General features: G+C 47.2%; 41 protein-coding genes (2 of these 41 running past the window's edge). 4 read left to right on the forward strand and 37 right to left on the reverse strand.

Features of this window, described 5'->3' with window-relative positions:
* The 13 genes from GNP95_RS17055 to GNP95_RS17115 form a co-directional block, all read right to left on the reverse strand.
* Positions 1-1345, reverse strand: partial view of an HlyD family efflux transporter periplasmic adaptor subunit gene (locus GNP95_RS17055; RefSeq protein WP_155612068.1) — the 5' portion only. Its footprint begins 38 nt before the window's first position; only the first 1345 of its 1383 coding nucleotides appear in the window; its start codon is at positions 1343-1345; the stop codon falls past the left edge of the window.
* Between the two features lie 65 nt (positions 1346-1410).
* The gene (locus GNP95_RS17060) at positions 1411-3630 is read right to left on the reverse strand and encodes a peptidase domain-containing ABC transporter (protein WP_155612069.1); all 2220 of its coding nucleotides are present in this window, start codon (positions 3628-3630) and stop codon (positions 1411-1413) included.
* Between the two features lie 125 nt (positions 3631-3755).
* Complete coding sequence (locus GNP95_RS17065) at positions 3756-4577, reverse strand: helix-turn-helix domain-containing protein (RefSeq protein WP_155612070.1); 822 nt, start codon at positions 4575-4577, stop codon at positions 3756-3758.
* Between the two features lie 201 nt (positions 4578-4778).
* Complete coding sequence (locus GNP95_RS17070) at positions 4779-5156, reverse strand: sensory rhodopsin transducer (protein ID WP_155612071.1); 378 nt, start codon at positions 5154-5156, stop codon at positions 4779-4781.
* Between the two features lie 21 nt (positions 5157-5177).
* The gene (locus GNP95_RS17075; protein ID WP_155612072.1) at positions 5178-6212 is read right to left on the reverse strand and encodes a glycoside hydrolase family 88/105 protein; all 1035 of its coding nucleotides are present in this window, start codon (positions 6210-6212) and stop codon (positions 5178-5180) included.
* 52 nt (positions 6213-6264) lie between these two features.
* The gene (locus GNP95_RS17080) at positions 6265-7434 is read right to left on the reverse strand and encodes a rhamnogalacturonan acetylesterase (RefSeq protein WP_155612073.1); all 1170 of its coding nucleotides are present in this window, start codon (positions 7432-7434) and stop codon (positions 6265-6267) included.
* Positions 7435-7484: 50 nt separating this feature from the next.
* Positions 7485-8324 (reverse strand): carbohydrate ABC transporter permease, encoded by an 840-nt coding sequence (locus tag GNP95_RS17085; RefSeq protein ID WP_155612074.1) that lies wholly within the window; start codon positions 8322-8324, stop codon positions 7485-7487.
* 2 nt (positions 8325-8326) lie between these two features.
* Positions 8327-9226: a carbohydrate ABC transporter permease gene (locus tag GNP95_RS17090; RefSeq protein WP_413773756.1), complete on the reverse strand. Its 900-nt coding sequence runs from the start codon at positions 9224-9226 to the stop codon at positions 8327-8329.
* Positions 9227-9348: 122 nt separating this feature from the next.
* Positions 9349-10680, reverse strand: coding sequence for an ABC transporter substrate-binding protein (locus GNP95_RS17095; RefSeq protein ID WP_155612075.1), 1332 nt, complete (start codon positions 10678-10680; stop codon positions 9349-9351).
* A gap of 115 nt (positions 10681-10795) precedes the next feature.
* A complete protein-coding gene (locus tag GNP95_RS17100) occupies positions 10796-12361 on the reverse strand; it encodes a response regulator (protein WP_155612076.1) in 1566 nt (521 codons plus the stop codon).
* Positions 12354-14081 (reverse strand): sensor histidine kinase, encoded by a 1728-nt coding sequence (locus tag GNP95_RS17105; protein WP_196427228.1) that lies wholly within the window; start codon positions 14079-14081, stop codon positions 12354-12356. Before GNP95_RS17105 ends, GNP95_RS17100 begins: the two co-directional genes overlap by 8 nt.
* Before the next feature lie 250 nt (positions 14082-14331).
* Complete coding sequence (locus GNP95_RS17110; RefSeq protein ID WP_155612077.1) at positions 14332-15237, reverse strand: hypothetical protein; 906 nt, start codon at positions 15235-15237, stop codon at positions 14332-14334.
* A gap of 620 nt (positions 15238-15857) precedes the next feature.
* Entirely contained in the window at positions 15858-16499 is a 642-nt protein-coding gene (locus GNP95_RS17115; RefSeq protein WP_155612078.1) for an FMN-dependent NADH-azoreductase, read from the reverse strand.
* Positions 16500-16877: 378 nt separating this feature from the next.
* On the opposite strand from GNP95_RS17115, the gene GNP95_RS17120 reads away from it, so the two are divergent.
* Positions 16878-17612: an SDR family NAD(P)-dependent oxidoreductase gene (locus tag GNP95_RS17120; RefSeq protein WP_155612079.1), complete on the forward strand. Its 735-nt coding sequence runs from the start codon at positions 16878-16880 to the stop codon at positions 17610-17612.
* A gap of 93 nt (positions 17613-17705) precedes the next feature.
* On the opposite strand, the gene GNP95_RS17125 is transcribed toward GNP95_RS17120, so the two are convergent.
* From GNP95_RS17125 to GNP95_RS17145, 5 genes are all read right to left on the reverse strand, one after another.
* The gene (locus GNP95_RS17125; RefSeq protein WP_155612080.1) at positions 17706-18266 is read right to left on the reverse strand and encodes a hypothetical protein; all 561 of its coding nucleotides are present in this window, start codon (positions 18264-18266) and stop codon (positions 17706-17708) included.
* A gap of 262 nt (positions 18267-18528) precedes the next feature.
* Entirely contained in the window at positions 18529-19455 is a 927-nt protein-coding gene (locus tag GNP95_RS17130) for a dockerin (RefSeq protein ID WP_230873878.1), read from the reverse strand.
* A 197-nt stretch (positions 19456-19652) separates the two neighbouring features.
* Positions 19653-20873, reverse strand: coding sequence for an MFS transporter (locus tag GNP95_RS17135; RefSeq protein WP_155612081.1), 1221 nt, complete (start codon positions 20871-20873; stop codon positions 19653-19655).
* 95 nt (positions 20874-20968) lie between these two features.
* Entirely contained in the window at positions 20969-21568 is a 600-nt protein-coding gene (locus tag GNP95_RS17140) for a TetR/AcrR family transcriptional regulator (RefSeq protein WP_155612082.1), read from the reverse strand.
* Between the two features lie 213 nt (positions 21569-21781).
* Positions 21782-26428 (reverse strand): carbohydrate binding domain-containing protein, encoded by a 4647-nt coding sequence (locus GNP95_RS17145; RefSeq protein ID WP_196427218.1) that lies wholly within the window; start codon positions 26426-26428, stop codon positions 21782-21784.
* Between the two features lie 213 nt (positions 26429-26641).
* On the opposite strand from GNP95_RS17145, the gene GNP95_RS17150 reads away from it, so the two are divergent.
* Together GNP95_RS17150 and bglS (GNP95_RS17155) are read left to right on the forward strand one after the other, a co-directional pair.
* On the forward strand, positions 26642-28204 hold the full coding sequence (locus tag GNP95_RS17150) for an extracellular solute-binding protein (RefSeq protein ID WP_155612084.1): 1563 nt from the start codon (positions 26642-26644) through the stop codon (positions 28202-28204).
* A gap of 90 nt (positions 28205-28294) precedes the next feature.
* Positions 28295-29032, forward strand: a complete 738-nt coding sequence (bglS, locus tag GNP95_RS17155) for a beta-glucanase (protein WP_155612085.1) — start codon at positions 28295-28297, stop codon at positions 29030-29032.
* 76 nt (positions 29033-29108) lie between these two features.
* Here the strand turns inward: bglS (GNP95_RS17155) and GNP95_RS17160 are convergent, their stop codons facing one another.
* From GNP95_RS17160 to GNP95_RS17180, 5 genes are all read right to left on the reverse strand, one after another.
* Positions 29109-29966, reverse strand: a complete 858-nt coding sequence (locus GNP95_RS17160) for a carbohydrate ABC transporter permease (RefSeq protein WP_155612086.1) — start codon at positions 29964-29966, stop codon at positions 29109-29111.
* The gene (locus tag GNP95_RS17165) at positions 29963-30940 is read right to left on the reverse strand and encodes a carbohydrate ABC transporter permease (RefSeq protein WP_330163480.1); all 978 of its coding nucleotides are present in this window, start codon (positions 30938-30940) and stop codon (positions 29963-29965) included. The genes GNP95_RS17160 and GNP95_RS17165 overlap by 4 nt, the downstream gene beginning before the upstream one ends.
* Positions 30941-31004: 64 nt before the next feature.
* Positions 31005-32396, reverse strand: a complete 1392-nt coding sequence (locus GNP95_RS17170) for a sugar ABC transporter substrate-binding protein (RefSeq protein WP_155612087.1) — start codon at positions 32394-32396, stop codon at positions 31005-31007.
* Between the two features lie 269 nt (positions 32397-32665).
* Positions 32666-34273 carry a response regulator transcription factor gene (locus GNP95_RS17175; RefSeq protein ID WP_155612088.1) on the reverse strand — a complete coding sequence of 536 codons (1608 nt, stop codon included), beginning with the start codon at positions 34271-34273 and terminating at the stop codon, positions 32666-32668.
* Entirely contained in the window at positions 34251-35951 is a 1701-nt protein-coding gene (locus tag GNP95_RS17180; RefSeq protein ID WP_196427219.1) for a sensor histidine kinase, read from the reverse strand. Before GNP95_RS17180 ends, GNP95_RS17175 begins: the two co-directional genes overlap by 23 nt.
* Before the next feature lie 212 nt (positions 35952-36163).
* Here GNP95_RS17180 and GNP95_RS17185 point away from each other — a divergent pair, with 212 nt between their 5' ends.
* Positions 36164-38257 (forward strand): methyl-accepting chemotaxis protein, encoded by a 2094-nt coding sequence (locus GNP95_RS17185; RefSeq protein ID WP_155612090.1) that lies wholly within the window; start codon positions 36164-36166, stop codon positions 38255-38257.
* Positions 38258-38326: 69 nt separating this feature from the next.
* On the opposite strand, the gene bglS (GNP95_RS17190) is transcribed toward GNP95_RS17185, so the two are convergent.
* From bglS (GNP95_RS17190) to GNP95_RS17255, 14 genes are all read right to left on the reverse strand, one after another.
* Entirely contained in the window at positions 38327-39040 is a 714-nt protein-coding gene (bglS, locus tag GNP95_RS17190) for a beta-glucanase (RefSeq protein ID WP_413773757.1), read from the reverse strand.
* A gap of 211 nt (positions 39041-39251) precedes the next feature.
* Positions 39252-39623 carry an MmcQ/YjbR family DNA-binding protein gene (locus GNP95_RS17195; protein WP_155612092.1) on the reverse strand — a complete coding sequence of 124 codons (372 nt, stop codon included), beginning with the start codon at positions 39621-39623 and terminating at the stop codon, positions 39252-39254.
* Between the two features lie 76 nt (positions 39624-39699).
* The gene (gene ant(6) / locus GNP95_RS17200) at positions 39700-40548 is read right to left on the reverse strand and encodes an aminoglycoside 6-adenylyltransferase (protein WP_155612093.1); all 849 of its coding nucleotides are present in this window, start codon (positions 40546-40548) and stop codon (positions 39700-39702) included.
* Between the two features lie 178 nt (positions 40549-40726).
* On the reverse strand, positions 40727-41809 hold the full coding sequence (locus tag GNP95_RS17205; protein WP_155612094.1) for a Gfo/Idh/MocA family protein: 1083 nt from the start codon (positions 41807-41809) through the stop codon (positions 40727-40729).
* A 22-nt stretch (positions 41810-41831) separates the two neighbouring features.
* Positions 41832-42983, reverse strand: a complete 1152-nt coding sequence (locus tag GNP95_RS17210; RefSeq protein WP_155612095.1) for a Gfo/Idh/MocA family protein — start codon at positions 42981-42983, stop codon at positions 41832-41834.
* Between the two features lie 69 nt (positions 42984-43052).
* On the reverse strand, positions 43053-44654 hold the full coding sequence (locus tag GNP95_RS17215) for an extracellular solute-binding protein (RefSeq protein WP_155612096.1): 1602 nt from the start codon (positions 44652-44654) through the stop codon (positions 43053-43055).
* 105 nt (positions 44655-44759) lie between these two features.
* The gene (locus GNP95_RS17220) at positions 44760-45632 is read right to left on the reverse strand and encodes a carbohydrate ABC transporter permease (protein WP_330163481.1); all 873 of its coding nucleotides are present in this window, start codon (positions 45630-45632) and stop codon (positions 44760-44762) included.
* Positions 45633-45645: 13 nt separating this feature from the next.
* Positions 45646-46593: an ABC transporter permease gene (locus GNP95_RS17225; protein ID WP_155612097.1), complete on the reverse strand. Its 948-nt coding sequence runs from the start codon at positions 46591-46593 to the stop codon at positions 45646-45648.
* 252 nt (positions 46594-46845) lie between these two features.
* The gene (locus tag GNP95_RS17230) at positions 46846-48438 is read right to left on the reverse strand and encodes an extracellular solute-binding protein (RefSeq protein WP_155612098.1); all 1593 of its coding nucleotides are present in this window, start codon (positions 48436-48438) and stop codon (positions 46846-46848) included.
* A 36-nt stretch (positions 48439-48474) separates the two neighbouring features.
* Positions 48475-50691 carry a helix-turn-helix domain-containing protein gene (locus GNP95_RS17235; protein ID WP_155612099.1) on the reverse strand — a complete coding sequence of 739 codons (2217 nt, stop codon included), beginning with the start codon at positions 50689-50691 and terminating at the stop codon, positions 48475-48477.
* A gap of 170 nt (positions 50692-50861) precedes the next feature.
* Positions 50862-51845 carry a hypothetical protein gene (locus GNP95_RS17240; RefSeq protein ID WP_196427220.1) on the reverse strand — a complete coding sequence of 328 codons (984 nt, stop codon included), beginning with the start codon at positions 51843-51845 and terminating at the stop codon, positions 50862-50864.
* Between the two features lie 559 nt (positions 51846-52404).
* Positions 52405-54990 (reverse strand): FtsX-like permease family protein, encoded by a 2586-nt coding sequence (locus GNP95_RS17245; RefSeq protein WP_155612101.1) that lies wholly within the window; start codon positions 54988-54990, stop codon positions 52405-52407.
* Positions 54990-55751, reverse strand: coding sequence for an ABC transporter ATP-binding protein (locus GNP95_RS17250; RefSeq protein WP_330163485.1), 762 nt, complete (start codon positions 55749-55751; stop codon positions 54990-54992). The genes GNP95_RS17245 and GNP95_RS17250 overlap by 1 nt, the downstream gene beginning before the upstream one ends.
* A gap of 1017 nt (positions 55752-56768) precedes the next feature.
* Positions 56769-57671 carry the 3' end of a non-ribosomal peptide synthase/polyketide synthase gene (locus GNP95_RS17255; protein ID WP_330163482.1) on the reverse strand. 18036 nt of this gene lie beyond the right edge of the window, so 903 of the gene's 18939 nt are visible here — the last part of the coding sequence; the start codon falls outside the window, past its right edge — the gene reads right to left on this strand; its stop codon occupies positions 56769-56771.

Genomic DNA, 57671 nt, shown 5'->3' on the forward strand with positions numbered 1-57671 from the left:
GCACCGTCTCGCTTCTAGTAATGATTTGCGCTTCGGCCATCATCCCCGTCTTGATGTAAGCATCCTCTCCTTTCTTGCTCTGGAGCGGCTTGTTCTGGATGTCGGCTTCGACAGCATAATAGCTGTATCCATCCTGCTGGTTCATGACCGCATCCCCGCTGATGGATCGCACCGTACCCTGCAGCATGCCGTAGTCATTGGAAGGAAGGGCAAAGAAACTATATTTGATCGTATCCCCTACTTTGATGTTCGCCACGTCCTGGTTGGATATCGCCAGCTTCATCATGAATTCGGAATCGTTCTCCGGCAGAATCGTCAGCAATTCCGTTCCTGTTTGCAGTAAATCCCCCGCATTGATATCGGTTATCACATTGACGGTTCCATCGATCGGAGCGGTGATTACGTAATCCCTTAGCGCGAAATCCAGATTCTGCAGGCGTTCCTCCAGGCTCTTTACACGTTCCTGCTCGGCTTCTATGGATTCGGCCAATTGCAAATACAGAGCATCCGCTTCTCCCTGCAATTTGTTCAACAACTGGTCATTCTCATTTATGGCCGTAATCAGCGCCAGTTCAAAGCCGTTGGTATAATCGCTGGCCTGCAGCCGCACCTCCTCCAGCTTCTGCTTGGCCTCGCTTTCATCCCCGTCTTGCCGGACCGCCATTTTAAAATGCTCGGATGCCGTTTGCTCCTGCAGCGCATACTGTTCTTTCTTGATTTGATAGTCTTGAAATTTGTAATAATATTCCGTAGCGGGCGGCAATAGATTTGTACCTGCAGCGATGGACTGCTTCAACAGTTCCAGATGCTTTTGCTTCTCTTCAGTCTGCTCCAGCAATCCCATCAGCCGGATCAGTTCCACGCGAAATTTCTGCTTCATAGAATGGCCATCCAGCAAACTGCTAAGCCGTTCAGGCTGTCCAGCGGCTTCCGGATTTGCTGGCGTTTTCCCGGACAGGATCTGTGCTTTGAACTGTACCAGCTCCTCCAGCTGTTCCTTCGCTTTCTGCAAATCAAGCTCCGCAGCCAGCTTGTCCGCTTCTAGCTGATCCTTATGCAGCGTATACAATACATCTCCGGCCTTCACTTTCTGCCCGGCTGTGTAATGAACGCTCTCTACGTTGCCTGTCGCCTTGTTCTGGATCCGGCTTACCTTTTCATTCGGGCGCACGACGCCGCTTGCCTTGACCACGATGTCGATTTTGCTTATGGAGGCCCATATCAGCCCGACAACTAGAATAAGAACCAGAAAACCGAGGAATATCGAGATAAACGGGCTCGTCCGCGCCTCCATGATCTCCCGGCTGTCGGTGATCTCTCCCATATCCCTAATGACTGCTCTCATATTCGTCCTACCTACTTCCCTGGTGTGCTCATGATAGGCCGTTGTCCTTCCATCCGCCGTGGCAGCTATTTGCTGACCGTCTCCAGCATGCCTTGTCCCTGCGTGCCCTGTTCATTTATCCCTTCTGGAATCTGATCCTTCCACAGCTCGTAATATTTGCCCCCGCGGCCCATAAGCTCCGCATGCGTTCCGGCTTCGATAATTTCACCGTGATCCATGACAAAAATCCGGTTGCAGCGCATAATCGTGCTCAAGCGATGAGCGATGATGATTGTAGTCACATCCTGCAGATTATGTATGGTCTCCGAAATCGCCTTCTCCGTCGTCGAATCCAAATTGCTCGTCGCTTCATCCATAATGAGGATATCCGGCTGCTTCAGGATCGCTCTTGCAATCGCGAGACGCTGCTTCTGTCCGCCGGATAAGTTGGACGCATCCTCCTCCAGTACCGTGTTGTACCTTAAAGGCAGTTCGTTAATAAAATCATGAGCCTTGGCTATCTTCGCGGCCTCCACGACCCGCTCCAGCTCCGTCTCGTCATCGATCCCAAGGCAGAGATTATCGCGAATCGTACCGCTGAAGAAAAACGTATCCTGCGTAATATAAGCAATCCTCTCGCGCAGCGTATCTATGTTAATGTCCTTAATGTTGTTATCGTTAATGAGAATATCGCCCTTCTCGGGGGAATAGAAACGCATAAGCAGCTGAATCAGCGTCGTCTTGCCTGATCCGCTCTCGCCGACGAAAGCAATTTTCTCCCCGGGAGAGATCGTCAAATTCACGTTTTTCAAGACAAGCTGTCTTGTGCCATACCGGAAGTCCAGATTCTGGAGCTTGATCTGCCCTTTCAGCGATACCGGACTGATCTTCCGCTCTTCGTCCGTCTCCTTCTCCGGCGCAAGATCCAGAATCTCCCCGAGCCGGTCTGCGGCAACTACGGCCGTCTGGACCATCGGCTGAAGATTGATCAAATTCTGGATCGGTTCGAGGAAATAAGCGAGCAGCGCATTGAAGGTAATTAATTGGCCCATCGACAAATTGCCGCGAATAACCTGGTAGGCTCCTGCCCACAAAATGACGATTCCCCCGAGCGCCTGAACCAGTCCCTTTAATGATGCCTGCACATTATTGAAAAAACCGAAGCGGAACACGCTCCGCAGCAATACAACAAACTTCTTCTCCGTCTCAAAATTCGCTTTCTGCTCCGCATTGTACGCCTTAACTGTCTCGATCCCGTTGATCGATTCTACCAGGTAGGAGTTCAGTTGAGCGTTGTCCTCCATCTGCTTGCGATTCATCCGCTCAAACGGCTTATGGAACGCCCATACAAGCACGAGGTACAAGGGGATCATCGTCGAGGTTACCCCAAACAGAAACGGGCTCTGGGAGTATAAAATGAACCCGCCGATCAGCGCCATGATGACGTCGATCATGATCGTCAAGGTTGCCCCCGATATCGCGTCTCTCACTTTGGAGGCGTCCATCAGCCTGGAGATAATTTCTCCCGTCTTGCGGGTGCCGAAGAAATTCATCGGCAGCTTAAGCACATGCTGGTAGTAGCCGAGGATTAAGGAAATATCTAACTTCTGGCTCAAATATAGCAGCAAATGATTGCGGAAAGCGCTTAACAATATTCTGAACAGGGTCAAAGCAATAACGCCGACGGAGACCATATGCAAGGTCTTGTCCAAACCGTGAGGCAAAATTTCATCCAACAAAAACTTAAAGTAGAATGCACCGAGAATTCCTAATATGGTATAGAGAATTGACGCCATGAATAGGCTAAAGATAAGCTTGCGTTGAGGAATTAAAAGACTGAAAAACCGGGGAAATAATCCTTTCGTCTCATCCCCCTTTTGAAAGGTAGGCGCCGGAACCATCAGAATAAGCACGCCTGTCCAAATCTTAAAGAATTCCTCGGGCGTATACTTTACAATTCCTTTTGCCGGATCGGCAATGATAAGTTCCTTCTTCGTAACTTTATGTATGACTACGTAGTGGAGTAATGTTTGATCAATTATGACGTGTGCGATGGCCGGTAAAGGAATTGGCTCAAAAATGGATTCCTGGGCTGCCTTCACCCCCTTGGCTGTGAACCCAAGGCTCTCTGCGGCTTTAATGACACCGTAGACGTTCGTACCCCTCTTGTCCGTTCCGGCTGTCTCCCGTATCCGGGATATCGGAATCTTCAGCCCATGCTGCTTAGAAATCGTGGCCAGACAAGCCGCACCGCAGTCTTTGATATCGAATTGCTTTATGCAGTGGTATTTGCCCAAAAATATCATTTCAGATCGTCCCATCCGCAATTTAGTTGTGTACAGGCCGTTTCCTAGATTATACCATTTATGGGCTATACCTTGTAAATATCCCTTTAGGGATATTTTGAGGATAAATTTCCCAAATGCTCGTTTTAAGGATGAAATTTGATAATGAATTCTCCCTTGTCGCTGACATTGGTTTTTTTGTAGACATTTTTCAGCGTATTTTTCACGGTTCCTGGAGCAATATACAGCATTTTGGCGATTTGCCCTACCGAATGATTATGCATCCAGAGATAGCCGATTTCCTTCTCCCGTTTGGTCAATCCGCATTTATCGAACGCAAGGTAAATCGCCTGCTTCCTCTGCTCTGGATCCGGCAGTCTCCCTACGACGCGGTCTATTAATTGCTGCAGCAGCGGTACGACGTATGTAATATCTTCGTTGACGGATAAAGACATGTCCAAATATCCTTTAATTTCACCGTTGATGCAGATAGGAGCGCAGATGCAGGACCAGCCCGCAAACAGCTTCAGGTGGTGCTCTTCCCCGCGAATAACGGCAATGCAGCCCGTTTCCATCGCGACAGACAGCGCATTGATCCCCGCGTGCTTTATATCAAACAAGCTGCCGACCCTGACATTATGCTCCTTTAGCGAAGCAACCACATGCTCCGGGCCGCTCAAGCTAAGCGTCGCACCCTCCGTATCCGTCAAAAAGAATATAAACGGCCGGATCAAAAAACGGTGAAGCGCTTTCAGCTCTTCTTCAACCACGGAGATCAGCTCTTGGTGGGTATCTAACCTTTGAATGATTTCCTCTTCTGAAATACACTTTAATTGGTCCATGTAAACATGATGCCCGCTAAGTGCAAAGGAGCAGTTCCACTGCTGAATCGTTCTCTGGTTCACGTCCTTCAAATAGACCCACTGACCGTCAGGTAACGCCGTCTGATAACTAAAGACGCTTTTCAAAATATCTCTCCTTTCCTACTTTTAAGAAATATTTTACCATAATATATTTAAAAAATAACCTTTTAACTATATTGGTAATTTAAGTTTTGTAAATATTTAGTGCTTTTAAGGGTTGCTGTATAAGCATAATACCCAGGAAAAAAAACGCCTCACGGCGTTTTTTAGCAAGCTTAATTTAGATGAAAATTTAAGCAGGCACGGTTAATTTTCAATAGGATAGGCCATAACGCTCATCAGTGCCAGCTCCGGCTGGGTCGTATCGAGCCGGCTGTATTGAATGATGACGGGAACATCACTTTCTACCGTTAGCGCATAAGGCACTCCGGCAGGGATTCGTTCTCCGCCGCTCTCCAGGGAGGATGTGCGAATATGCTTCGTGCGGCGGCCTTCAACAATAGCCTCAATGCCCTCCAGCGGCTCGCGGTCTTCATAATAGACGGTAATGACAAGCCTTGCCGGCGTCTCCCCGCAATTCAGCACGCAGATGCTTTCGTGGCTGACGAGTTCTCCCCGGCTATCCGGCGGAATATATCCGTCGGGAATGACCCAGAAACGGTGTCCTTTTGCTTGAACTCCCATATTGACAGTTCTCCCTTCTTGTTAATTGTACGGATCTTCCTTGGAGCGCAGCAGCTGTGCCAGGAACGCCAGGGCTAGCCCCTGTCCCCAGCCTTGGATCCGTTTGCAAGGCACTTCCTTGTACCCCTCTACATTATTCATGACCGCCGTACCGGCCGAAACGTCCGTCACCGTGCCGTCGTCCTTGATCCGGGACAGAATGCCTTCGATCGATTTTTGCGTATACTTGTTGTACAATCTTCCCCGCATCAGCAGCGCCGTAGCGATCCCAGCCGATCCGGAGGTTTCCAGGTAAGAGGTCTCGACATCCAGCACCGTATGCCACAGCCCTTCGGGCGATTGCAGCCTGACGAGCGCACTTAGCTGATCCCGCAAAGATCCGTCGATGATCATATAGGATGGGTGCTGAACCTCAACGTACTGCAGCGCCTTCGACATCGTGAGCGCCGCCCAGCTGTTGCCGCGGGCCCAGTAGATACCGGACATATGGTTCTGGTTCAAATGATCCCAGCCATGATAGTAAAGATTCGTATCCGGATCCTGCAGAAACTCCTCATGTCCGTGATACTGCTTCAGGCCGTCCTCGAAATATTCCTTGTTTCCGAGCAGATGCCCGATGCGCAGCAGAAAATAACCCGCCATAAACATCGTATCCACCCAGGCCTGCTGGGGAAATACGTCATTCACCGAATTCACCGTATGCTGAAAAATACCATCCGCGAACCGTTCCGCTTTATTTTTCAAAAATTCCGCCATTTCGACAGCCGTGTTCAAATATTTCTCGTCCTGGTAGACCCGATATAGCGTCAGCAGACAGTGGCCGATTGACACGCCGTTTACGGAAAGCTTCGGCAGGCCGTCCTCCATATGCTCGTCGACCCAGGCTTTCAGTTGGGTCAAATATTCCTCATTTCCCGTGGCCTCGTACGCTTCGCAGACCCCGTAATATGCTACGCCGCCCGGCCAGTCCCAGTTGAAATCCATATTAAACGTACGTTCGACGACCCGGTCGATCGTCTGCTTCACCTTCGCCTCATCATAAACCAATGCTGGCATGTCTAGCTCTCCTCCCCTTAATGGCTCTGTGATCATTTGTTCCTCCCATACGTTACCTGAGATACATGAATAAAGGCTGCAGCTGCAAATTGCGAATTTCGTCGGCAATTAACCGGGCGATCGCTTCTCCCCCCTGCTCCTGGAAATGCGTATTGTCCTGTGCGCCCGCAGGGAAGTTCATATATTCGCCCGGGTACACCCACATGAACAGGTCTTTGCAGCCCTCTGGCCCGGCAGCCTCGAACAATCGCTTGCTTCGGGCAGCAAGATCAATAAGCGGCGTATCCGTCTCTGCGGCCAGCTCCTGCATGGCCGTGATATAATCTCCGTGCGTATCAGAGAGCGTTCCGTCCGGGTTGAAATACCGGCGATGCACCGGCGTCACCAGCACCGGGTGGGCCCGCTTCTCCCGAGCTACTTCGATATAACGCAGCAGATGCTGCTTATATGTCGTAAACGGGTCCGTCCCCCGGGGATCGGGCTTCTCGTCGTTATGGCCGAACTGGAGCAGCAGGAAATCGCCAGGTTTGATCAGCTGCAGAATCGCCTCCAGGCGCCCTTCTTCGATGAAGCTCCGGGAGCTGCGCCCGGACTGGGCATGATTATCCACACAGACATCGTGCTTAAACAAGGCGGGCAGCAACTGCCCCCACCCCGCGTAGGGATATCCGTCCTCCGGCTGATCCGTCACGGTGGAATCGCCCGCAAGGAATAGAGTCAGCGTACTTGGCGCGGGCTGAAGCTCCAGCATATTCAGGCGAGGCGCCTGCCCTGACACTTGCAGACGGAAGCGGCCGCCCCGCACAGGAACGGCGAATTTCTCCTCGATAAACTGCCCGGCTGCTGAGCGGATCGGCGGCAGCACCCGCTTGCTGCCGGCGACCTTCAGCAGAGTATGCGTTTCCGCCAAAGCGTCTCCTGCCAGAATACTCACCACATATACGCCGTCCGGCACATTTGCTGTAAACGTAGCTCCCATCGGAATGCAGAAGCGATGATACAGCATGGCCCTAGCATCGCCGGAAACGGCAGCAGCCGCGGCCAATCTATCCCGGGCATACACACCGCTTATGTCTTCGAATCCATACCCGGCCGCAGAGTCATACACACTTTCCGCGGTCACGCCGGTATAGCCTTCCGCCGGCTGCCCTGGCCCAAAGTCGAATTTCCACGATATTTTCTCCAGCCCAGGCGCCGCGGCTCCCTTCGTCTCATCTTTCATACAATTCCCCCTCCCCCCGATGGTCTACTATGGCTAACCGTCAACATCTGCTACCCTTTCAATCCGCTGCTGCTAATTCCTTCTACAATTTGTTTCTGGAACATAAAAAATACAACGACGACCGGAATCAGGCTGACGATGGACATCGCGAACATCGCTCCCCAGTTGGACCCGGACTCACTGTCCAGGAACATCTTCAGCCCCATCGACACGGTATATTTCTGCGGCGAATTCAAATACAGTACCGGGCCGATCAGATCTTCCCACCGCCAATAGAAGGAGAAAATTGCCGCCGTAGCGAGCGCTGGTTTAATGAGCGGCAGAATGATGCGGTAGAAGAGCCGGAATTTGTCGCAGCCGTCGATTGTTGCCGCCTCATCGAGCTCGATCGGAATGGAGCGGATGAATTGGATCATCAGGAAAATGAAGAACGGCGCCCCGAAGTAATTCGGGATGACAATCGGCTTCATGCTGTTCAGCCATCCGAGCTTCGAGAAAATAATATATTGCGGCACGAGCACCACGTCATGGGGCAGCATCAGCGTCACCATCATTAGTGCAAACCACAGATTGCGCCCTCTAAAATCAAGCCGGCCGAAGCCGAAGGCGACCAGCGCCGAGGAAATGACGACGCCGATGGTAGCCAGCACCACGATGATGAGCGAATTGACGATAAACTGGGCGAAAGGCTGTCCTCCGACACCGGCCCAGCCTGCGGCATAGTTCCCAAAATCCCAGGACTGCGGGATCAGCTGCGAGGCCGTGGCAAAAATCGTCCGGCTCTCCTTGAAGGAGCTCATGAACAGCCAGATAATCGGGTACAGCATAAGAATGGCAATTGCCCCGACAAAAAGATGGTAGACCGGCCATTTCCATTTGCCTGCAACCATGATTAACGGCCTCCTTTCGATTCATAGAACACCCACAATTTCGATGTCTTGAACAGAATCGCCGTCATGATGCCGACCATGATAAGCATGACCCAAGCCATCGCCGCGGCGTAGCCCATATTGTTAAACATGAAGGCCTGCCGGAACAAATACAGGGAGTACAGCAAGGTTCCGTCCATCGGCGTTCCTTCCCCTTTGGAAATAATATAAGCCGGAACAAAGGTCATAAATGCGCTGATCGTCTGCATGATCAGGTTGAATAGAATAATCGGGCTCAGCAGCGGCAGCGTAATCTTGAAAAATTTGCGGGGAGCGGTTGCTCCATCAATGCTTGCCGCCTCGTACATCTCTGGGGAAATATTCTTCAGACCAGCCAGGAAGATCAGCATGGACGATCCGAATTGCCATACCGATAATGCAATCAGCGTGCCAAGCGCGGCATTGGGGTCGCCGTACCAAGCGACCGGCGGAATGCCGAGAAACAGGAGCAGGCTGTTTACAATGCCCTGTTCGTTAAAAATGTTGCGCCACATAATCGATACAGCGACGCTTCCGCCGATGATGGATGGCAAATAATACACGGTCCGGTAGAAGCCGACCATGCGCGACTTCGTATTGAGCAGCATGGCCACGAACAAGGCGAACATCAGCCGCAGCGGCACGCCGGCAAATACATATATAAAAGTAACTCTGACCGAGTTCCAATATTTCTGATCCTGGGTAAACATTTTTTTGAAATTGAAGGATCCGACCCACTGCGGGTCGTTAAATAAATTGTAGTTCGTAAATGACAAATACAATGAGATCAAAATCGGAATAAACGTAAAGACCAAGAAACCGATCACAAAGGGACTAATAAAAGCATATCCGGTCAAATTGGCTCTGAGTGACTGTTTCCGCAAGGCATCTGCACCTCCTGGCAGTATGGTGAACATGAAATCCACCTGAGCAGCGGCAGTAAACGGCATTCCTCGTCCCAAAAGCTGATTTGCCGCCACGCTCAAGTGGTTAGGACAGCCTAAGCCTATTTATTGTTAGCCAGGATGCCGTTCGCTTCCTGCCGGAATGCAGCTGCGGCTTTTTCCGGAGTCATCTGGCCGTAGTTGATCTGCTCCACCAGGTCGGCAAGGGAGGCGATCACCTGCGGCGAACCTACCGGCGGCGCCGGGCTCATCGGCGAGCTCTTCTCTTCCATGGCTGCAACGAAGTCAAAGATTTGCTTCTCCGGCTCCGACAGTTCGGAGACGATCGCTTCTTTGATCGATGCCGAGATAGGAACTCCGCGCTCGCCCTTGATGATTTTGTTGGCTTCCACGTCGTTAATCCAGAAATCGATAAACTTCGCCGCTTCTTCCTTGTTCTTGGAATGGGAGGTGATCGACCAGAACATGCTCGGCTGCATGTACAGGCCCTTCTCCATATTCGGTCCCATCATAGGCGCCAGCTCCATCGGCCGGTTGACCGCTGCCTGAAGTCCAACGTACTGGTTAGACCATTGCCATACGCCGACACCCATTCCTTTGACGATTTCCGATTCCTCCAAAATGCCTTTCGTTTGCGTCAGCTTCTCTTGGGATGGCACGGCTCCTTCTTTAATCAGCCTGGCCAGACGCCCGAAGAATTCGGTGAATAAAGCATCATCCTCATAGCCGAGCGCCGTACCTTCCTTGTTATACAGCGAATATCCATGGGTGCGAAGGAAATAATGAAAGAAAATATCCGGCGCCATGGAGCCGTCCATGACATAACCCGCGTCTCTAACCTTCATGGCGATTTCCTCATATTGATCCCAAGTCCAATTTTCGGGGATGCTATCGACGCCGGCTTTATTCAACAGCTCGGGGTCGTATTGGAATCCAAGCACGTTCACACCGGTTGGCACGCCGTATTGGACATCGTTGATTTTTCCCGTGGAAATTACATTTTCGTTAACGTCATCAATTTTGATTTGATTGCCCATATAAGGCGTCAAGTCCTCAAGCTGGCCGTTCTTGGCGTATTGCACGATGTAAGAGATGTCCATCTGCACGATGTCCGGCAGCTGGTTGGCGGCCGCCTGGGGCGCAAGCTTCTTCCAGTAGTCGTCAAATGCAGCATATTCGACGTCAATTTTGACATTCGGGTTCAGTTCCTGATACTTGTCGACGATTTGCTGGGTATATTCATGGCGCTTATCGCCTCCCCACCAGGCAATTCTCAGCGTCGTTGTATCCTTTTTACCCTTGCTCTCTTGCGCGGGCTTGTCATTGCCCCCTCCGTTACTCGCACCTCCGGTGCTGCCTCCGCCGCTGCAGGCAGGCAAAATGAACAGCAGGGCAACCAACATCCATAAAGCGGTTTTCTTCCTCACAAACATGCTCCCCTTTCGTCGAACGCTAGTTTGTTAACGCTTACAAGTATTATTTTCGCCCCTAAAGGGGGTGTAAGGAAACTCACTCATCCGACTTAAAGGTATAAAAATCAGAGGTGCTTCACTCGGCTTTGCCGTCCTCCAGCGATTTGCGGTATTCCGTTGGCGTCATGCCCATCCATTTCTTGAACGCCTGGCTGAAATATTTGGAGTTGCCCCCGAAGCCGTAAGAATCGGCTAGCTCAAACACCTTCACATCACCGCTGCGGCGAATCTGCTCGGCCGCCTTCTCGATCCGCAGGCGGCTCAAGTAATGGGAGAAGTTGTCTCCCGTTACCTGCTTGAACACTTTGCCGAGATAGTCGGGATTCATGTACAGCATCTCGTGCGCCACTCCGTTCAGAGTAAGCTCGGCATCCATGTAATGCTGCTCAATGATCGAGAGCATTCTCTCGACGATGGAGGAGCGGCGGCTGATGCTGTTCCTGTAGTAGCCTGAGGTGACGTGAATGGCCGCTTCCTTGACGAAGGTCTTCAGGCTGGACAAGGTATCCAGCCTGACGATCTCGGCCATTTGTGCCGTGAAGCGGTGACGGTCCTCCGGTGAGCAAAGGCGGATTAGTATCGCGTACAGCTCCAGCACGTAGGAACGGGTGACGCCGATTTCCAGGCACAGCTCCGCCAGCTGGCAGAACAGCCGCTCCAGTTCGCGCTCGACCTCGTCGCTGAGGCCCGACTTGATCAGCAGCGCTATCCGCTCCTCGTCCAGCTCGACATCCCCGCTTCCCCGTTCGTCTGCCGGCAGGTCGCTCTGCGTGATAAGACTCCCCTCACCGACGTAAAAGCGGTGGTTCATACATTGAAGCGCCTCACGGTACAGCCTGCGCGCTGCTTCCATCGGTCCGGCTTCGCTGAGCGCCACGGTCAGCTCTACACTGTAGAAGCCAAGGAACGTTCGCTTTACTTCCTCAATGTTCCGCAGCAGGAGGGCCTGATCCCGCGTCTCGCGGACAGCCATCAACAGCCTGCCGTTGAGCGTGGCTCCCAGCAGGACACCTGTCAGCAAGTCCTCGGCAATATTTTTCAGGGCAAATAAATGCTCGTACTCGTGTGAGTCCTCCAACTGGAACAGGAGCAGGCGAACAGGCTGCTCTGCCGATTCAAGACCGAACAGCTCGCGGTAATATTCCAGATCGCTGCGCCCGTACGTCTTATTGGATACGAGTTCGCGCAAAAACTGCTCCTTCACATGGGGCAGCACCTTGCTCAGCCCGTCCTTCATCCGTGCAACGAACCGCTCCCTCTGACGCCGCTCCTCCCGTTCGGACACAAGCTCTGCCAGCGCTTCATAGATTTGCGCCTCGTTGCAGGGCTTCAGCAGGTAATGCTTCACGCCAAACTGCATGGCGCTGCGCGCATATTCGAACTCCTTGTACCCCGTCAGCATGATGAACCGGATATCCGGGAACGACTGCATCGTCTTCTCTACCAGCTCCAGCCCGTTCATCCCAGGCATGGATATATCGCTGATGACGAAATCCGGCTGCTCCTTGGCGATCAGCTCATAGGCCTCGATTCCGTTGCGCGCGGTGCCGATCAGCTCGGTTCCCGCGCTGCTCCAGTCTACGATCTGCTGGATTCCCTCCAATATCATCCGTTCGTCGTCTACGAGCAGCACCTTATACATCCTCGTCCTCTCCTTGTCTGTATGGAATACGGATATGAATCGCCGTCCTGACGTTTGGCTCGCTGTCAATACGGATGCCCCATTCAGAGCCGAAGGTCAGCTTGATGCGTTCCTCGATGTTGGACAGCCCAATGCCTTTGCCCCGGGTCTGGACCCGCCCGCCTCTGAGCTCTGTCAGAAATTCCGGCGCCATCCCCGGGCCGTCGTCCTCTACCCGGATATCCAGCCCGCCGCCGCGTTCGGCCGACTCCTCGACGATGATGCGGATATGACAGGTTTCGATTCTCGGCTCCAGGGCGTAATGAATAGCGTTCTCGAGCAGGGGCTGGAGCGTCATTTTCGGAATCAAAGCGTCCAGGTATTTATCAGGCACCTCCAATTGGAAGTCCAGCCGTTCCTCGAAGCGGATGCGCTGGATCGTTACATAGCTGTGCACGATATCGAGTTCCGATTTCAGGGTGATCAGGCTGGTTCCGTCACTTAGCGAGCTCCGCAAGAGGAAGCCAAGCGCCTCGACCATTTGCGAAATTTGCGTCTGGCGGTTCACTTTGGCCAGCCAATTGATCGAATCCAGCGTGTTGTACAAGAAATGCGGGTTGATTTGCGCTTGGAGCGCTTTTAATTCGCTTTCGCGAATGACGAGCTGCTTCGCATAATTTTGGTTGATGAGTTCACGGATGCGCTGGATCATCATTTTAAATGTGCGCTGCAAATGCTCAACCTCGGTCTGCGACGTTCTCGGCACCTCTCCAAGTGACTGTTCCTCGAGGTTGTCGAGATCGCCCTTCTCAATCTTGCGCATCTTCTTGATCAGCTGCTCAATCGGCCGTGTAATGCTGCGCGACAATTTGACCCCCAGCGCAATGCCGATCAGCAAAATCAGGACGAAGATGATCGTAACAAGGTCTTTGACGAATGATATGTTGCGGAACATGCTGTCATACGGGGTCATATTTAAATAAGTCCAGCCTAAATCCGACGATCTTACCCGCGTGAAAAAATATTTGCTCCCCCCCACGGTCGTTAACCCGTAGGATTCGGAACGTACCAGCTCATCGGCAATTTCCTCCTCCGGGATGAGGGGATGGTCGGGATAGATGATCTTGCTCCCGTCCGTAATGATCAGATGGCTGCTATCCCCGCCGCTCTGCACATAATCCTCCATAATCCGCTCCTTGCGGAAGCGGACGATGAGCGTACCCAGGTCATCCCGCGGGAAGGTCGTCCCGCTGAACGACTTGATCTGCCGCACGGCGTACAGCGATCGGTCGCTGCCAACGTACCACACGTTCGATCCGTCTGCGTCTTCGGCGATCGTCATGAGCTCGGACTGCAGATTCTGCGCTAGGCCTGCCCGATTGCCACCGATCAGAATATGCCGCTCCGGGTCGATGACCATGATGGAATAGACGAACTTCTCGGAACCGGCGATCGCGGTGAGACGATCCATTATTTTTTTGCGCTGAACAGCCTTCTGGTAAGACGTAACGCTCTCCAGCTTCAGGCTGGCCAGGCTGCGCTGCAGCTGCTCGTCGGAGAACACCCGGAACGACAACCCCTCCTGCTCTCTTAGCTGATTCTCAATCCCAAGCGCAGAGCTGTTCAACACCTGGGACGTTCGCTCATACATCTGCCTGTCGTATAGGTCGGTCACATACTTTAGTGCGATCCAATACAAGGAGAAGCTGACGATCATCAGCAGCGTAATCAGTATCAGCATTTTGTGATAGATGCCTGCTTCCTTCATTAGTCCGCGAATTTTCCCTATCAAGAAGGCCACCCCATTTATAGGTCAATCACAGCAAGCGCTTACAAGTTGTGTTATCGATATTTTACATAATTAATGAGCGTGCGGATACCCATCGTAATATCTATTTCATGCTATGAATAACAAATATTGCTCCATGCTGCAAAACAAACGGGGTACCCTCTCATCTAAGCGATGTTGCGGGTACCCCGTGTTACGATGTTTATTCATTTGCAATTTGCGCTGCTGCCAATTTCATTTGTTCAATCCAGCGTTGTCGTGCCTCTGGCAGGATGGGCCGATCATCCTTCTTCAAGTAACGGATCATTAAAAAGCCGTCCGGCGCGGCCAGGCTCAACAGGAGTTCATGCCGGAAGCAGGAATCTGTCGTAAACTGCGCCTCAATGATGGAGTAATCTGCACCAAGCGCGAGTATAACACCGAGCTCCAAAATCTCCTGCTCCAGATAGCCTTCCGTGTGCTCCTTGATCGAAGCGGCGTCCATTTTCTCAAAATAATCGACGGTGAACTGCTCCGACGTTTTGTAGCGGTACCTCTCTGCCTCCGGGTAATAGCCGATCATTTCGCTGTCGTTATACAGCAAATAGGTGGCCGCCTGGAAGCCATCTAAATCGAACTCGTTAATAAAGCGCCGCATTCTCTCGAAAAATTGTGCCCCTGCTGGAACAACCGCCTGCTCTCCCGGTAAAACCTCTCCGTCCTTATTTAAATGCAAGACGCTGTATGGCGAGTATCTCGTAATGTAGGCAGATTTTTTCTCCACGGCTATTTGCACGTAGTAACTGGTAATATTGCTAAGAATCTCGCCGTTCTCATCCGCTTCATTGACGCAAGTGTAGATATGCTTGCGCGTATATGTAAATGTAGCTTCTTCCCCGGTCAGCGTAAGGATTTCCACGTTCAGAATTTCAGATTGAATGTTGTATATCTGAAAGTTCATCATCAGCTGAAATTGGTTAAGGAACGATATTTGCCGCTTGTCCGGATGGAACATTGCCGTGAGCTTGTCTATATTTTTGGCTGTGTAGGCTTGCTCTAGCGCTTTTACGGTTTCCTGCACCTTTTGTTCCGTGATTCTAGCTTTCTTGCCGAAAAAAAACATGCCCATCACCTTCCATCATTCGAATCATTAGTAATATCGGATGTTCCAACGATATTGTTTAGTTGGTTGGTGGATCCATTGGTCTGGTTCTGGATGCAGCAGCTGCAAGCACTATGCTAACGGACAGAAGAGCCGCTATTTACTCATTTTCCCCCGATTTTGAATTCTATCGGACCCAGAGGACTTTATTTGCCCCTACCATCCCTATTTTCACCCGCATTTGGTTGAATAGCGGAACTACGGTCCGTTAGCTCTGCAATATTGTGTTTTTTTCGCTAATAGCGGAACTACGGTCCGTTAAGGATACTGCGAGAGCCTTAGGCGGCTTGAGTGGCTTGAGTGGCTTGGGAGACTTGGGAGGCTTGAGCACTCAGCATCCTAGGCAGTTTGGCAACTTGATCAACTGGCGTATTGGTGTTTTGGCAGTTTGGCAACTTGATCGGTAGGCGGCTTGGCAGTTTGGCAACTTGATCGGTAGGCGGCTTGGCGACTTCCCCCATCCCACTACCTTTAACGCAGGCACTAAAAAACAAGGCCATCCCCAATCAATTCCAATCCTAATCTTTGGGGACAGCCTTGTTTATAAGATACTAATCAAGTGCCTGATCATGCCAAGCCTATGGTCATTACGCGTGTTGAAGAGCCAGTCTGGAAGCAGCTTCGGCTACGCGGCGCAAGCCGTCTTCGATGATCTCGTTCGCTTTGGCCGGCATTGCGTTATGCCCTTCGATGACGACTTCATCGATGATTTGCATGCCGAACACGCCGCCGAATACGCTGCGCATATAATTCACGGCCATTTCCATTGGCGCTGTTTCTGGCGTCGAGTAGATGCCGCCGCGCGCGCTCAGGAAGATTGCCTTCTTGTCCGTCATCAACGAAACCAGTTGGCCTTCCTCATTATATTTAAATGCAAATCCCGCAGCATAGACGTAATCGATGAAGGTTTGCAATTTCGCCGGAATGGTCAGGTTCCACAGCGGGAACGCGAATACAACGACGTCTGCAGCACTTAATGCGTCCATTGCTTTTTGTTTAGCTGCCAAAAGACGGCTCTCAACATCCGTCAATTCGCCGCCGTTTTGCATTTTGCCGAAGGCATTGAACAGATCCTGGCCGAAGTAAGGCGTATCCTCTTCGAATACGTCATACGTAGTTACGTTCAGGTTCTCTTGGCCTTTGACTGCCTCCATAAACGTTTCATACATTCTACTGGACACGCCCTCAGAAGCAGGACGGTTATTGGCTTTAACAACTAGTACATTCATGTAAGATTCCTCCACTTTTTCTCTACATATTTAGGTATGATTGATAGCCCACTCTATTTTATCAGATGTTTCCGGCAGATGTCATATTTTTAGGCTGCATGCAGCAGATAAACGGCATACCTTCCTCTATTTAACATCTATCGCTTATACGACATATTCAATGAATTATAGAAAAATCGTGAAATGAGGGTTTACTATGACCGTTACATCATTCATCGTAAGGAATTTCCACTAGCCCTGCAAAATTAACGCAGCATCTGATTCTCATACATCCATTTCAATACCGTATAAGACCAGCTGTTCTGGTTAAGCCTAGAGGTTAGAATACGGGGATTGCCCGTGACCGAGTACACCATACAACTTGAAAGGATGTTGGCGATGGATCGCTTGAAGGACAAAATCGCAATCATTACCGGCGGGGCGTCAGGCATGGGAGCTGCCATGGCTAAGCTGTTCGCAGACGAAGGCGCAACTGTCATTGCCGCCGATATCAATGAGGATAATCTGGCCAAGATCGCCGAAACCAATCACGTCGAGGGCATGAAGCTGGATGTATCTTCCGAACAAAATTGGGCTGAACTGACGAAGGCGGTTATGGATAAGTATGGCCGCATCGATATTCTGATCAATAATGCAGGGATTTCCTCTGAAAAAACACCCGACCAAATTACCGAAGCCGACTGGAGTTTAATGCACAAAATCAACTCTTTCGGCCCATTCCTGGGTATTAAGCATGCTGCGAAATATATGAAGGAAGCGCGCAAAGGCTCGATCGTCAACACTTCTTCCTATACGGCAATTATTGGCTCCGGCTTTAACCATTATTCTGCGTCCAAAGGCTCTTTGCGCGCTATTGCACGTGCGGCCGCGGCGGACCTGGGCCAATTCAATATCCGCGTAAATACGGTATTTCCCGGCGTAATCGAAACACCGATGACGGCAAAGCTGACGGAGTACAAAGAAGCGATGGATATGCTCGTTCGCGCGACGCCCATGCAGCGTCTGGGACAACCCGAGGAAGTGGCCAATGCCATTTTGTTCCTGGCTTCGGACGAAGCATCCTATATTACGGGCGGCGAGCTCGTGATCGACGGCGGATACTCCGCCCGGTAATAGCCCGCTTCAAGCATTTCGTTTATTCTACTATAAAAAATAGCCGAGCCCCCGCAGGAACGTATCCTGAGCGGTGCCCGGCTATTTTTATTATCAATCATCCAGCTCGACGCTTTGGATGTTTCCGTCCGCATCGACCGTCCACTCGATTTCAACGCCTTTATTCAGTCCCAGGTTGTCATCGTCTTCAATCGTCATATTGTCCGGGATGGTTATCGTTCGCTGCCCGCCATGTTCCAGCTGCACGGTAACCTTCCTCCCGCTGACCTCCTGGATTATGCCCTCGTATTCCAGATTCAGCAGAACCAGCCCGCCGCTGGGATCGGTAATCATAATGCGTTTGCCTCCATCGGTAAGCAGCTCGACTTTTTTATGATAATTATTTTTGAGCGAAATATCTTTGAGCACTTTCTGGACCTTTACCCCAGAAGGCAGGCCCTCCGTCTCCGATACGGCTTTCTTTTGCTGCTCAGGCTGCCCGCCTGTATTATTCTGGTTCGCTGCTGCAGTTCCTTTATCAGGTGCTGGCGTGTTTCCCTGGGCCCCTGTTTGCGCTTTGCCCGCGCAGCCGCTTAGCAAAATGCACGCACTCATTGCCAGCAGAAGCGTTGTGGCCTTAAGCCCGCGCCTCATATTGATTTTATAATTTGTCATTGTGTACCTCCAGTTGTTTGACTTACAAATCCATTCGCTGTTATATAATATCCTTAATTTTCTATTATAACAAATTAATAAATAATTATTCGAGTTTTTTAGACAATTTTCGACTATTAGTGAGCAGCTTTAAGGTAAAGTAAGCGACAGAATTTTCTTGCCTTGCATGAAAAAGGACGTGCCCCCGGCACGCCTTTTTTGTTGCGGTTTTCCACTTTTCGTGTTAGTGACAGGTTCCCCTCAGAACCTACGGGCTAAATCATTATGGCTGGAAGCGCTGCGTATCCTTTTTAAGCTGGCTCCATGTATAGCGAAGCAGCCAGGCATCCCAATCCGTAATTGTCGTTGAGTTCCCCGCCCACATAATAGTCGGCAGCGGAAACCCTCCAGGCGGGCGATCCTGGGCTCCATAGAAATCAGGCAGTCCGAATCCATGGCCGATCTCATGCTCCATAATATGGACTTCATAGTTGTTCACCGTGCTTAAAATATACTCATCCGACATGCGCTGGCCCCAATCGCCTCCAGCACCACCGCCAAAATTGGCCGTCGCCCATAAATACATGTCAAACCGCTTGTCCAATCCTCCAGGATAGACATAGTTCCGATCGTTGAAATGCTCGAATCGGGACAGCGCGCTTGGAGCGACAGGCAGTGCCGATGGAATCCGCGGATCGGTTCTGCTAAGCTCATCTACAATCGTTTGCGTGTACACGATTTCATTTGGCTGTTTGTTTAAAATTTGCGCGGGATTCGCAACGGCCCAGCCCACAACTTTGACCGGGATATCCCCGTAAGGCCATCCGTCATATCCCTTGAGATGTTTGGTCCAGTTATTCAACTGGCGCCCCAGCATTCGCTCGATATCCTGACGCTGCTGCAGCGTCAGATTTTTGGGCGACTGCCAGCGGACCACATAATTGATCGTTCCCTTACCGGCAAAGATTTGGTCAAAAATGAGATTTTTGCGGCCTACAGAATTCTCCTTCAGCATTCGGTTATTATAGACCAATTCAATAGAAGGCCTTAGTGCCTCTGGCATGTCGGTCAGCGAGGCAGCAATAGCCGCCTGGCTGACCGCATTTGCCTGGCGCTGAGGCGTCTTGGCCAGTGCAGCAGCTGTTCCAGTTAAAGAAACGGTTAATGCGGCAGACAGAAAACCTAACATCCATTTACGCCGTATAGACATATAGACTCTTCCTTTCTTATATTTATTTTTCAAGAGATATATCAGCTATTAATTCTATATTTTACATATATAACAATATATTGGTAGGTACTAATTACCTTTTTATATAAACAAAAAAGCTCCCCACATGGTAGACAACTGAAAATCTATTCCATGTGGAGAGCTATATAGTTACTTCGGTGCATGTACCTTGCCTACTAGATCGTGGTTGAACGACGCTCGGGAGGCTGTACACTCATACGTTTGCCCGCTCTTAGCGATAGCCCAAAGCAAAGCAGCAGAACGATGCATGCGAGAGTATACGGATAGTTGATATCTATATCGAACAAATATCCTGCGAGGATCGGCCCTGCAATATTGCCGAGACTCGTATATGCCGAATTAAGCCCTGCGACGTAGCCTTGCCGGTCCGCAGCCAGCTTCGACATTTGGGTGCCGATAGCTGGACGCAAAATATCAATCGCCAGAAAAACGATAAAGGTAACGGCAAAAATCATCCAAAACTTGTGCACAAAAAGCGTCATAAGAATGAAAATACCCGCAAACAGAAGACATACCGAGATGACATTTTTCTCGCCAAACCGGTTCAAAATCCAACTGAAGGCCGTAGCTTGAACTACAGCGCCAGCGATGGAGCCGAATGTAATGATAAAGGCAATATCCCCGGGTTCGAACCCGAATTTATGATCGACAAACAGTCCAAAGACCGTTTCGAAATTGGCCAGCCCAAAAGACATGACAAAAACGATGATCAAGCTTAAGAAAAAGGGCTCCCGGTAAGAATGAAGCAATTGAGTTAAAAAGCTGCTCTCTTTATCCGATGATGCAGGGGATTCGGAAGACGCCTTTTGCATAGTTAGAGACTCCCGAAGGACAAACATAGAAATACAGCCTGCTATAAGCCCCGCAACTCCTGCGGCATAAAACGGGACGCGGATCCCGAACTCGGCGATATACCCTCCGATTCCAGGCCCGATAATAAATCCTGTCGTAATGGCCGCATTAATGTAGCCCATCCCTGCTGCACGCTCATCCTGTGTCGTAATGTCTGCGACGTAAGCCATCACGGCCGGCATAATCATCGCGGCGCTAATGCCGCCAAGCATCCTTGAAATATACAGCAGCACGGGAGCGCTCGCCAATCCGAACAGCGCCTCGGAAAAAGCAAATACGATCATGCCGATGACAATCATCCGCTTTCTTCCGTAAGAGTCGGCCAAACGGCCTGCCAGAGGCGAAAATAGAAACTGTGTCAGTGAGAAGGTGGCCACCAGCAGGCCGACCGTACTTCCGCTAATCCCCAAACTATTCATAAATTTAGGCATGATCGGGATGATCAGCCCAATTCCCATAAAAACTAGAAAAATATTCAACATCAGGATCAGTACCGCACCCCGATTTTTCAACATTAACCCCATACAGAATTCCTCCAACGTTGTATGCAAACATACTGAATATTCATTCAAAATGATGAAAAAAGAAAAACGTCTGTCGACGTAATTTTAAACCTGAACTATTTAGAGGGCTTGGCGATTCCATGCAGAAACACATCCATAGCCAATTGGTAAGCCTCAAGCGTCTCCTGCCGGTCCATATTTCGCGCATGCTGGCTTAAGCCAAGCAGCAGACTGTCCAGAATGATGGCTAACCCCTCTACATTTGTATTTTTAAATTCGCCGTTATCGATCCCTTTCTGCAGCAATTGCTGATTAAATATGAGATAGCCTTTGACAATTTCATTAATCCGCTCTTCCACGTCCGAAGCTTTCTCCGAATTGTTGTAAAATTCATCAGCGGCCCTGGTCAGTGGATGGTTTAATTGATCGAGCGCTAAATGCTCAGCCATGCCGTGCAATTTATCGATCGTGGTTAGGTAGAGCGGCTCCTTCGCTAGCCATGTCTCCTCCCATTCGAGGTTCCATTCATCTATCAAATATAGAAACAAGCCTTCCTTGTTCTTGAAATGATAATAAATGTTGCCCGCACTGCAGCCGGTAGCCTTCACAATATCTTCGATCGATGTAGCCTTGTACCCCTTCTGTACGAACAAAGCTCTAGCGGCATCGGCCATCTTCTTCTTGGTTTGCTCGCTTTGCCGCTTCTTTTTATTCATTCCTGAATCACCGCTTTCAGAATACTGAACAATTATTCAGTATTATAATCGAATAAGGCCAGCTTAGGCAACCCCTTTTTAAATCGTGCCGAGCACCAAATCATCCATGGGAAATGATGTCATAAAAATATAACAAAAAAAGGTACAGCCACCCAACCGCTTAAGGGACTGTACCTTTTCTATAATTGCTTTATATCGGCGTTCCTTGACAGTTTAGTCTACTTCAACCAGCACGATATTGTCTAAAATGACCTCCGTATTGGAACCCAAACCCTCAAGCTCGCCCACATTCATATCGATTCTGGCATGATCCTCTGTCGTATCCTTCATTGTAAATGTAAATGTGTATCTTTGCATATCCGTGGTCAGTGACAAATCCGTTCCGAAATAGCTGACATGCCATGGATCTTCGCTTAGCTTTTTTCCAAGACCGATATTTATTTTTCTCGGAACGCTCGCACGGGCATTCAAAGAAATCTGATAGGTTTTACCTTCTTCGAGCCGGATTCCCTCCTGGCTGATTTGCGGATTCCAATTTTGGCTTCCTGCCGAACCGATTTGAATCACCATCTCTCCGCCACTCTGGGTTAAGCTTCCGGAAGAATGCCCGTTCCACTCGTCTCCCCAATAGGCCGACCAATGATCCGTTCCTTCGCCGAACAGTCCGTTCTGAATCAGACTGCTGCTAAGCCGAATGTTATCCAGGAAAATAACCCCCGCCTTATCGTATACATTCCCTCCAATCGTTAGCTGGCCTAAATCAAATTCCAGCTTGGCATTGGTTTCCGTCGGATGGTTCATCACGAAGGAAAATTGCTGCTGCTGCTTCACCTGAGTTAGCCAAATCGTAGGCTTGTTGCCATCAAGGAAATCCGTATACGCATAGTTATTGCTGGGATCCACAACGCCTACACCCAATTGAATTGGCCGATCTACCGTGGAATAGACATCAAAGGTTACCGAGTAGATTCTCCCCTGCTCCAACGTGAGGCCCTCTTGATAGACCTGCTGGTTCCAATTTTCGGGCATTATTTCAGGAAGTTGAATTTGCATGACACCATCTTTCGCGCTAATAGAGAGCTTATCGGACTTGTTATCCGACTGATAGGTCTGCCACTCACTGGCATCGGCATCAAATGTCCCGTTGCGAATTAGATTTCCGGTAAAGCTCCGCTGGTTGACATCCGTCAGCGTAAAATAGTCAATATTCACATGAGGAGCATAGATTTGCAAGGTCTGGATTCCTTCATTCAGCTGAATGGTCTGCTCCATCAGTTTGAAGATTCCCCAATCTCCCGTATTCGCTACGTTCCACGTATATTTGAAATCGGCATCCGTCTCCTGGATCTCGCCTACGGGCAATGTATGCGTATATACGCTGCCCTGCTTGGCCAGCAAGGTCAATGATCCGCCGCCTTCATATCCCGACGCAACGTAGTAAGCAATCCTGTATTCGCCAGCCTTCTTGACATCAATGATGTACTGCATCCAGTCGCCCGGGTCGATCCAGCCAACGCTTAATCCGTCTTCTCCCTTTTGCACGCCTTTCATATCAGAATAATTCTCCGCTTCAATCCGCTTCGAACCGTCGACCACCACAGGCGGACTCATTTCCTTCAAACTCACATTATCCAGCTCTAGGCGATGCGTCAGAGCACCCAACCCGAATTCAAGCTTGCTTGAACTGTGCACCGGACCCATTGTAAAAATCCATGAATAAGTTTGCGGTTCTGTTCCTATGGCAAACACTTGCTCTCCATAAAGATTTGGCTTATCTTCACTGCCTATCCGTGCCGAAATGGTTACGTTATTTTCCGCTCTAGCGCTAAATGACAGAATGTACATTTTTCCTTCTATGAGGTTTAGCCGATCCTGACTAAGAACAAGCTCATCAGGCTGTCCGGCAGTTCTTGGCTTCACGTACAACTTGCGGTCATTTATCGCGCTTCCGACATAATAATTCGCATCCGCGCTGCCCGGTCCATCGATCTTCCAAAAACCGAGGCGATCCTTGCCTTGATCAAAAGTGCCATTATAAATCAAGTTGCCGCTCGGTAAAGCACTACGAGGAATATTCGGATCAGGATCAGCAATTTTAATTAGACGCACCTCATCAATCCATACCGGCAGCGTGCCTGCGTCTCCCATATTGAATTCTAGTCTGGCATTGGAGTCCGTATCCGAATTCATGGTAAAGGTATAGGTGTAGTTTTGCCGTTCCGCGGTAAGTGCAACCGTTTTGTCATCCATATATCGGGTGTAGCTCCGGTCAGGACCCGACAATGACGCTATCATCGTTCTGTCTCCAGACGACCAAGCATCAAAGGACAGCTGGTAGGTGGATCCTTTAATCAATGGCAAACCGGCTTGAATCAGCTGGATGGCGTAATTGACGTCCCCTTCCTGATCTATGGTTGTTTTCACTGCTCCTTGATCCACCGCCACAGACCCTCTACCGCCGAACAGATCAGCAGGTGGGGCGAACGGTTGAAACACCCAATGGTTCAACTCATCTTCAAACGTTCCGTTCTCCACATAATTCCCATCTTCTCCTGGCTCTCTTATGACTACGTTCTTGGCTGCAGGCATAACTGGCTGGCGATAAGCCTGACCATCCCTTTCATAGACACGGACATAGTCTACGAGCATCTTTTGCGGAAATTCCGTAGTGGAGTCCGGATTCCCTGGCCAATCGCCGCCAACAGCCAGATTCAACTGCAGGAAAAAGTCCCTGTCAAAAGGTGCGGGATAGGTGTATTCTCCACCTTCCTCCTGATTTTGGCTGAACCAATTGTTCTGCTTGGAATACAACACCCCGTCCACGTAAAAACGGAACTCTCCGGGCTCCCATTCTACCGCAAAGGTATGAAAATCGTCGGTAAACGTGGCACCTTCAGGCAGAGTGTAGCTGCCCTGCGATTGCTCATGAGGCAGTCCATAGTGAAGGGTGCCATATATTTTATTCGGTTCATGGCCCAGAAGCTCCATGATATCGATTTCTCCGCTAGCCGGCCATCCGGAATACAAATTCTGATCCGTAGGCATCATCCAGATCGCCGGCCATATTCCCTTGCCTTGCGGCATTTGGGCACGAATCTCAAATTTGCCGTAAGTCCAATCTCCCTTGCCTTCGGTCGTCAGCTTCGCGGAAGTGTATGCATTGCCTTGATAATCTTCCTTATGGGCTTCAATAACCAAATTCCCGTTCTCAATGCGAGCGTTCTTTGCGCGATCAGTATAGTTTTGAAGCTCATTATTCCCGTAACCGCCACCGCCTCGAACATGGTTCCATTTGCTGGTGTCGACATCGGTTCCTTCGAATTCATCATTCCACACCATATTCCATGCTTCAGGCTTAATATTTGCTTCCGTCAAGACAATCTGCCGGAAACGGACAATCTTTCCGTTCTGATCAACTTCATAAACTCCAAGGTACTTGTTAATGCGTGAGTCAACACCGGAGATATCGGTTCCTGATTCATAGGGATCTATCAATAAACTGCTCTCATGCAATGATTCCCCGGCCTGCACAGAGGAAATCTCTTTGTTGGATACCAGGACAGCCAGTCGGTTCCCTGCAGAGACTGTGGCAGTTACCTTTGCTGTACCAGGTAAGCTTCCTTGGGCAATCACAGGTGACCAGGAGTCAGGCGGACGGGATCCCGGATCGCTGCCCTTGCCAGGGCTGCTATTCCCCGGAGATGGAGTCAACCCGCCAGTTTCTTTCCCCGTGTTCCCTGCCGGAACGCCCTTCTCGTCAGCAGGTATCAACGCTTCCCTCTCAGACGGCCAACTGTACTCCTTCCCTTGCTCCAGCTGTTTGCCGTTTACCATTATTCCTGCCGCTTCAGATTTTACGCGGGAGATTTCACCTTTTCCACTCACTACTGTTCCGCTAGAGCCTTTCTGAAGCATCAATTGCTGAATCGCAGCTCCTTCATCTACGTGAAGCACAGCCGGACTGCGCAATATCAGCTGTTGAATTACGGATTCACCTTCCATAATTACGCGGATAGGATGATCCAGATTATACAGCACCACCTTTGCTAATCCCGTGTTTTTGATATGGATGCTGTTTTGCCCCCCGCCGTTTATGAAGGTTACGCCGGCGACTTTCGAATTTTCTATCGTAACATCCCCATTGCCGATCCCCTGGGTTAGATACAGATTTCCTGTAATCTCTTTGTTTCGGAGCATCACATCTTTCGAATTGACTACAGCATTTGCCAGGACCTCCTTCCGTTCATCGGTGACAGCCTTGTTGTACAGTGTCCCGGCAAGCCGATCCAGCATGACAATCGCCTCACCGCGGGTAACCCATCGATCGGGCCGGAAGGAACCGTCCGGATATCCTTGGATGGCCCCCGCCATAACCAGTTCTTTTACAGCAGACAAGGAATAAGGGCGAATTTCTGATTTGTCCGAAAAAATTCCCGTCACATCCGTGCCCATTCCCCGTTCGATTTCAAAAAGCTGAAATGCTCTGGACATCATCACAGCTGCTTCAGTTCTCGTAATCGAGTTGTTAGGTTTAAACGTTCCGTCTTCGTACCCCTTAATAAATCCGGCATGAGCAGCTGCTTCCAGGGAAGAAGCATACCAAGCGTCCGCCGGCACATCCTTAAATGCAGGCTGGTCCGTTCCGCTAATACCGAACACCCGCTGCAGCAGCTTACTGAACTCAGCTCTGGACATAGGCTGATCCGGATGGAGCTTCCCATCGGGATACCCCGACAAAACTCCCACAGAGGTCCACTTCCCGAGCATAGATTCGGCCCAATGACCCTTTATGTCATTTTCCTTTGAATCCTCTTTCATCGGACTGGCATAACCCGCAGTCATGAAACTGCTGAACAACATACACAGGACTAGACCTTGTGCAATGAACCGTTTCACCGTACACTCACTCTCCCTTATCGCAATGTAAGTACATTATAAAAGGGATGTTGCCACCGGCCATATAACTACTTCTTAGCTTTTCTAGCGATCCGTTAACTAGTTTGATCGGCAAGGCGGAACCAGCATTCAATGTCAATTCGTTCCATGATACAATGATTTTCGGAGGGATAAAATATGAAAAAAATATGGTTCGTACCAGTAATACTCCTCATTCTGATAGCGATGTACGAACTCTATCAACACGGCCAGTGGACGCAGTCCAACGCACCATCTGAGAGCCGAAACCAACCGGAAACATTGACAACCGTATTTAGTTTGCGGCCGTCCCTTAGCTTCAAGAATGGCGAAAACATTGAAGATAACATTCATACTCGATCGGTGCGCGAGAAATTAGGCATTGATCTTCAATATTTATGGACAACCCCAGACAGTACATTCTCAACCAAATTAAAGCTGCATCTGCTGAATAAACAAGAGATGCCCGATATTGTTCCGGTTAGAACCGATGTAGTTCATCAGATGATTGATTCCGGCCAATTTATGGCCGTAGATGATTTGTTCGAGCAATACGCGTCTCCCGTCTGGAAAAAGGCGATGAATGAGAACCCTTCCGTCTGGTATCCTTACGAACGGCAAGGAGAGCATTATGCCATCCCGATTCTGGATTATGACTATAATTCCGATCCCATGATGTGGATTCGGGAGGATTGGCTTGAAAAGGTCGGATTGTCTCCTCCTACCACTCTGCCGGAGCTGGAAAAGGTGCTTGAGGCATTTACTCACCAAGATCCCGACGGCAACGGGAAGGATGACACCTACGGCCTGGCCGTTAGTCTGGGCAACACCATCAGCACTTGGATGGCTGACATCAGCTGGGTATTCGGCATGTACGGCTGCCTGCCGGAACAATGGAATTTCTGCGAAGCTCAGAATCAGTTGGAGTTCGGGTCGATCCAAACTTCAGCCAAGCAAGGTTTGATCAAACTTAGAGAATGGAGAGAGGCGGGGTACTTTCCGAATGAAGCGTTATGGCAGGATGAAGAGTCGGCCGCCCGATTATTTTCCCAAGAAAAAGCAGGCATCGTTATCGGCCCCCATTGGATGCGGTTCTGGCCGCTTAACGTACTCACGGAAAAGAATCCCCAAGCTAAATTCATCGCCATTCCCCTGCCAAAAGGGCCTGACGGTAAATCGTATCATCGCGCTTCCCAACCTAGAAACGGAGCTGTACTCATCAACAAAAACATCAGGAATCCACAAGCCTTTTTCCGTTATATGAACGACCTATACGAAACACAAGGATTAGGCGAAGGAGAATTCGCGTACGGTATGGCAAAAGACTATGACTATACGATGGTAAATGGCAAGTATTCCATGGATCGAAGCCTCATCCCCGGCGGTTATGTCGATGTCACGGCCTATACCCTTACCTATGACGGCGCACGAATTCCGTCCCATTGGACAAGAATGGTGTCCGACACCGAGAAACCCGTTCTCGCCCAATTATTTTCCAGCCGGTTACCCAATGAATATCAAGGCCCGCCGACACCAACCATGCTGGAGAAAGGCGACCAGCTTCAACAAACACAGCATGAGACGTTTTTACAAATCATTTACGGTAAAAAAAATATAGACTACTTCGATGATTTTGTGGCGAATTGGAAGGCAAACGGCGGAGAACAAATGACCAGAGAAGTGAACCAATGGTATCAGTCCATTCATGGAACAAGTAAATAATACAATAGCTATGTTGAAAGATTGCTCTTTAATCCCCGTCGATTGTCCATCTAGAATGAAATAAGATTAAACGACAGGATGGATGATCAGATGAAAAAGAAAGTTATTGTTTTTACGGTTTTAATCGCCTTATTAACTGCAGGTTGTTCAGACAAAAACGGCGATACCCAAGAGTTAAAACAAGAAAACACTTGGGTTCAAACATTTGCAAGGCATGACCCGGCCAAGTGGGAGATGTCTAACGGATACTCCAATGGAGACCCTTTTGACTGTGTATGGTCCGCTGACAATATCCATTTTAACGGTTCAACAATGGAACTGATGCTTACAAAGAATGATACTGGAAATATACAGGGCTCGGAGTACAAAACCTTGGATACGTATCATTACGGAAAATATGAAGTTCGTATGAAGGCGGCCAAAAACACAGGAATTGTATCCTCTTTTTTCGTATACACAGGCCCCCCCTTCGGAACGCCTTGGGACGAAATTGACATCGAATTCCTTGGCAAGGATACGACCAAAGTCCAATTGAACTATTACACCGACGGGGTCGGCAACCATGAGAAACTGATTGATCTTGGTTATGATGCCTCTGAGGAATTCCATGATTACGCCTTTGAATGGACAAAGGATGAAATCAATTGGTACATTGACGGAATGCTGGTACATACGGCAACGGATAACATTCCCGTTACCCCTGCCAAAATCATGATGAACCTCTGGAACGGCACCGGTGTTGACTCATGGCTGGGCCCCTACGACGGTGCGTCCCCAATTACGGCGGAGTATGAATGGATGAAATACACACCTTATACGGAAGAATAGAGTCAAACCACGATATGCAAAAACAAACAGCTTATTTTCCTTTCGGAAAATAAGCTGTTTGTTTGTCTTGCCACGGCTACCCTTTCACCGCGCCGGCTGTCATCCCGCTGATAAAATACTTTTGCGATAAAAAGAAGGTAATAATAACGGGTAGTGTAACTACAGTCGCCGCAGACATCAACAGATCATAACGGTTGGTATATTGTCCGACAAACAGCCTGATGCCTACGGGAATCGTTTGAACTTCTGGTGTCGTCGTCAGGACCCAGGCAAACATCAATTCGTCCCAAGCCGTCAAGAAAATATACACACACATAGCGATAATACCGGGCAAGGAAAGGGGCAAAATAACCCGGACAAAAGCTTGGATTCGATTACAACCGTCAATCCGTGCGGATTCTTCCAAATCCTTTGGAATCGAGACAAAGAAACTCCGGATAATCCAAATACTCATAGGTGTATAGAATGCTGAATATACCAGCACCATTCCCCAATACGTATCTACCATAGGAATACCGAGGGTGTCCTTGATATTTAAGAATAATAAATAAATGGGCAACAGAAACATAATACCCGGGATCATTTGCGTCCCGATGACGCTGATTCCGAACAATCCGGAGCCCGGAAACCTGTACCTGGCAAGTGCATATCCCGCCAATATGGCCAGGAAACAAGAAATCAGCATCGTTGCGGTACAAATCAACAAGCTGTTTTTAAAATATTGGCCAAAATTGATCGTTTCCCAAAGATTCTTGTAGTTAAGCCATTGCGGTTCAGGGATCGCCATGCTGGTGATTCCCTGCAGGATCTCGCCATTCGTATGAAGGGAAACCTTGACCATCCAAAAGATAGGGAATACGACAACTGCAACGATCACCCAGGTGAGCGTGTTTAGGGAGTAATACTCTAGTTTTTTCGCGATTCGGGTATTCAATCCACTCTCAACTCCGATCTAAAGATTCGATACCATATCCCGACAATGATCAACATAGCTCCCATCAGGAGGAAAGATGCCGCCGCGCCAACCCCGAAGGACCAATACCCGAAAGTCTGTCTGGTCAAGGCTGTCATGAGCAAATCGCCCCATTTGCCAGGGTAGCCAGAACCGTTTCCGAACATCATGGCGACGATATTGTAAGAGTACACATTGTTGATAATCTGGAATAAAAGCTGAACAGCGATGATCGGCTTCAGCATCGGAAGGGTAATGGTAAAGAACTGCCGCAATCGGCCGGCACCATCAATTTTCGCAGCTTCGTAGAGATCATCCGGAATCGTTTGGAGTCCAGCCAGAAAGACAACCATGATGAATGGCCAGCTTCTCCATACAGTAGGAATAATGATCGCCCAAATCGTATTTTGACCAATCAGCCAGAATGGCTTATCAGACATTAAATGCAAGATATCAACCAGAATATAATTAATGATGCCTTCTTTTTGCCACATGAATCCCCAAAGGACTCCCACAACATAGGAGGGAACAACCCACGGAAGCAGCATGGCCGCTCTGGCAATCCCCCTTCCCGGAAAATCCCGGTTCAGCAGTATCGCTACGAGTAATCCAATAATCATTACAGAAATGGTTACGACGACACTGTATATGGCCGTATTCCGGAGCGCGTATCCCAGACCTTGACGGACAGGATTATTTTCATTGAAAAGCAGCTCCGAATAATTTTTCAATCCAATAAACGGGGCTTTTAAATACTGGCTTAATGTAAATTGATTCAACTTCAAAAATGACATCACGATCCCTTGGATCATGGGCAAGACGTGAACGAGCATCATAAACAGAAAGGTGGGAAGTATGAATAAATACGCGATGCGGTATTCCCTAAACCCCTTTTTGAACCGGGCTCCGAAGGGTTTTCTGACTTCCGGCGTGTCCGGATTTCTTGATATTTCCACGGTGTCTCACTTCCTTCTAATAAAGTGTGCTATCAAGCCAGCACTTGATAGCACATTTTGATTGTTACTGATTCAGGATAGCACTGACTTCATTAGCTGCATCATCGAGCTGCTTTTGGATCGATGCTTCATTGTAAGTTCCAGAAACACCCGCTACAATGTCCCAGATATTTCCGAAGTATTTTACAAGAGCTGTCTCACAAGGTCCCCATTGAGGAATAGAAGGATAAGACATCCCGTAATTCGTAGCCTCAACCAATGCTTTATAATTCGGGTCGGATGCCAGCGATTCCATCACCGATCTTTTGCCCGGCAGCTGGCCGGATAATTGAGAATAAGTCAGCTGTGCTTCATCACTGGACAAGTACTTAATGATATCCCAAGCCGCTTCTTTGTGCTTGGAGCCTTTAAAGATCGTCAAGTGGCTGCCGCCAATAAATGTAGATGGTCCTGCAGGACCCGCTGGAAGCGCAGCTACGCCGTAATTTTGGGCTGCGGTTTTCCCGCCTACGCCGCCGTCCTCCTCAGGAGTTGCAAAGTTTTTGATCATCCAGGCGCCGCTCACCATGACTGCCGTTTTACCGTCCGAGAAGTCGCTCTCGATCTGAGATGAGTTCTTCTCGAGGGAAGCCTTCTCCACCAGTCCTTCATTGGCCAGGCCGGTGTAGTACATGACTCCTTCTAGAGCGGTTTTGTCATTGAACGTTACCTTTGTATTGTCTTCATTAAATACGCTGCCGCCCGCAGCCCAAATCCATGGGAAAATATTGTGCGGAACGTTCCAATCGTTCTTGCCCGGTACGCCGAAGGCGGTCATTTTCTGGTCTTCGATCTCGATTCCATTCAATTTGCTCAACGTTTCCTTAAAGGTATCCCAATCCTTAAACGCAGTTGCCGGATCTAACCCCGCTTTATCAAGGGCATCCTTGCGATAGAAGAGAGCCCGGGCGTCCACAAACCACGGCACACCATACACCTCGGAGTTCCCGTCGATCATCGTTGTTTTCCAGCTGGCAGGAAGATAGTTGGCTTGTCCCCCCAATTCCTCAACACGGTCCGTCAAATCTTCGATCCCATTCATTGCCGCAATGGCAGGCACCCAAGTGGTGCCCAATTGCAGAATGTCAGGACCTTGACCGCTCGTTGCAGCCGTGGTGATCTTCGTCCATGCTGAACCCCAGTCGAGAACCGTGACGTTCAATTTAACGTTTGGATTCTGATCCAGATAAGGCTTCATGGCTGTCATGAAATCTTTATCTGGCTTCGGACTGTTCGGCATAATCCAGGCGGTCAGCGTCACGTCTTCTTGCGGAGCGCCTGTTATTGAATTGCTGGCATCCTTGTCCGTTTGATTTCCTGAGCTGCTGCTGCCTTTGCTTCCCCCGCAAGCCGATAAGATCATGCTCATCATGACGATGATGGTCAAAAGGACTAGGCTGATCCGTTTCTTACTCATTGTTGTCCCCCCCGTTTTTCTTTCATTTAAATTAGATGCGTACGCAGTTGCCTGCGCCGTATTTTCATTGTAAAAAGAATCCGCGGGAACCAAAATAACTCGATTTAAACATTACTATGTTTTTATTGACCACCTTTTCTGGGGTTCCCTTCAACGGATGGAATGACTAATAAAGAAACAATTATTATGCAAAAAAATAAACGAGCTTCTCTGAATTAAAGGCATTCTATCACTGCCTTCAACCGGAGAAGCTCATATACGATAATATATTATAATTGCTCTCGAAATTCATTTGGGGTCATGCCATATTCTTCTCGAAATAATTTGCTGAAATACGCAGCATTTTTGAAGCCCATATGCTCGGAAATTTCGTAAATCTTCAGGGAGTTGTTTTTGAGCATTTCAACCGCCTTCAGCATGCGCTGCTTTTGGATATATTCGCTTATTCCTTCTCCAGTTTCAGTTTTATATAGCCGGGACAAATACACGGGATGGAGATAGACCGCATCCGCTATCGTTTGCAGGGATGCCGTGCTCAAATTTCGGTCGATGTATTCTCTTATTTTTAAGGTCATTTTTTCCCTTGAGCTTCTCTGCTCTGCCTGGTCGCTGCGCTGAATCTTATCCAGCATGTACAACGCCCACTCCGAAAATTGCTGGACAGAATAAACAGACCGATCCAGAACTGCTGTATTTCCGACTAGATCGCTTAACAGCCGATTATGTTTGTGTGCATAATAATAAAACGAACCGACCACCACCGTATAAGCTTCCCGGACATGCTCCTCCGACAAGTTCCCCGCTTGCTTCATATCTTCAATAACCATCTCTAGTTTCTCCCGATATTCGCCCCACCTGCGGTTTTCAAGCAGATGCTGCAGCGTAGGTGTTTCGTACAAACGATACAAGGGCTGTTGTACATAAGCTGCTTCGGGAAGCTGGCCAGACAGGAAGCAGCCCGACTCATTTGCCAGCCTGCTGCGGATTTGCTCCGTAATATAACTGTACAGCGTGCTAATGTCTTCGGGAAATCTCCCCCACTTGCTAACAATAATGGAGACGACCCGTTTCAAGTACAATCCGATATTACGTTGAAGCTGCATCGCCAGCGAATCGAATTTCTTATGTTCATCCACCATTTCGTTATCATCTCTGCCGGATTTGTTCCGGACAAGCAGAACCAGGAGGCCATTGGCATCCTTACAGGGCCATAAGTCATGGGAATCTCCCAACATCTCAACAGCAATATTCATGATGGCATATTCGACTAAGTAAAAATCCCGCTCATTAAACTCCGGCAGGCTTTCCTCCATTCGAATGACCATAATGCAAATTTCATCTCCTAAATGAAATGGTAGCTCATACAAGTCCAAAAGATAGACCAAGGAATCTTCCTTCACCCTGCCCATTAACATCTCATTTAGAAGCTTATCCTTCAAGATTGGCAAGCTTTCCTTCAGCGTATCGACGACACGTGTTTGAGAGACAACCTCCTGCCATTCCTCCTTGATTTTGTGTACAAGCCTGCTGATCACAGCAATAAGATCCTCATCGGAAACGGGCTTGAGCAAATAGTCGGAAACGCCATATTTGATAGCTTGCTTGGCATAGGCAAACTCTGCGTGGCCCGAGAGCAGCACGCTTTTCACGTGCCGATACTGCTGATAGATCTCTGCAACTAGTTCAATGCCTGTCATTCGGGGCATATTAATGTCTGCAATCACAATATCAACCGCATGCTCCGACAGAATCAACAACGCATCTTTTGCAGAATATGCCTTGTACACCGTCATAATTTCGAGCTGCTCCCAATCGATCGTGAAAGCCAGTGTGTCCACGATCGTCGGTTCATCATCAACAATCAGCAAACTTAACATTTGGTTCCTCCTGCTGTTTAGTCATGCAACGGATCGATACCCGTAACCCTCCCAAGCCGGAACGATCGAATTCCAGCCCCGAACCCGGTGCATACAGGTTCATAACTCTCTGACAGGTATTCCACAAGCCGCAGCCTGTTTCGGGGGTAAGTGGAAGGCTCATTTTTTCGCGAAGCTTCTCAAGCTTGTCCGGCTCCAGACCATCTCCAGAATCTTCGACAGTGATAACAAATCCTCCTGATATGAAGAAACCTTGGATTCGAATTTTCCCTTCTTGATCACTTTTTTCGATGCCATGAATAATAGCGTTTTCAACTAAGGGCTGGATAAACAGCCGGGGGATCGATATCTCCATAAGATCCTCGGAAATATGAACCTCGTAGCTCATCGGTTTGCGGAAGCAATGAATGTTCAGATAATTTTTTAAGAAGTTGACCTCCTCTCGAACCGTAGTCAGCGGATTTTCAAGACGGGTCGTATATCGGTAGTATTCTCCCAGATTGAGTGCCATAGCTACGACTTGCTCATCCTCGCCCAATTTGGCCATATTTTTAATATAAAACAGACAATTGTACAAAAAGTGGGGGTTGATTTGCGATTGCAGCTGCTTCAGTTCAGCTTCCTTTAATCGGAGCTTCTCCTCGTACACCTTTTCAATGAGCTCCTGAATGCGCTCCGCCATGTCATTAAAGCCGGAAAAAACATCTTGAAACTCATCCCGGTGCTTGGCTTGCAAGCGGGAGGAAAAATTGCCCGACCGGATATCCTGCAGCTTCACGACTAGCTCGTTGATGGGGTACTGTATCTGCCTGTATATCAGAGCAGTAATAATCACGCCAACCGCCAGCATCGCAACTATTCCAAGTATGAAAAATTGGCTGCTTTCCTTCACTGGCAGAACTACTTTCTCAAGCGGCACCAAATCGATCATAACCCAATCCAGACTCCCCACTGGAGCGTAATTGAGGAGCAGGCGATGCTCCTTGAAATTCAGTATCCGGTTGCCTGGCTCTTGCAATGAATTCCAGTCCAGCTGCTCCTTCCATTCTCCCAAATCTGAAGGAGGAGTCCCGATGAAGCCGAATTTCGGATGATACAGCATGGTGTGCCGGTTCGAATTTTGCTGGAATTTGTTAATCATATCGTGAATGTAGGTATCTGAAAACCGGGCAATGATAGCATATCCAGGAGCTAATCGAACCATAGTAAAATAGTTCTCGCTATTGCCCTGGCCTGGTTCGTAATTCCATAACCCTTTGCTAAGATCCACCTTCGGAATAGAAGCAAGCTCTTCATAAACCACGTCCGGCCGGGTAGAGATGACCTCTTCTTTTGATTTTAAGAATACGCTGATTTCCATAGGCCAGTTGGAGGATACACTCTGCAGCTTAATTCTTTCATACATATTGGATCGAAGCATATTAAAATCAAACAGATCTTCAGGCGCTGTCGTGTTTATGTATTGTTTCATAATGGAGTCTTCCTCTAACTGCAGCAAGTTAGCGGCCAAATTATTTACCTGGTTATCCAACTGAACTAGAAAGAATTGCAATTGTTCGTAATAGGAGTTTTGAATATCACTTTCGATCACATGGATGCTCACTCTATACGAGCGGCCGTTTAGCGCGACCGCAATGCTCAATAACACGAACAGTACGATCGAAAACTTTAACGACAACGTGAACTTGAACTTCTTTCTTCCCCTTTTCGATCCCATCATCATCACCTAGAGTCATTATACTAGTACAGAGTTGTAGATGGCGATCAGGAAAAAACAACATCTGATAACAAGTTGAGAAAAGTACAGCTAAGTTAAATTTCAGATATAGTTCATTCCCTAGAAGCCCCTTATTCTTGAATCAATGGGTTAAGCTCAGAGGAGGAACTTACATGACGAAAAGAAAAGTACATATCAAGGCTCTTGCCCACTTTTTCCGTATCAAATCTGTCAGTATCAAGCTGTCGATATCTGTACTCGTGGCGGTCATTTGCGTCGTCGTGGCCATATCCTCCATCTCATTTTATTCATTTAAAAATGCATATGAGCAAAAAGTGGCTGAAATGTCCGCCCAGACGCTGGAAATTGCGGGCAAAAAAACAGCTCAAATGCTTGACAGCTTTGTAGATATGGCTCACAGCCTTGAAAATAACCAGGACTTTGTAAATCGCGCAACCTATTATCAGGCAGCCGAACAGGACTCCTACGAGGAGAACTCGCAAAATTCGCAAATTCGGGGCATTCTTGAATCGCTGCTCAATGTCAATTCTTCAATCCGATCTATATCTATCATTCCTGAAGGAACACACCCGCTGATCACTACAGCCGATCGCAAAATGCTTGACCCCATTTTTTTGGATACGGACAAGGGCAAAATGAAAGAAAACAACTGGTACAAAAAAATCCAGCGCGAAGACGGGAACATCGTATGGCTGCAGCCGCAAAACACCCCTTATGTCACGCTGTACCAGAATGAACAAATTTACGCCATGGGCAAGCTGCTCAAAAGCCCGCTATCCAAGAAACCCTTGGGTGCTCTAGTGGTTGAACTGTCAACGGATAGCCTGGCGGAAACGCTGGAGGGCATCCAGATAGGACCGTCCGGAGAGAACCTGATTGTAGATTTGGAGCAGATGATTATATACTCTGAGGATCCTTCCTTGATCGGAACCCCATATACAGGCAGCCTCCCGGTGATTAACAACACGGTGGAGAGCATTCAAGCCGGATCGTTCAGCAACAGCGACGAGCATGGCAACTATCTGTATGTTTATAGTTATCTGCCGGAATCCGCTTGGATTATGTTGAGCTATGCCCCGAAGTCCAAGCTGCTGGCCGAGATGCGCCATATGCAGATTTTAATTCAATGGGCCGCTATTGCCCTGGCTGCTTGCAGTGCAGTATTGATCGGGTATATGGTTCAGAGAAGCATCGGAAAGCCGCTGAAGCGAATCAGTTCCCTCATGGCTGAGGGGGAACAAGGAAACCTGCGGATACGAACCAATACGCAGCGTATGGATCAAATTGGGGATCTAGAGCGAAGCTTTGACCGTATGATGAATCATATCACTCTGCTGGTAGAGCAAGTAAACCAGTCTGTAGATGCCGTGTTACATACTGCTGAAGAACTGATTCGCTCATCCGAGAGCACTTCATCCGCCTCCCATGATATATCGGCAGCGATGACACAGATTACCCATGGAGCCATCAAGGCTGCCGACGATGCGGAAATGTGCAACGGCCTTACCGTCCAGAACAATGAGCGGATCACCATCTTGAAATCATCCCACGAAAATCTGGAAAGACTCGGTCATCACTTGATAGAAGCAAGTAATCAAGGCCAGGAACATATGTCTTATATGCTGGAGCAAACCGGAGAAGTTGAAACCCGAACGAACCATTTAATTGAACAGGCTGCTCAGCTCCGTGAAGGAACCGGCAGCATTGAAAAAATAATTGAGTTTTTAAGCAATATTACGAAGCAAACTGCGATTCTATCTTTGAATGCTGCAATCGAGGCAAGCAAGGCTGGAGCGGCCGGCAAAGGATTTATGGTGATTGCAGAGGAGATCCGGAGGCTGGCAGATCAATCAAAAAATTCTCTCAACATGGTGAGCCAGGTGCTTTTCCATATCGGCCAGGATTCAGAGAATACCGTCGCCTCCCTGGCTGATCTCCATCCTACGCTGAGCCGCCAAACAGAATCGGCTCACCAATCGAAGCAAATCTTTGAGAGATTACACCAAGAGGTATCACATTTCATGGAGCAATTGTCGGCTGTGCAAGTTTCGGCAACCCAGCTGGAGGAATCCCAAAATAGCTTATCCGCTGCTATAGAATCAGTTAGCGCCATTTCCGAGGAAACCTCCGCGGCCAGCCAAGAAGTCCTTGCCCTAAGCAGCAATCAAAGGGCTGTCAGCAATGAGCTCTCGCAGTTGTCCAACAATTTGAGTATGTTAGCAAGTGAATTGCGCGCCATTCGTTAAGCCACTTCAAACTATGAAAAGATAATAAACAATCCGGAACAGGAGTGCCCTGCCCGGATTGTTTGCTGATTAATTACTAGTGTATCTTACCCAATCATAGTAAGCGTATAGCGGATTAGCTCCATTATACGACCCGAGCCAACTGTCTACTCCAGTGCCATTCCAAATATTCATCATTATTTTGCCAGGGGTTTTCGGAATATTCTTAGTTGCCCTATGCTTCGCAACACCGTCAACATACCATGTTATGGAGTCAGGCTGCCAATCGAAGGCATAGGTATGATAGCTTTGAGATGCGTCGAAGCCCAAATCAATGACCTTTTCATTCCCTCCAACACCGTTAGTAAAATAATTGAATTGAACTTTTGTCGTATCCTTGCCTAAAAACTCAATATCAATTTCATCCCATGGCGTGCCGTCGGTTGGCCCCGTGTAAGTAAAGAAGGACGAAACGATGCCCACATTTTTTGCCGGCTTCATATTCACCTCGTACAGCCCATATCCGGCTGTGAACTTGCTGCGATACTCCGCACAATCGAATTTATTATAGGAGGGGCTTGTAAGTGCGAGACGCAGCTTTCCATCATTTGTAAACGTTGCATTGTTAGCCCGCCAGGTACAGTTGAACATGTTGCCGTTAGAATACCCGTTGGCCATTTCCCAGGTCTGTGAATTATAGTACGTCATGGGTTCCCAAAACACAGTAGCGCCCTTTGCAGTGATCGCCAATGAAGTCAACAGAAGAAGCGAAGAGCAAAGCGCAATCCACCATTTCTTCTTCACATTTCTCACCTCTTGGTTCATATTTTCCCTGCTTGCCTCTTTTGGCCCCAAAATCCTCCTTTCCCCGGAAAATGCTTATAAAGTCATGATGCAACCTAATCTTATTGTTATTCGCCATAAATTTCCATAACAAGAAATTAACTTTAGCAGCAATTTTCAAACTTTTTAAGAGAGCTGGAGCAGGCAAAATCGGCAGCTGGGCACCCCCCCCTCACTTTCCGTCAATTCTCAGAAGCACTGCCTCCCGGGCCGCCTTCGTGAGCGTGCCGAGCACCAATTCATAGGAATGGTCAATCATCTGTTCCAAGTCCTCCTTAGGAAGGCTGCCGTCCGCAATGACCGTGTTCCAATGTGTTTTGTTCAGGTGGTATCCGGGGCGAACACACTCATGCTGCTCCCTCAGATTTGCCGCAATCACAGGGTCGCATTTCAACGAAATGTGCACCTCTTTGTCATCGCCAACCTCGGTAAGCAGCGCAAACATTTTGCCTCCTACCTTCATGACCAGCGGATCCGGACCGAACGGATAATCTTGGACAGCTCCTTTTTTGGATAAACAATAGGCGGTAAGTTGGTCGTACATGGTATCACCCTTTATATGAGATATATTAACTGGCACATTGTTATATTGATGCCTAATAGTATAAAAAGGAGACTATTTACAAGTGATAATTACTCTCCGTATACTTAGTAATAGCTTCATCGTAGTCTGGATACTTATACCCGAGATTTTCTGACACAGCTTTTGAGTATTTTCTAAATAGCTCATAACAAGTTAATAAGGACTTCCACATTTCCTGATAACCATTCTCAGAATAGGTTGAAAGGAGTTTTTCCCAATCTTCGTTTGGGAGGTAACGTTCTATAAACTTATAGTTCTTCCCCATACTCAAGTTGTATCCTTGCTCTAAGCCGATTTTCCAAGCCATCATTCTCAATAAATTTGGTCTTGCTATCTCGTTTAAATGGTCAATAGCGAATAGTATTTCTTTTCTCGCTAATCCTTTTACCACATATGTTGAAACCATCCAGAACTCATTACAACAATCATCGAATTCCCTAGCAGATGGCTTGTTAATCCAATATTGGCGATCATTCGCGATCACTTCGTGTTTGATCAGATTATCCTTATCAAGCAGCACCTTAACTAAACCATCGCTATTGGTAAAATAATCATCTATTTCATTCATTGGTATAAGTGTTAAGTCTAATTTATTTCCATCCTCAAATAGGATTATATATGAAAACCAATTACCTAAGTCTGACGGAAATAGCTCCATATCTTCGGGTTTTTGCATTATAACTGGATTCCCAAATATTTGAAGCCACTGATCATTCTCCTTGAAAGAATTAATATCCGTTACAAAGTAAGAGATGTCATAATCTTGGAATGTATCAGGGGGTATATTTTTGTTTGTACGTGACCCCTCCAAAGTGACCAATCGAATTCTATCATCATTTTTAGCGAAATCGATAAGAGTACTCATCATTTCATGTTCACTTCTCAATACCGTAATCCTCCGTTCCAACCGTCATGATCATACATTTCTAATTGGACGTTGTAATCTCTTCCTCCTTGCAGTCTAAGTAACGGAACCAAGCATAACCTTTTTCAAAAAAAAAATCACAGGCGAAAAGCCCGTGATTGAAAGTTGCAGTCCCATACTGCGTAAATGTATAAACAAATTAAGCCGTTTCAATTTTTATAGCCGACGTTTGCGCTTCAATACATAAAGCCGCGGCTTTAAAGGCATGCTCCTGCGTCATCGCGTTTTCCGTTCCGTTCAGAATATCCAAAATAAACTCACCGAAATAAGGGTATCCCACCTTGCCGGAACAGTCGAAGTGACGCTCGCCTTCATGGTTGACTAAATACAAATGGTTGCCGGATGCTTCCCGGGCGATATCGATGTATTTTCGGATTTCAATATACCCGTCGGTGCCTAATATAAAGGTTCTTCCATCGCCCCACGTGCCTAATCCATCGGGTGTCAGCCAATCCACGCGAAAATAGAACGTGGCTCCATTGTCTGCGACCAGCGCAGCATCGCCGAAATCCTCGAACTTCGGATAATTCTTAAAATTGTAATTGGCTACTTTACTGTGCAGCACTTTAGCGTCCTTGGCGCCGGTATAGGATAAAAATTGCTCGATTTGATGGGAACCGATATCGCATAAAATGCCGCCGTAATAGGCGGGATCAAAAAACCAGTCCGGCCGGGCCTTGACATTGGCGCGATGCGGTCCCGTGCCGATCACTTGAACGACACGGCCAATGGCGCCCTCCTCAATCAGCTGGCCCGCAAACACAGCGCTTTCCACATGCAGGCGTTCGCCGTAATAAATGCCCCATTTAAGTCCGGTCTCTTTCGTTTTCAGACGTGCCTGATCTACTTGCTCCAATGTGGTAAAGGCCGGTTTATCAACAAAATAATGTTTGCCATGCTCCAACGCTCTAAGCCCCAGTGCACCACGTTCAGATGGAATGCAGGCGCCGGCAATCAGTTTGATTTGCGGATCGTTTAGAATCTCCTCCTCGGTCTGTGCCGCTATCGCCTGGGGAAAAGTATTTACGAACCGCTTCACCTTCTCCGGGTCCGGGTCATAAACCGCCACGAGTTCGGCCCCTGCCTCCATGAGGCCGTTGCACATCCCATAAATATGTCCATGATCCAAGCCGATAGCTGCAAACCGAAACTCTCCCTTGCCAACTACGGGATTGGGTTTTCCTTTTGGCGCATAATTCATGCCGTCCTGCTTATTCGTCATTGTGTCTGCTCCTTTCGGGTTCTCAAGCATTGCCGCCCGACGTAATCGTATTGTCGCTAAAGTTCTCGATACTGGTTTTCTTGTCATAGAAATAGGTTGCGTTCTCCAGAATACCCTGACGCGAATAGAAAGGACTATCCGGTCCCAGCGGCAGCTTGACCGTCTGTCCGGTGCATGCGGATTGATAAATCGCCGTGATGAGCTCCAGCGTCCGTCTGCCTTGAATACCGTCTGCCAGCACAGGCGTGTTCTGTTCGATAGCATTCAGGACATCCAGGATCTGTCCGCGATGGCCTTCATAGGGAAGATCGGCTTGTTCATCGTAGACCTGCTGAATTTGAGCCTCCAAAGCCTTGTCCTCCTCCGGAAAACCGTTCGATTTAGAGAGGGATGCCGCCACTTTCCAGGGGGCAGATACACGCGCGTGCTTTCCTTGGAAAATCAGCTGCTGCTCCTGGCCATGATGCACCACGGAGCTGGTGATTTGAGCCAACGCACCGTTATCATAACGGGCTATCGCAATCGAGATATCCTCCACTTCGGCATTGTCGTGCGATGTATTGCTCATGACCGCGGTAACTTCGGCAGGCATGCCGTTCATCCATTGGAAAATATCGATGTGATGCACGGCATGATTTAACGTGCAGCCGCCTCCTTCCTTTTCCCAGGTGCCCCTCCACCACAAATCGTAATAACAATGGCCCCTCCACCAGTAAGAATCGATCTGTGCGTGTACAATTGGGCCGATTAATTTCGTGTCCAGCACATGCTTCAACTTCATCATAGGCGTAGTAAAGCGGTTTTGCGCCACGACAGATAAAATTTTACCGCTTCGCTCCGCTGCCTCATTGATGGCATCGCATTCTTCCAGCGAGGAAGCCATTGGCTTCTCCACGATGACATGCTTGCCAGCATTCAAGAAGGCGATTGCCGTATCCGCGTGAGTATACGGAGGCGTGCACACGGACACCAGATCGATGTCGCTGCGCTGGAGGAGCTCCTTGTAGTCAGCGTACACGGCCGCTTCCAGTTTAAACTCTTCTATTCTTTGCTTGGCCTTATCCGGGTAAATGTCACAGATGGCCACGATTTTGCATTGCTCCGGAAATTGTAAATACGCTTGGATATGCGCCGGGGAAATGGCGCCGGCCCCGATGACGGCTACATTTAACAATAGATTCCACTCCTTTAGGCTCAGGTGTAAATCGGGCCTCCCACTCGAAAGGCCCGACCAATTCATAAGTTACTGTTTGTAGAACTCATCGTATGCCGCCATTTTGCCTTCCATGACAGCTGTTCCGCCCATGGCCATGTATTCTCCAACTTTCTGTTCGTAGACCTTATCGAATTGATCCGGTTTAGCCGTCACAATCTTGGCCAGCATTTCCTTTTCGAAATCCTCCAGGATTTTGGCATATTTAATCTCGGCATCGACCGGAATGTCTACCCGAGGCAAGGTATACCCGTCATTATTGCCCGCTTGAATACTATTGACGGTGAAATCTTTGAAATTGGCGTCAAAGGCGTTGGCTTCGATATTTTTGTTCGGATCTTCCGTTGAAATGTATTTACCGTTGAGAATAATGCAGTAATCATAGTAGTTGTACAGCAGGTTTTGGGCTTCCGGCGTATCCAGCAGGACAGGCAGTCCGTCTGCAGTCATCTCGTACGATTTGCCTTCCTCTCCGTTTTGGAGCACCAGAATATTTTCAGGATCCGCCATCCAATTCAGATACTTGATCGCCGCAACCGCATTTTTGCTCGTAGCCGGAACCATTATATAGGCGCCGTTTGGTTCATAGACAGGCTTTGGATGTTTCCCATCAGGTGTAGAGAAAGGATCGATGGCCTCAAGCACAGCGTCTGGATTATTCGCTTTCAAGTTGGCATAGTAGCCGTTATAGACCGGTTCGTTCGTATTTGGCGTACCTGCGCCGGCAATGCTGTTGACGACTTGCTGGGCGAAAGCTTGACTGAAATCATCGCTGAGCGCGAAGTCCGGATCGATTAGTCCCTCATTGTACATCTGGTTTAACAGCTGGTAGCCTTCCTTGCTGCCCGGCTGAAGCCATCTTGGAACCGCATACAAGTCTTTGTCGGTAATTTCGTCCCACTTCCAGAAGGAATTCACCAAAGGCATCATATGGAACACATCGATATAACCGTAAGGAATCACTTTGCCTCCCGTATTGCCCGGATCCTTCTCTTTAAAGGCACGCATCGTGTTTACAAATTCCTCCGTCGTTTGCGGGATCGGCAGATTTAATTGATCCAGCCAGTCCTTGCGGATAAAAGTCGTCGTTTGAGCCTGAATTACGCGAAGCGCGGGGATGACATATTGTTTTCCTTCAAATACGCCGTAAGGCAGGGAAGGCCCCAATACTTTCTTCAGGTTGGGTCCGTGCTCATCAATGAGCGGGCCTAAATCGGTCAGACCGCCGCTTTTCACATAGTTTTGTACGGTCGGTTTGTTATACGTGAATACAATATCCGGTGCGGAACCCGATGCCATAAGTACGTTCAGCTTATCCACTTCTTCCGCCCGCGGAACCGTAACAAACTCTACGTCAATGTTGTTAGGGTCGCCGAAATTTTTCTGGATGTACTGCGCCATGAAGTTTTTCGTAATTGGCGGCTCGCCAGCTGGCGTATTGTTTCTGTCGAACAGTTCTACGGTGAGCTTAATCCGTTCCCCTTTAGCTTCCTTGGACGGATCGGCGGCACTACCGCCATTCCCTTCTTTGCTTGATCCATTTCCCCCGCTGCCGCAACCTGCCAACACCAATGTCACACTCATGAACAAAGCCAGCAGAGCAAACAGGGGTGAGCGATTTGGTTTTCGCATGCTAATGCCTCCCTTTTCATTGTTTATATATAGTGACCTTCAGCGCAGCCGTCGCTAGACTTCTGCCGAAGAGCAGCTATTTAATTCATTCAGGCCTTAGCAGGGCTATCCCTTGACGGCCCCTGTAAGCATCCCGGAAATGAAATACTTCTGCAGCCAAGGATACACCAGTAAAATCGGCAAGGTGGCAAACATAATGCTAGCCGACTGGATGCCTTGCGGAATCGGGGTTGCCGCGTTGAAGCCTTCCTGCGCCGTAGCATCGTTCACTTGGCTATTGATCACCATCTGATAAAGTTTTAACTGGAGCGGGTACAAATTTTTATCATTGATATAAAACAAAGCATCCTGGAACATATTCCATCGATCCACGGCGGAATATAGTCCAATGGTTGCCAGAATCGGCAGCTGCAGCGGAAGGACGATCCGGAGCAGGAATCGAAAATGACCGCATCCGTCAATCCAAGCCGAGTCCTCCAGCTCATTGGGCATCCCGCTAAAGGAAGTCCTCATAATAATCAACAAAAAGGCGTTGATCATCAGCGGCAGAATGAGCGACAAAGGTGAATTCAACAGGCCCAGTTCCTTCACAAGCAAGTAATTGGGGATAATACCCGGATTAAAGAACATCGTGACGATAATCAGTCCAAACATGATATTTCTGCCTTTAAAATTTCTGCGGCTTAAAGCGTAGGCCGCCATGATGGTCATTGCCAAAGCGACCGCCGTATATGTGGCGACCAGGATGACCGTAATCGCAAGAGAACGCATCATGGATGCATCTCCGAAAACCGCGGAATAGGAATGAAAGTTCCATTCCACGGGCCATAGGAACACTTCACCCGACATAATGGCCCTGTTGCCGCTGAAGGATAAGGCAAAGATATGGATCATCGGCACGACGCAAAATAATGAAAAAATGCCGATAAGCACGATGATGACGATATCAATGACTTTTTCAAAAGAATTCCTGATCACGTACGTCCCTCCCTTAGAAGATTCCTTGATTGTTGACTTTTCTGGAAATCAGTTCAGCCGTAAGCAGCAGGACCAGCCCGACGACCGACTGGAATAGTCCAACGGCAGCCGCAAGCGCAAATTGCGCGGACTGGATGCCGACCGTGTATACATAAGTACTGATGACCTGGGCTACATCCATCACATACCCGTTCTGCAAAGCATAAGGCTGTTCAAAGCTGATGTCCGCCATCCGCCCGATTTGGATAATGAACAACACGACGATAGTCGGTTTAATCCCGGGAAGCGCAATATGCCAAATCTTTCTCATTCGGCTGGCTCCGTCCACTTCTGCAGCTTCGTACAATTCCTTATTAATCCCTGTAAGCGCTGCCAAATATAGAATCGTTCCCCAGCCTGCATAATGCCACACTCCGGCTCCCGTATAAGTAAGGATCCACATGATCGTATTCTCGAGAAACGGAATGGGCTGTCCACCAAGACTCTTTATAAATTCATTCACGCTGCCCGTGTGGGTAGCCAGCAATTGAATAGCCATCCCGCCGACAATGACCCAGGAGATAAAGTGAGGCAAATACAAGAGAGTTTGGCTCAAGCGCTTATACCAGTTGATGCGCAGCTCATTGAGCATAAGCGCCAAGATGATCGGAATCGGGAATGTCAGCAAAGAAATCACATTTAACATTAGAGTATTGCGAAGCGCTTTATAAAACTGCGGCATCGCAAAGATCTCCCGAAACACGTCTAGTCCGACCCACTCGCTCGCCCATATGCCTTTAAAAATGTTGTAGTCCTTAAAAGCGACCACGACCCCCAGCATGGGGATGTACTTGAACGTAATAAAGAATGTCATGGGCAATACCATCAGGAGATACAACGGCCATTGCCGTTTAAACCCGGTCACCGCGCTCCGTCGTTTGACGGTAAGTTCTGTACCCGACCGGCGCACCTCTGTTTGCATAGGCGTCATCCTTTCCGCTGAAGTCTGTTGTTTGCTTGGAGCTAACTATACAACAGGGAATTTCCCTTGCGAAATTCTCAATTATTTTGGGGCACACACCTTTTTTTTGCGGCCCATTCACCTTTTTTATATGCCTATCTATTTTTTGTCATGGCAGCCCCGCTGCGAAATTTCAGGCATACAAAAAAAGAAGCCCTTGAGAGGAATGCATGCGTCATGCATATCCCCCAAGACAGCTTCTTCATTTATGATCTACTTATGATCCTGATAAGCCCGATGTTTCTCTTCCTGAACCTGCCTTCCCCCCATCATCATATACTCTGCTACTTCCTGGTCATAAACGGAATCGAATTCCTCGGGTTTCGCCGTAAGGACTTTCACAAAGATCTCATCATTCTTATCATTCAGGATAGCTGAGTATTTGATTTCAGACGGCAGGATGGTTGGGATCCGCGGAGTTGCAATTCCGTCGTTCATTCCATATTCCACGCTCTGGAGCGCAAAGTCTTCAAAGCTGGGAATCGAAGCATTGGCTTTCAGATTCAACTGTTCGTCCGTGCTGCTGACATATTTACCATTAAGAATAATGCAATAATCGAAGTAATTAAATAGCAGGGTGTTCGCATCATCATTCTCCAGTGTAACTGGCAATCCATTCTCCATTTCGTAGGTTACCCCCTCAATCCCGTTCTGAAGGGTAATATAGTTTTCTGGCTGCGCCATCCAATTCAAATACTTGATCGCTGCCTCGGCGTTACGGCTCGTTTTTGGGACCATAATGTACATACCCGTCTTTTCCAAAATCGGCTTTGTTTTTTTGCCATTCGCATTGGTGAAGGGATCAATGGGAGTCAGTATCGCGTTTGGATCGTTTTTCTGCAACTCGGCCAAATACCCCATATACACAGGCTCTATTGTATTAGGTGTAGCGGCGCCAACGCGGCCGTTCACCAAGTCCTTCTGGAATTGCTGGGCATACCTGTCGAGATGGAAATCAGGATCGATCAAACCTTCATGATACAGCTGGTTTAGAAATTTGAACGCCTCTTTGTTCCCCGGCATTATCCATCCTGGATCGGCGTATAAATCCTCCTCGGTGATGCGCCCCCAATCCCAGAACGAGTATTGCAATGGCGCTATATGATAGTAATCGATATGTCCATAGGGATAAATAGTTTCCCCGTATTTCTCCAGCCTGATCTTCTTGAACGCTTTTAAGGCTTGGTAAAACTGCTCTGTCGTTTCTGGCAGAGGCAATTCCGCTTCCTTGAGCCAATCTTCACGTATGAGGGTCGTGCTGCGGGCCGTTAGCACCCGTTTGGCCGGAATCGCAAATTGCATTCCATTTATGCGTCCATAGCTTAGAATTTCCTCCCCCAGGACGGTTTTCAGGTCTTGGCCGTACTGATCCAGCAAAGGAGAAAGATCGGTTAATTTACCTTGAGTGACAAAGTTATAGACCGTAGGAAGATCGTACGTAAACACGATATCCGGGGCCTGATTGGCAGCCATAAGCACTTGCAGTCTCCCCACTTCTTCAGCCCTGGGTATCGTAATGAATTCAACCTTGATTCGTGCCGGATCTCCAAAGTGCTTTTGAATATACTGCGTAATATAATTATCCGTAATCGAATTCGCTCCAACGGGTTTGTTATTACGTTCGAACAGTTCGATTCTTAACGTTGTCCAACGATCAGTCGGAGCGGATTCGTCGGCCCCGAGGCTCCGGCTGGCACCCTCCGCGTGGCCTGATTTATTCGAGCCCGCAAGGCCGTTACAGCCCATCATAAATGACAAGATGGCGGTGACCACCATGATCGAAGTTAAAGACCGCAGAAGCGGCATGGAGACCCCCTCCTCCTCGATTGCTAAAACTGTGTTCTATATCGTGCGGTACATACTGCGAAACTCCCCTGGGGGAACGTCTTGAAGCTTCTTGAAAGCCCGATAAAATGAATTCACATTCTGGTAACCGATTTGTTCTGCGATCGATTGAATCGAATCCTCTGTTTCTATTAATAGCCGTTTGGCCTGCTGCATTCTGATCTTCAACACATAATCAACGAATTTCTCGCCCAGTTCCTCTTTAAATAGCAGGCTAAGAGCGCTTGGTTGAAGTTTGAAAATATCGCTTACCCGGGCCAGGGACAAATCCGGATCAGCAAAATGCGCGTCAATATAACCTTTGGCTTGCATCGCAATGCTGTGATGTCTTCTAGCCTGCCGGTCCTCATCCACACAAGCCTCGAACATCGCCATGATGCCCATGAACTGATATTCGAACTCATCCAGCGTTTCTGCCGTTTCGTTCAGGTGGGCAAAGCGATGCTGAAAATCCTGCTTCCAAATTTCTTGAATGTTCGAAGATAACGCATTAACCGCCTGATCCATCCGCTTGGCAAAAATATTTACAAGCCCAGTCATGTCCTGCTTCATAAACCGCATCTTTCTTAATTCCGTGAAGATCTGAGTCAATTTCTCCCGCCAATCGCTCTCGTTCATTCGGAAGGATTGAACCGCCTGATCCAGAGCTTGCAGGTAAACGTAATTGTCCAGGCTCAATTTGCCGGCGCTCTTACGATTATCAATAATCGTATTCGTTCCGAAAATCGTTTTTAGTCCAACGTTGTCGTGTGCATTGCGGTAAGAATCCGCGATGGTTTCGATGGAATCAGAATCGGCCCCCACCCCGATCGTTATCGTAAGCTCCAGGTGCTGATTGATCCATTTTTGGAATTCCTCCGCGTAAGCTGCCGTCGTTTTGCTGCTGCGTGGATCGGCTGCAATATGCTGGACGACAAAAGCGATTCGATGCGGTTCCATCCAGACATCCCAAACAAATGAATGATGGTTTTGCCCTAGGTCGCGAAAGGCGCTCTCGATAATAAATTTGAGCAAATGCTGATCCTTGACCTTGTATTTGTCAGTAAAGCTAGAATAATGATCAATTTCCACAACAATAACCCCTAGCCGGTCATACGCATCAGGCAGGCTCAAATCCGTAAGCTGCTGCTTGAATTCTTGGTCCGTTAAAAAGAGATGGCCCGCCAACAAATCGCGAAAAAGACGCTGCTGCCGCAGCAAACAATCTTCCTTATGGAGATTCTCATAATCCAGAGACCTTTGAAGCAGATGATCCAATGCCATTTCTATAAAAGTGAACTCATTATTCGCCCCCTTAATACCAAGCTCCTCACTTTTTCGGTTCGAAAACTGGCCTACCTTTTCCATAATGGAATGAATCGGCTTGTAGTGCATATGCGTTACGATGGTAAAGCCGACCAATGCCAGTAAAATAATAAAGACCAGAATAAACATCCATACACTGGAGAAGAGGGACAAAATATTGTAACCGCTATCATAAGCGCCCTGAGAAATAAACCTCCAGCCTGTATAATCAGATTGAACCATAATCATGTCTGACCCGGTGTCCGAAGCCGATGGAGCGGTATCGTCGCCTTCTAATAGCAGTACTGAATTGGAATCGCTTTCATTTAGCGAATTGAGATAATCCATAAAAGACCGCTGGTATACATTTACGACAAAGGCACCACGCACTTCATCCCCCGTATAGGCGAACTTCACAAGCGAGACAACCTTCTGCTTGTCCTCGTCAAAAGCCGCATAGGCAAATAAGCGCGGGTCATGCCAGTCCGTCGACTCTTTCTTGTCATAGTTAAACATTAAAAATTCACGGTCGCCAAAAGAGTCCAGCGCATACGAGCCAAGATCCGAAATAACCCGCTGCTCGTTCTCATTGTACATATAGATCGTATTGGAAAAAGGCAGGGCTAGACTTAATTCGATAATTTTCTTCTGCAGCATGAAATCGTCAACGGCATGCTTGGGCCGATCAGAAAAATACTCCTGAATATCGTTATCCATTAACAATTTGCTGACTACATTGCGTTCAATTAACATCAAATTGGCATCCAGATTAAAGACCATACGATCCAAGATCGCGTTGTTTGTCTCCTTGTACTTCTTCTCGGAGGCATTATTCAATACAAGGAAAATAATAAAGATCATCGAGGATATGATGACGAAGAGAATAGGAGCATATGAAAGAATCGTTCGATAATACCAGTTCATTTTCATAGAGCTAATCTCCCCAAAAGCAGTTTCATAGATTATAAGAGGAAACTATCTATGTTGTTAATTCACATTTTATTTAGCATTACCCTTTTTTATGCCTGGACCTTATATTCGACATGGAGGCCTGTTTAACCTGCAAAATTTAAAGAGTATCGGACAATTAAATCTTTGGTTTACAAAATAGAGTACTCTCTCTGTACGTTTTGCTTCAAGTCATTTAATAAATTAAACAAATAACTGCGTTCTCTATTTAAATTGTCCTCCAAATTTCTCTTAATTCGCTCCAATATATTCGGATTCAATGTTAAATTGTATTTAATAACCAGATTTCGCAATACCAAAAAATCATTTTTCAGCTCTATAATCGCTTCCAAAAAATTCGAACTATGCGAAACAACCTCTAGATCTAACAAATATTTTATTCGCATTTCCATTAAAATCTTATGTTCATAGAGTAAATGGAAGCCCCGCCAATCCAGCTCCAACGATTGCTCTGCATTTGATATATCAACCAATAGTCTATGATATGCATCAAAACCATAGTCAATTTCTTGATCCTGAATAAGGTCATAATTTTTTTTAGAAAACAGATAATTTTCTATATTAAATATGATTTGGGGCAAATTAATCTCACAGGTGTATTCCTTCTTCTTTTTCAAATAACGGATATTCGTCATAAAATCATAATTAGTTTTTATTGCCCAATAACCCTTTTCCACTTCATCAAAAGTGCATTCAGTTACAATAAACTTTCCGTTTTCTAGATTATCAGCAATGGTAAATGTGCTTTTATTTAAATCATATCCACATATTAATACTTCATGGGGAGAAGGATACTTTTGATATGAACTACTCTGCTTGAGATAGTACCTATCCACATAAATATACATATAATAGTCCATTTCCAAAGCTTCGATAATTAAGTTTTTAATTTTTTTATCCCATTTATAGTCAACAACAGTCCGAGGAATTTCATAGTAGGATATTCCTGGGCAATTACTAAGAAGCCGGACATGATTATCAAAAGCAAAAATCCCCCAAGTATGAGCATATGTAATTTGAATAAAGTTATTATAGATCCATGGCCACAACCGATCATCCATTATAGAGAATAAACAGCCGTAAGAAGTATACGTGCTGACTTCTGGTGTTCTCATATATAGATTTTTTTTGGACATTTATAAATCCCCCGCTTTCAAGGTCAAATTTATATTTTTGATTATCTCTAATATCCGAATGAAAGTTTATACTTTTTATGGTTACTTTTAATGATTATATAAAATTAAAGTAATAATTCCTGTCGAATTTTGTTAATGTTATGTATTTGATAAGAATCTTTTTATACGTTTCCTCTTTTAACTCTAAGTTTGCTCCAAATGGAAAAACCCAGATTGTCGATCTGGAGTATATTCACCTATAGTTTGCACTTTACCATTTCTTATTGTTCATAAATGCAAGTATTACATGACTGCACTCGAGGCAGGAACGGAAGATATTCATAGAAGCCATAAGATAGAATTTCCTAAGCAGCCTACTGCCCCATGAAAAAAGACTGTCTCGAAATACTTTCGTATTTTGATTACCTTGATATTCCAATTACGTGTGAAACCGCAACAGCGCCCACGGTAATACTGGCGTTTTTTTGCGTACCACCTCATCAGCACGTCCATAAAAAAACGGCTCTCCCGAGGGAGAACCGATCATTGAAGCTGTATACTAATCCATTTGAATGTTGGACTTCTTGGACTCAGAAACCATCCTGGCTTCTTTGCTTCCTAATAGGAACGATAAGATAAAAGTAAAAACCACAACACATATTACAATATATATTTGTTCTCTTATAGCATTATAAATGTGACCATTGTCTATCTGTGAAAAGTATAAAGTGATGAGCCATCCCGTGATAACTCCGATAACAATTCCTATCATGCCAAATAATCCACATTGAACGATAACAATTTTCCTAATTTGACCGTGGGTTGCACTTATCATACGAAGTATTGCCATTTCACGACGTTTCGTCAGGAGGATAGCCGATAGATGATTAGCCATCCCGCTCAGTCCCATCATGAGCAGCAACACAAAAGTCGCTCCCAATATCAAAATGCGCTCGGACATTTGCTTTGACAGCTCCTGCAGCTGAGTAGATCTGTCGCTCCAATTGATTTCGTCATATTTATTCATTTGAAGCATCTTTATATGCTGATCTACAAGCGTTTTCTGGGTCGGATCAACGTACAGCATGACACTATGCACATTGGGTTGATCCAGTCCTGTGAGCGCAGAGTTGTTCCAATCCAAAAGCAGCAGCGAGTCTTCGTTTGCATACAACTGATCTAATACTGCTGCAATCGTAACTTTCACCTGGCGGTAAGGGTCTTTATAATCTAAAGGAACGATCAAAAACTCCAAAGTATCCCCCTTCTTAACACCCAACATTTCGGCGTAACGCGCTGTTATCATTACCGCATTTTGGGGTTCGATTTCTTGCGGCAATTGCAGATTAAGTTCCTTAACGAGAGAATGGATATGAACCAATTTATAGTTCGCCACTTCTCGTTTCAAAACAGGTTTATTGTGTTCATCTTTTATAAGTGGAGAAGGGGATGACTTTAAATTCAGCCATCTCTGATTGCTCTTTGAGAAATCATAATTATCCAGAATTAATGTCCGATTGACGCTAACCGGAATAGCCGTTTTCACACCTGGTATTCGTTGCAAATCTTCTTGTATTTCAAACGGAACAGTCGAACGCATGCTTTTATTGCTCGATACTAAAATATCAGAGATGTAATTTGACTCTATTTGCTTCAACATGTTATCTCCAACCCATGTATAAATCGTGACGATCGGAATAGTCAATGTCATGGATAAACCAATGATAATAACAGCCAATGTACTTTGGGCTCGTTGGAAAATCAGATTTTGAACAGCAATTTTGGATTCTATGCCTGCTATTCGTTCAAGGAGCGGGGACAATATGCGCAAAACAGGTGATATCCAAAAGGGAGTTAACATATAAAGAGAGCTGGAGATCATTAATCCTCCTACAACATAGAACAGAACATGCAAGGAACTTTCTTGATCCCCCCATCTGCCTATGCCTGCGCAAAGAAGACTAATCACCAATAACCCGACCGCTATCCATTTCTGAGTATTCCGTGGACGCAAATTTTTATCAAGTATGTCATTGAGGAATTCCATTGGTAAAACTTTTGAGGCTTTATGGGCAGGAATCAAGGAAGTTAAAAAAACAAATAAAGCGATGCTTAATGCAGTGACCGCAACGTATTCATATGAAATTGACACTGAAAATAAAGGGATGGAAAGATACCGAGCCATCCAATCTATGGTTATTCTCGTTAATAATACACCTATAAGCGAGCCCAGAAATGACCCGATAATGGCAATCGTCAACCCCTCTATACAGACCATCAACTTCAATTGACTCGGACTTCCACCGATCATACGTAGAAGAGCTAACTCTCTTTTTCTCTGTTGTACAGTAATGTAGAAACTACTCAGAATCATAAACCCACTAGCAAATACAACCATAATCCCTAATGCATATCCGATGACTAAAAAACTATTTAATTTATCTCCCTCTTCAGAGTCACCTACGATATCCACATCCGGTATGGGATCAAAGTTGTCCTTCACAAACCGCGAAAACCTTTGCTTATCATGATCTTTGACTAAATCTATTAAAAGAAGATTAACTTTTACGTCGCTTCCTGCAATCTCTTGCAGGGATTGCAAATGAAAAATGGCATAGTCCGGCAACGGGCCGTCTGGCCCGTAACGATCAGGGATAATTTCCTTTACGACCCAGGGCTGTGAAGATGGAAGAGACGGTATGGATGTTTCACCGTGTAATTTCACACCCCAACGTTCGGCAAGCCTCTCGGTCAACACAATTTCAAAGGGCTGCAGAGCTTGCGTGAATTTATAGGTAGATTTCGCAATTTCGGAATGATCAACCCCAACAACATAAAAGTCGGGAGAGAGCCCGGGAATTTTAGGCGCTGCCAATATTTGCGCAAAGCCTTGAACCATCGTACTGCTCGTAATTTGATCTATTTGTTCTGGGGTAAGTCCTTGTTCAGCAGTCCTATATCCCACCATAATATCTGTATATCCAAATTGATCAAACTGTTGTTTTTTTATTGAAGCATGAAGCATCTGACCCAACAGCACCACACTAGTTAAAAGAACCGTACCTAGCATTACGCCGATGAGCATATAGATCATCCTACTCTTTTTCGCAAGAAGCATCTTCCAGGCTAGCATCAGAATAACCATCAGATATCAACCTTTCCTTGCGATGCAAGTTGAAGATCGACGATAACCGAAACCCGTTTATTGTGGTCACATTCCTTATCATTAGCATGATCAAGAACCAGTTTGCCATCGTGTAAAAAAATGACCCGATCCGCATGCGCAGCCACTTGAGGATCGTGAGTAACTAACAGAATGGTTTGATTGCGATGTTTCTGAAGTTGAACCAGTAAAGACAAAATATGAGAGGTCGTTACTGAATCCAAATTTCCTGTTGGTTCGTCAGCTAGCAATAGGCAAGGATTTTGAACGAGAGCTCTCGCGATCGCGACACGCTGCTGCTCTCCACCCGATAAAGTGTGAGGATATTGTTTTCTTTTGTTGAACAAACCTACTTTTTCAAGCAGATCTCTCGCTTTATCGTAAGCCTCTTTCTTCTTCACGCCTGCCAGCAACAAGGGCATGGCAACATTGTCTTCGGCATTAATCGAAGCAATGAGATTAAAAAACTGGAATATGAATCCAACTTTTTCTCTTCGGTATTGTGTAGCATGTGGTTCTACGGAAATATCTTGCAAAGATTGACCATCTACTCGTATATTACCTTCCGACGGTTTAATCAATGCTCCGATAAGTTGTAGTAAAGTTGTTTTACCAGAGCCGCTTTTCCCCATAACGACAATGAATTCTCCACGAGATATAGTTAGGTTAATATCCTTAATGACATACGTCATTTCTGAATGCGTTGTATAGAATTTGCTAAGGTTTTCTATTTCCAGAATCACAGTCAAAATGCTCGCCTCGATTCGATTTCGGTGTCGCACTGCACATAATTATTAGAATTTATAAATTCTTTCTGATCTATTCCCCTTATCTCCATCATACCGGGAATTTGCCATCGCCATTATATCCCTTAGTAAATCAGTACTTTTTCTTTATTGCACTGACTCTCTTTAAAATTCGAAATAATCAGACTCAAAACCAAGTTCGATTAATTCAGAAACCTTATCCTATAGGCACCTCATTTGAAGCTAATCTGGTTGAATAACAAACCATATATGTAAAAATTCGACATGAATTAAATAAATCCTACTTTATTCGCAGGAATTATCCAAATTTTCAGACTATAGATAACTAGAAGGATGAGCAGCACAATTATATTACGCTATCCCCATCCTTCTACAATAAATTATTCAACTGTTTTGTAAGCTGTTTAGCTAGTTCTTCTTTTTTATCTGATTAATTTTACTACCACTAATCTGGTTAATAAAAAGAGGGAAGCTCGGAATCATACCTTCAAGTTTCCCTCTAAATGCATCATCATCTTACATATTAGTTCCATAATCTTTAAAACTGGAGCATATTTGTCAGGTGATAAAAAAGTCGTGAACCAATCTTGTTGATTTTACTTTGTTTGCCACAGCACGTGATAATTAGAAAAAAGGAAAGTCTGAAACCACTAAAAATTACTATGTAAAGAAAATTGGAAACCTATGCTATCACGATAATATAAATTTCATAACCATTTCCTCAATATACTAAATGTCGCATATAACGTGCTTAAATGATCAATATTCTTTTTCAAAGAATTATCTCTGTTTAAATGGTTTGGCTCTTAGTATACCAAAGGTAAACTACGATTTCTGTTGTGTTTTTGCCCGTTTTCCAATAAATTGAAATAGTTACTCAGCGGCACTTGACGTCAGATTCCTGTAGTGGATTTTTCCCTTTCATTTGGAAAAAAACACCCGGCAGGATGCGTACCGAGAGAAATACGGCATACACCCAAGCCGGGTAAGGGATTAGAAAATAATATCAATGGCCTCTATCACATCTTGCTCCTGATCGGATTGCCCGTTCAGAGAAATATCCTTCAACAGCACCGAAGGCTGTTCGCAAATTTGGGTGATGATCACGAGCAGATCCTGAGCGAAATTGTCGATCAGATTGCGCGTAAACAACTTGGTGGCATATTCAAACTGCCCGTTCATTCCCTCATCCAGCAACGAAATGACCAAGGTAAGATCAAATTGGGAAACCGTATGCGTTTCCGGATATGATTCGATCTTGATATCCCCGAAGCTTTGAACGTTATCTTCCTTGGTTTCCAAAGCAAACATGACATCGAATACAGGATTACGGCTTTGATCGCGCGGCACCTGCAGCTTTTTCACAAGCTCCTCGAACGGATAATCCTGGTTGTCGTAGGCCCCCAGCATCGTTTCTTTGACTTCGTTCAAGTAAGCGAGGAATGTCTTCTCCCCGGACGGATAATGGCGAATCGCCAACGTGTTGACAAACATTCCGATGAGCGGCTCCAGATCGGCATGAGTGCGGCCCGAAACCGGCGTGCCTACAATGAAGTCTTCTTGCCCCGAGTACTTGCTGAGTAGGATGGAAAAGACTGCCGATAACACCATGTAAAGGGTGGCACCATTCTCATCGGCGATGCGCTGCAAGCTGCCTTCCATCTGCTTGTCGATGCTGAAAGGCAACACATCCCCCTCGAAGCTGCGAATGGCAGGTCTGACAAAGTCCGTAGGCAGTTCCAGCGTCGGCAGTTCGCCTTCCAGCAGATCCAGCCAATAGGCTTCCTGACGTTTCAGCTGTTCTTTTACAGGTTCGGACTGCTGCCAAGCGGCAAATTCCTTGTAATGAATCCGAAGTGGTTCCAGCGTCTCACCGTTATACAGGCGCAGCAGCTC

The organism is Paenibacillus woosongensis (genome assembly GCF_009725165.1).
GTDB lineage: Bacteria > Bacillota > Bacilli > Paenibacillales > Paenibacillaceae > Fontibacillus > Fontibacillus woosongensis.

What these genes read in the sequence shown, in the direction of transcription:
- GNP95_RS17125 (WP_155612080.1), bottom strand. Translation starts at nt 18,266, where the DNA reads ATGACAAATTATAAAATCAATATGAGGCGCGGGCTTAAGGCCACAACG.
- GNP95_RS17130 (WP_230873878.1), bottom strand. Translation starts at nt 19,455, where the DNA reads ATGTCTATACGGCGTAAATGGATGTTAGGTTTTCTGTCTGCCGCATTA.
- GNP95_RS17100 (WP_155612076.1), bottom strand. Translation starts at nt 12,361, where the DNA reads ATGTATAAGGTGCTGCTCGTAGACGACGAACGGATGATATTGGAGGGA.
- GNP95_RS17070 (WP_155612071.1), bottom strand. Translation starts at nt 5,156, where the DNA reads ATGGGAGTTCAAGCAAAAGGACACCGTTTCTGGGTCATTCCCGACGGA.
- GNP95_RS17145 (WP_196427218.1), bottom strand. Translation starts at nt 26,428, where the DNA reads ATGTTGTTCAGCAGTTTCATGACTGCGGGTTATGCCAGTCCGATGAAA.
- bglS (WP_155612085.1), top strand. Translation starts at nt 28,295, where the DNA reads ATGAAAAAGAAAGTTATTGTTTTTACGGTTTTAATCGCCTTATTAACT.
- GNP95_RS17095 (WP_155612075.1), bottom strand. Translation starts at nt 10,680, where the DNA reads ATGTTTGTGAGGAAGAAAACCGCTTTATGGATGTTGGTTGCCCTGCTG.
- GNP95_RS17235 (WP_155612099.1), bottom strand. Translation starts at nt 50,691, where the DNA reads ATGAAAATGAACTGGTATTATCGAACGATTCTTTCATATGCTCCTATT.
- GNP95_RS17110 (WP_155612077.1), bottom strand. Translation starts at nt 15,237, where the DNA reads ATGGGCATGTTTTTTTTCGGCAAGAAAGCTAGAATCACGGAACAAAAG.
- GNP95_RS17175 (WP_155612088.1), bottom strand. Translation starts at nt 34,273, where the DNA reads ATGTTAAGTTTGCTGATTGTTGATGATGAACCGACGATCGTGGACACA.
- GNP95_RS17225 (WP_155612097.1), bottom strand. Translation starts at nt 46,593, where the DNA reads ATGCAAACAGAGGTGCGCCGGTCGGGTACAGAACTTACCGTCAAACGA.
- GNP95_RS17215 (WP_155612096.1), bottom strand. Translation starts at nt 44,654, where the DNA reads ATGCGAAAACCAAATCGCTCACCCCTGTTTGCTCTGCTGGCTTTGTTC.
- GNP95_RS17105 (WP_196427228.1), bottom strand. Translation starts at nt 14,081, where the DNA reads ATGCTGATACTGATTACGCTGCTGATGATCGTCAGCTTCTCCTTGTAT.
- GNP95_RS17085 (WP_155612074.1), bottom strand. Translation starts at nt 8,324, where the DNA reads ATGGTTGCAGGCAAATGGAAATGGCCGGTCTACCATCTTTTTGTCGGG.
- GNP95_RS17195 (WP_155612092.1), bottom strand. Translation starts at nt 39,623, where the DNA reads ATGTACGACCAACTTACCGCCTATTGTTTATCCAAAAAAGGAGCTGTC.
- GNP95_RS17075 (WP_155612072.1), bottom strand. Translation starts at nt 6,212, where the DNA reads ATGCCAGCATTGGTTTATGATGAGGCGAAGGTGAAGCAGACGATCGAC.
- GNP95_RS17080 (WP_155612073.1), bottom strand. Translation starts at nt 7,434, where the DNA reads ATGAAAGATGAGACGAAGGGAGCCGCGGCGCCTGGGCTGGAGAAAATA.
- GNP95_RS17140 (WP_155612082.1), bottom strand. Translation starts at nt 21,568, where the DNA reads ATGAATAAAAAGAAGCGGCAAAGCGAGCAAACCAAGAAGAAGATGGCC.
- GNP95_RS17205 (WP_155612094.1), bottom strand. Translation starts at nt 41,809, where the DNA reads ATGACGAATAAGCAGGACGGCATGAATTATGCGCCAAAAGGAAAACCC.
- GNP95_RS17135 (WP_155612081.1), bottom strand. Translation starts at nt 20,873, where the DNA reads ATGGGGTTAATGTTGAAAAATCGGGGTGCGGTACTGATCCTGATGTTG.
- GNP95_RS17230 (WP_155612098.1), bottom strand. Translation starts at nt 48,438, where the DNA reads ATGCCGCTTCTGCGGTCTTTAACTTCGATCATGGTGGTCACCGCCATC.
- GNP95_RS17245 (WP_155612101.1), bottom strand. Translation starts at nt 54,990, where the DNA reads ATGGTTATTCTGATGCTAGCCTGGAAGATGCTTCTTGCGAAAAAGAGT.
- GNP95_RS17150 (WP_155612084.1), top strand. Translation starts at nt 26,642, where the DNA reads ATGAAAAAAATATGGTTCGTACCAGTAATACTCCTCATTCTGATAGCG.
- GNP95_RS17185 (WP_155612090.1), top strand. Translation starts at nt 36,164, where the DNA reads ATGACGAAAAGAAAAGTACATATCAAGGCTCTTGCCCACTTTTTCCGT.
- GNP95_RS17115 (WP_155612078.1), bottom strand. Translation starts at nt 16,499, where the DNA reads ATGAATGTACTAGTTGTTAAAGCCAATAACCGTCCTGCTTCTGAGGGC.
- GNP95_RS17060 (WP_155612069.1), bottom strand. Translation starts at nt 3,630, where the DNA reads ATGATATTTTTGGGCAAATACCACTGCATAAAGCAATTCGATATCAAA.
- GNP95_RS17240 (WP_196427220.1), bottom strand. Translation starts at nt 51,845, where the DNA reads ATGAGAACACCAGAAGTCAGCACGTATACTTCTTACGGCTGTTTATTC.
- GNP95_RS17170 (WP_155612087.1), bottom strand. Translation starts at nt 32,396, where the DNA reads ATGAGTAAGAAACGGATCAGCCTAGTCCTTTTGACCATCATCGTCATG.
- GNP95_RS17120 (WP_155612079.1), top strand. Translation starts at nt 16,878, where the DNA reads ATGGATCGCTTGAAGGACAAAATCGCAATCATTACCGGCGGGGCGTCA.